The sequence below is a fragment of the Streptomyces sp. NPDC088747 genome, assembly GCF_044751025.1.
GTDB lineage: Bacteria > Actinomycetota > Actinomycetes > Streptomycetales > Streptomycetaceae > Streptomyces.
This window is the reverse complement of record NZ_JBIVKZ010000003.1, coordinates 535,074-592,744: the sequence shown is the minus strand read 5'-3', so window position 1 is coordinate 592,744 and position 57,671 is coordinate 535,074. Positions and strand designations below refer to the sequence as shown.

Below are 57,671 nucleotides of genomic sequence, written 5' to 3'. Positions count from 1 at the left end.
TCCAGGCGGCGCGGGTCCAGGCGCACCATCACCCCGCGCTCGGCGTCCAGTTCCACCGCGTCCAGCCAGGCGCGCGCGTCGATGCACGAGGTGATCAGGTCGGCGATGTCCAGTTCGTCCAGCACGAGCCGGGCGGTGCCCGCGTCGAAGCGGGTGACCTCCATGAGGTTCTCGACCAGGTCGTTGAGCCGGCGGGTCTCGCTGACCACGAGCCGTACGGCCGGTTCGATCATCGGGTCGACGCTGCCGGTCTCCGCGTCCAGTTCCTCTTCCAGGATCTCGGTGACGGCGGTGATCGCGGTGAGCGGCGTACGGAGTTCGTGGGACATGTCCGCCACGAAGCGGCGCGAGGCCTCGTCGCGGGCGCTCATGTCCGCGACCCGCTTCTCCAGCGCCTGCGCGGTGTGGTTGAACGTCCGGGAAAGATCGGCGAGTTCGTCCGTGCCGGAGACCCGCAGCCGGGTGTCGAGCTTGCCCTCGCCGAGCCTGCGGGCCGCGATGCCGAGGCGGTGGACCGGCTTGAGGACCGTGGTCGCGGCGGCCTGCGCCAGCAGCGCCGAGCCGATCAGCGCCAGACCGGTCGCGATACCCAGGGACCAGGCGAGGGAGTTGAGGTCCTTCGCCTCCGGTTCCAGGGACTTGAGCATGTAACCGGTCGTGGTGCCGCCGATCACCCTGGCGCCGCCCACCAGATACGGCTTGTCGTCGTCGGTGACACGCTGCCAGTACAGGTGGTAGGCCGACTTGTTGTTCGAGGAGATCCGCTGCTCCTTGTTCACCGCCTTCTGGAGGGACTTGGGCACGTCCTCCAGCGTGAAGGTGTCCAGCGCGGAGTTGCCGGTGATCCGCCTGCCGTCGGCGTCCTCGGCGACCAGGAGCACGCTGAAGCGCTGGCTGCTGGCCGACATCTGCCCGGCCGTGCGCTGGAGTTCGGCCTGCGCCGGGTTCACCGGGAGCATGCTCGCGCGGTTGTTCATCTCCTGCTGGAAGTCACGCAGCACCGCGTCCTGCGTACGGGTCAGCACCGCCTCGCGGTTGAGCCAGTACGCGATGCCCGACGCCGACACGGCCGCCGTGAGCGCGACGAGTCCGAACACCACCACCAGGCGCAGCCGCAGACTGGTGAAGCGCAGCCCGGACAGGATCGCCCTGCGCGCCGCGGCCCAGCCGCGGAGCTTGTCCTGCGGTTTGGTCACTGAGGATTGTCCAGCCGGTAGCCGACTCCCCGGACGGTACGGATGAGCGTGGGTGAGGAGGGCACGTCCTCGACCTTGGCGCGCAGCCGCTGCACGCACGCGTCGACCAGACGTGAGTCGCCCAGGTAGTCGTGCTCCCAGACCAGCCGCAGCAACTGCTGGCGCGACAGGGCCTGTCCGGGCCTGCGGCTCAGCTCAAGGAGCAACCGCAGCTCGGTGGGCGTCAGTTGCAGGTCCTCGCCGTTCTTGGTGACCGTCATGGCGGCGCGGTCGATGACCAGGGACCCGAAGGACGCCGAGTCGTTCGCCTCACGCTCGCCGCGGCGCAGCACGGCACGGATCCGGGCGTCGAGCACCCGGCCCTGCACGGGCTTGACGACATAGTCGTCGGCACCGGACTCAAGACCCACCACGACGTCGATGTCGTCGCTGCGCGCGGTCAGCAGGATGATCGGCAGCTGATCGGTGCGCCGGATGCGCCGGCACACCTCGAATCCGTCGATGCCCGGCAGCATCACGTCCAGCACGATCAGGTCCGGCCGCTGCTCACGCAGCAGCTTCAGACCGTCCTCGCCGGTGGCAGCGGTGGCGACACGGTGCCCCTGGCGCGTCAGCGACAGCTCCAGGGCCGTGCGAATGGCGTCGTCGTCTTCGATCAGCAACAGGGAAGGCACGAACGTCATTCTGGCCCATCGAACGGCGGTGTATCGACCTCCCCCGAACTTCGTTCGGGGGGATCCGGTGCAGCCGCCCGTCTCCCGCGCGCGAGGAGTCCTCGGATCGGTCGTCCGCGTAGCGCTACCGCTCTTCTCTGTGACCGGTCTTTCCCCCCGCCGTGCCGCGCCTGCGAACGGCCCCTGTGACAGGTCTGTGACAGTCGGCGGACACCGTCATGAAGTGGCCCGGGCAAGCTTTTCGACACGAGCAGGACAGCACGACGGACGAACCGAAGAACCGGGACTCCACGACGGGGGGCGCGAGATGAACACGCTGCACAGCACCAGCACTAGCGCAGTTGTCACGCGTCTTCACGACGTCACCGTCTCCCGGAACACGGAGAAGTCCGGTGCCGTGAGCGGGCGGGGGTGCGCTCGCGGCACCGGGCGTCAGCACACCGGGTCGTACATGACGGTGGTTGACGCGGGGGGACAGGCTCACGGGGGAGCCGCGTACGGGGAGGCCACAGGGGAGCGGCACTCGGTGTCGGAGGCGGAGTTCACCGCCTACGTCAAGGAGCGCCGCGCCTCCCTGTACGCAACCGCCTACCACCTGACCGGTGACCGCTTCGAGGCCGAGGACCTGCTGCAGAGCGCGCTGTTCTCGACGTACCGCGCCTGGGACCGGATCAGTGACAAGGCCGCGGTCGGGGGCTACCTCCGCCGCACCATGACCAATCTGCACATCAGCGCGTGGCGCCGCCGCAAGCTGAACGAGTACCCGACCGAGGAACTGCCGGAGACCGCCGGTGACACGGACGCGATGCGCGGCACCGAACTGCGCGCCGTGCTGTGGCAGGCGCTCGCCCGGCTGCCCGAACTCCAGCGCACCATGCTGGTCCTGCGCTACTACGAGGGCCGCACGGACCCGGAGATCGCGGAGATCCTCGACATCAGTGTCGGCACGGTGAAGTCCAGCATCTGGCGGTCGTTGCGCCGGATGCGTGAGGACGAGGTCCTCAGCTTCGGACGTGACGAGGAGGAGTCCTTCGGGGAGTTGGTCGCCTGAAGGTCTGGGGGGAAACCGCGGGGGGAGCGGTTCCGGGGGGAACCGAACGGGGTCGGGGGACCCCACCGAGGCCGGGGGGCCTCGGAGCGGTACGGGGTCGGGGGACCCCGGGCACGACAGGGTCGGGGGGCCCTGAGCACGACAGGGTCGGGGGGCCCTGAGCACGACAGGGCCGGGGGGCCCTGAGCACAACGGGGGAAACGGGAAAGGTCCAGGCGGACGGGGGGTCCGCCTGGACCTCTTTTCGTTGGCCGGGAACCGGCGCCCTCGTCGTGCGGGTCGGTCCGTCCGCGCCGTTACGCCGCGGCCTCGCGCGCGGCCGCGCACCGGCCGGCCGCCGCCGCGGTCAGCCGGCCCAGGGCCTCGTCCTTGTCGCAGGGGTGCGCGCCCAGGGCGGTCTGGCGGGCCACGATGGAGCGCTCGGCGCGCATCAGCCGCCAGCCGCGGCGCATCAGGAAGAGGACCGACTTGCGGCCCTCCCGCAGATCCCGCAGGAAGCGCCGGCGGAACGTCGTCACGGGGCCGCGGGACAGGCACAGCGCGTCGGCCAGCAGCCCCAGCTCCCGGCAGCGCCCGACGATCTCGGCGGCGAAGATGCCCTCCGCGATGAACAGCGGAGTCCGCTCGATGCGCAGCGCCTCCCTGCCCGTACGGGCGCTCAGCGAGATGTCGTACACGGGGACGGTCGTACGGCCCGTGCGGCACAGCTCCTCGATCGCGGTGACCGCGGCGCTCGCGTCCCAGGACAGCGGGTGGTCCCAGTCGATGTCCGCGCTGTCCTCCACCAGGGGCAGCGTCGGATCCGTGCCTTCCTTGTAGAAGTCGTCGAGGCGGAGCACGGGGAGGCCGGAGTCGGCCGCGAGAAGGGACTTCCCGGAGCCGGAGGGGCCACAGAGCAGCACCACACGGGCGGGTATCGGGGGATGGGAACCCAATTCTCTGTACCTTCTGTGACTCGACCTGGCCTCGCCGCCTGCCGGCGACGTCCCGGACATTATCCCTGTCCCGGGACTCCCGCTCCGGTCAGTGCGACGAGGTCTCCGTCACGACGCCGGCACGGGCTCCGTCACGACGCCGGCACGGGCTCCGTCACGAACCGGACCGACGCGTCCAGCTTCCGGGCCAGTGCCTGCGCCTCCTCGGCGGTGTCCGCGCCGACCGCGATCAGCGCCACGCGGTTGCCGACCGAGCGGTGCGGCTCGATGACGTCGCCCACCGACACGGTCAGTTCGGAGTGGATCACGGACGGGTGGGCGATCACCTCGTCCCAGCCCTCGATCGCGGTGAGGCGTCCCGGGGGCGGGGTGAGGAAGCGGATCGCCGAGCCGCGCATCGGCTTGAGGGCGTCCCGGTCGACGGGGCGGCCCAGGACGTCGTCGAAGACCAGGCCGAACCACTCCAGGCCGGGGATGACATGGGGGAGCATGCGGTGGATCCAGCCGCCGGCGTTGCGGATGTGGACCTCGCCGAGGACGACACCGCCGGTGGTCCACCACAGCTCGACGTGGAACTGGCCGTAGCGCAAGTCCAGGGTGGTGAGCGCGGCGGAGACCTGCTGTTCGATCTCCTCGCGCTGCGCGTCCGGCACGATCGCCGGGATGACGTACTCGATCTCGAAGAAGTTCGGCGGCGGCAGCAGTTCCTTCGAGGTGAGGGCGAGGATGTGCGGAACCCCGTCGAGGAAGACGCCCTCGGCGCTGTACTCGGGGCCCTCGATGAACTCCTCGACGATGAAGGCGGCCTTGTCCGGCAGGAAGTCGAGCGCGGCCGGCAGCTCGTCCGCGCCGTCGACGCGGGTCACGCCCTCGCTGCCCATGGCGTCGCGCGGCTTGACCACCCAGGGGCCGGTGGAGTGCGTGAGGAAGTCGGCCGCCTCCCGCTGGTCCGCGCAGACCCGGAAGAGGGGCTGGCGGAAACCGGCCGCGGCCAGAGCCGCGCGGGCCTCGTCCTTGGTGCGGATCCGGTGCACCGCCTGCGGCGGGTTGCCCGCGACGCCGAGCGCGTCCGCCACCTCGGCGACCGCCTCCTGCGCCATCTCCCGTACGCCGAAGACGATGTCGAACCGGTCCCCGGCCGCGACCCGCTCCCGGGCCCAGGCCGCGCTGGCGCCGCGCTCCGCGAAGTCCACCGCGGACACCGCGTCGGCCTGCGCCGAGATGGTGGGGGTGGCGGCGATGGTGGCTTCCTGGTTGGTGACGTGGACGCGCAGGCCGCGCGCGCGTGCCTGGGTGAGGGCGTCCGTCACGACGTCCACGGCGAGAGTGGCGTCCCCCGCTCCGCCGACGAAGAGGAGTTGGGGGCTGCTGGTCGGCTCGGCCATCTGTGCTCCTGTGGTGGTGGGTTGAGAAGGTCGGGGACGGGGTCAGGGCGTCAGCAGCAGCTTGCCGGTGGTGGCACGGCTCTCCAGCAGGCGGTGCGCCTCGGCGGCCTCGCCCAGCGGGAGGGACGCGTGGATGTGCGGCTTGAGGACACCGTCGGCGACGTAGCCGAAGACGGCGGCCCCGGCGGCGCGCAGTGTCTCGGCGTCGTACACGTGGTCCTTCATGGTGGGCCGGGTCAGGAACAACGAGCCGCCGCCGCGCAGCAGTTCGATGTCCAGCGGGGGCACCGCGCCGCTGGAGAGGCCGCAGATCGCGAGCGTGCCCCGGCGGGCGACGCTGCGCAGGCTGGTGAGGTAGGTGGCGGCGCCCACCGAGTCGTAGACGACCTGGGCGCCCTTCCCGTCGGTCAGTTCGCGGACCGCCTCGTCGAACTTCTCGTAGCCGACGGTGTGCCGGGCACCCGCCTCGCGGGCGATCCGCTCCTTCTCGGGGCTGGAGGTGACGGCCACGACCGTCGCCCCGCGGGCCGCGGCCAGTTGGACGAGCAGCCGGCCGAGGCCGCCCGCCGCGGCCAGCACCACCACGGTCTCGCCCTCGGCGACGGCGTGCGTCTGGTGGGTCAGGTAGTACGCGGCCATCCCCTGGAGGGTGACGGCGGCGGCGTCGGCCAGGTCGACATCGTCGGGTACGGGGATCAGCTTGGCCTCGGGGACCACGGTGTACTCGGCGTACGCGCCCAGTTGGGTGGCGTACGCGACACGGGCGCCCGGGGCGAACGCCGTCACGCCGGCGCCGACGGACTCGACCACTCCCGCGCCCTCCTGGCCCGGGGTGAAGGGGGCCTCGGCGGGATAGGTGCCGTTGCGGTAGTAGACGTCGATGAAGTTGACGCCCGCGGCCGTGTTGCGGACCAGGACCTGGCCGTTGCCGGGTACGGGTGACTCGACCTCCTCCGCGCGGAGTTCGGAGGCGTCGCCGGGCTTGGTCACGCGGATGGACTGCATGTTCTCTGCCAACTCCTGGATTGTGCGGGGGTGCTGTGACGTGCTGGGGTGCTCAGGACGGGACGGCCGGGCTCTCACCGAAGACGTTCAGGAAGTGGTTGATGTCCGAGGTCAGGCCCTTCACCATGTCGCCGAGCCGGCTGCCGTCCGCCGCTTCGAGGCCCTGTTCGTTGAGCCTGCGGGTGCGGGCCGAGAACGGCAGTGATCCACTGGCGAAATAGCGTATGGCACCGTCGGCCGCTCGGCGCGGAATGACCTCCGAGCGGGCGTAGCGGCTGGCGCTGAACGGGATGTCGAGCCGTCCCTCCTCGAAGGCGGTGGCGACGGACTTGTAGAGGTCGCCGGACGCGAGTACGGGTTCCACGATCTCGGCCACCTCGCGCAGGATCAACTCCCTTTCGCGCCCTATTCGTTCCTCGTCGAGCTGGATGAAGTCCAGCAGCGGGGAGTTGGCGCGGGAGGCGAGCAGCAGCCCGTCGATGTTGGCGCGGGTGTCGGGGATCCCGTACGCCTCCAGGTACGTCTTGGTGATCAGCTTGGTGGCGCCGCCGAGCCGGGCGACCAGGGCGCCGTACAGGATGAGGTCCTCGGCATGCGAGCGCTCGCGGGGGAAGACGCCCATGAACTCGTGCAGTACGGCGTGGACTTCGACGTCCTCGGGCAGATAGCGGGCCGCGAGCGCCGGGACCGCCCGCAGTGCGGCCACGTCCTGCTCGAAGTGGCCGCCCTGCGGATACGCCACCGAGATGCACTTCACGCCCTCGCGAGCCGCCGCCACCGCCTCCAGGACGCTGATGGCGAGGGAGATCGACGGCGGCACGAGCACGGCGGTCAGGGTGCCGAACAGCTCCCGGTCCACGACGAGTCCGCGCCGCGCGAGGTCCCCGCACAGCGCGTCGACCTCCTGCCAGGCGGCCAGCGACTCGCTCAGCGGAACGGCCTTGGAGTAGGGCAGGTTGTAGGAGATCCCGCCCCCTTCGAACGAGGTGATGCCCGACGCCACCGACGTACGGAACAGCAGCCGCGCGTCGGGCGAGCCGTGCCGGACCTCCAGCGGCGCCCGCACGGCCTCGTTCAACTGGCGCCCCCTGAGCCACCCGTGGGTGACCAGGGGGTAGCCGTTGAGGTCAGCCGGGTTGCGCAGCAGCGCCGCCCTGGCGTTGTCGAACCGCTTGAGCCGGGTGTGGGAGTCGATGGTGAGCGTGAGGATGTCCGGAGCGGCATGCCGCTCCAGGTCCTGCAACAGCGTCGTCATCTGCGCGTGCGAGCCGACCCCGCAGCGTGGCTGCAGCGCGATGCGCCCCTCGGCGCGTGCGGCGTGCAGCACCTCGGCGGCGGTCGGCTTGCCCAACTCCCGCATATAGGTGAGGGATTCGTCCAGTGTGGGCAGGTCGGGCGGTTCGGGCGGAGTGACGGGGTCGGTCATGAGGCGACGGCGGGGCTGGCCAGGGCGCGTTCGCGCAGCTCGTCCAGGGTGGCCGGCAGCAGCTCGGGGTCGGACAGGATGACATCGACCCCGAGCTGCCGCAGTCGCTCGATGTCGGCGCTCTCCTTGTGGCTGCCCACGGAGAGGTTGCCGCCGAGGATGACGGGGCAGTCCAGCAGGCCCTGGGCGCGGGCCGCGGGCAGTTCCTGGAGATCCTCGTACGCGTGCCCGTTGAGGCTGCCGATGATCACGGCCTCGGCCTCGGGGTGCTCGGTACGCGCTTCGGCGAACTCGGCGACCGGGGTGCAGGTGCCGAGGTTAACGACGTGGAATCCCTGGGCGCGCAGGGCGTGGGCGATGAGGTGATTGGCCACGACGTGGCTGTCGCTGGCGGCGACGCCGAGGATGACGGTGCGCGTCTCTTCTGCCTGTGGTGCGAATTCGTGCCGCATGGATAACCCCCGGTGGACTATGGGCGGATGGCGCAGTGACTAATCGTCGAAAGCCGCGAACAATTCCCGCTTGCTGACCTCGCGCAGACGCTTGATGTCGAATTCCTCGGAGTCGGCCACGGAAAGGGAGTCGAAGACGAGGTTGATCGCGGGGACCAGCCCCCACGCCTGCTTGTACGGACCCCATCCCGGGCTTCCCCGGTCGGCGTCCGCCTGCCGCTCGAAGATGTAGTTCGCCCATTTCGGCGTGGACGGATAACGGTGGTGGAAGTCGTGCACCACGGTGTCCCCGGTGAGCACCAGATAACGCGACGGTGCGTGCACGAACACCATACGGGCGGTCCAGCCGAACCACGCCGCCGTGCGTCTCAGGAACGGCAGATCAGGGGAAGGTGCCGGCTCGCCGATGAATATCGCGTTGGTGAGACTCCCGAAGTACTCCTTGCCACGCCGCACTTCGAGATGCGGCTCGGGAAAGGTGTGCTTCACGCACAGCCGCAGGGTGTTGCTCACCTGGAACAGCGGGAGCAACGGCACGAACCAGACGATCAGCAGCGCCTGCCAGGTGCCCGTCGCCACGGTGCCCGCCACCGCGCCGCCGTACAGCGTGAGACTGATCGCCTTCTCCGCCGGGGCGGAGTCGTGCCAGAACGAACGGGCGCGCGCCACCGTGAAGTTGAGGTGGAACCACGGCGAGAACAGCTTGCCCAGGACCCGGCGCCACATCTGCCGACGGGTCATCCCAGGACGCAGGCTCAGGCTGACCAGGAACGCCTGGACAGTGGGGTCGCGGAGCGTCATGTGGTGGGCGGCGTGGTGATCGCTGACGTGCTCGCGGCTGTAGCGGGCGAAGTTCTGGATGATCAGCAGGCTCGAGGTGGCCCGGCCGATCACCGTGTCCAGGCGCCGCTTGCGGTACATGTTCCGGTGCGAGCACTGGTGGTAGATCATCATGCGCAGGTTGCGCATGCCGTGCAGGGTCACGGCCCAGCCCGGCAGCAGGAGAAGCAGCCAGAAGCCGCCGAGGATCAGCGCCGTGGAGCTGATCGCGACGCCGAGTGCCATGGAGAGCGCGGCCGTCGCGAGATGAAATCCGGGTGTCCACCAGGACAGGGCTTTCTGCCCTGCGAGGGGTTTCCCGGTAAAGAGGGTCAGTGGGTACTGGGTGAACCGGGGCAGAGCGCGCATGGTTTCGCGAGGATCCAGGTAATCCGCAATGCCTTCGGTTCGGAAGCCACTGTCGATGGCTGCCATCGCACTCCTTGAGGTCAGGGAGTTTGTGAGTGCCTGAGATCGGTTCGGTGCGCCGATGATCCTGACAGGCACTCGCCGGTAAGGTCAACCTTTTTCAATCGTCGACTGAACGCGTTCATCATTGCGTCGGGGGAACTGTGAAATCCACGTGAAATCGCTTCCGGAGAACCGGTATTGAGCATTCCGAAAGGCGTGCTGAAGCGGCTCTTGACCCGGTGGCCCGTGGATCCGCGGTTTTGTTCCCGTCCATCTGTGCCTTCGTGGGTCCGTCGTTCGTGGATCCACTGTTTCCGGTCAATCACTTGATGCCGGCGGTCTTGAACCGGTCCGTTCGGACTCGGTCAGGACTCCGCCGCGGGTGCTTTCTCCGCGCTGATCGTCTGTTGCTGCTCAGGCAGCTCGCGCCGGGTGCGCACCGGGGAGAGGAACACCGGGATGAAGGCCGTCGCCACGAACGCCCCGCCCACCCACAGCGTGGCGTGCACGCCGATCAACTCGCCCAGCACGCCGGAGATCGCGGCGCCGATGGCGAGCGCCCCGGTGAGCAGGAAACGGAAGGTGGCGTTCATACGGCCGAGCAGCGAGTCGGCGGTCATCCGCTGGCGCAGGCTGACGCCGAGCACGTTGTCCATGCCCACCTTGAACATGGCGAGGAACCAGCCCGCTCCCGCGACGAACAGCCAGAACCCCCGGTCGACCAGCGGCACCAGGAGCCCCGAGGGCGCCAGACAGAGCCCGGCGATGCCCAGGGTGCGGCCGAAGCCGAGGCGGGCCGCGACCGGCCGGGCACATCGGGCACCGAGCAGCAGACCGGCCCCGCCGGCCGCCCAGAACAGGCCCAACGCGCCACCGGAAAGGCCCAGTTCACGCACGAAGTAGATCGGCAGCATGGTGTTGATCACGGACGAGCCCAGGTTGCCGAGGGCTGCGGTGAGCGCGAGGGCCCGCAGCTCCCTGTTGCCCAGGACGTGCCGTACCCCCTCCCCGATCTGGGCCCGCAACCGGGTGCTCCGGCCGGCCGGTGGCGCGGCCGGCGCCGGGGTCCGCCGCAGGAAGAGCAGGGTCAGGCCCGACGCCAGATGGGTGCCGGCGCTGAAGAGCACCGCCGCGGGTGCCGCGACCAGCGAGACGAGGCCGCCGCCCGCGCCGCGACCGCCCACGTTCCCGGCGGCGATCAGGGTGTTGATGTCGGCGTTGGCCCGGACGAGGCTGTCCCGCCCGACCAGTTGAGGCAGCACGCTCTGCGAACCCACGTCGAAGAAGACCGTGGCACAGCCGTTCAGCAGGACGACCACGTACAACTGAGCGAGAGTGAGGGAATCAAGCCAATATGCCACCGGCACGGTCAGCTGGAGCAGCGCCCGGACCAGGTCGGCGACGATCAGCACCCGGCGGTGGCTCAGCCGGTCCACCCAGGCGCCGGCCGGCAGGCCGATGACCAGGAACGCGATCGTGCTCAGGGTGGCGAGCGCGCCGACCTGACCGGGGCTGGCGTCCAGCGCCGTGACGGCGACGAGCGGGACGGCGACGTAGCTGATGTTCGCGCCGAGCTGGCTGAGGGCGGATGCGGTGAACAGGGTGCGGAAATCGGGTATCCGCCAAGGGGAGTTGGGCTGCATGGTCCGTTCATCCGGTCGTCGGTCCGCGGGCGCCGTTGTGCGGCGGCCCGTCAGGTGGGGAGCCGCGGCCGGAGAGGGTCGGTGGACCCTCCGGACGCGGGTACCTGCGTGGGGCGCAGGCTGTTACCGGTCTGCGGGCAGTGTCGTGAAACACGCGGTGGGGGAGGCCGGCCGGCGACAGAGTCGGCCGGCGAGAATGGCCGATTCCGGCGACATACTGGCCGGAATGTTATCCGTTATTGCGTCAACCACCGGTGTTTCCTCCCCCTCGTCCAGGCCTCGGGCGCTGCCCGAGATGTCCAATTCTCCAGAATGCCAGTGGCCTCGGACGGTGCGGCCCGGAGCCATTTCATACCGTGTTCACACAGGTTCGGCGGTCGGTGTCCCATACTGCCGGTGGCCGGATGGGCCGGTTATCGATCGTCGGCCGGATACGTCCGTCGGCAAGGATCAACGATATCCGGGCGGTTAGGCAAGTGGATGTGACCGAGGCGTGTCGCCCTGGCGCGATTGCGAACATCGGACGAACGGTTGTCCGTAACTCGTTGACACGGGCCGAGAGTTGCGTGATCGTCTAGGTGGAGCCGGGGGGTGCCAGACTCTCCCCTTGGCGCGTTTCGGCGTACGGGAGAAGTCGAGGGAAGCATTCCTCTTGAGGAAGTAGCCATTCCTCTTGTCGGGGGTCATTGCCTCTTACGTGTCAACCACTCCTGTTTCGCCGTGGCCGAAAACCAGTCGGCTTGTTTTGGCATGGCGTTTTACCGAGCTACCCCCACAAGGGCCCTGCTCGTTCAGGGTCACCAACCCGGAAAAGCCAAGGAATAGCAAAGTGACAGCACGTACTGCGCTCTTGATCGGTGCCGCCGGCGGAATCCTCTCGGAGGTGGCCCGAGGTCTTGCTGAGGAAGGGAATCCGCTCGTCCTCTTCGACCGGAACGAGGAGGCGGTCTCCCGTCTCGCCGACGAACTCGCCGAACGGACAAAGGTCGAGTTCGTCGTCGGCGACATCACCGACATCTCCGCCGCCGAGCGGCAGCTGACCGAAATCGTCGAGCGGCACGCGCCCTCCGTTCTGGTCAACGGGGTCGGCGGGGACACCCGGGTCATCGGGTACGCGGACCTCACCCGCGACCACTTCGAACAGACCCATCTGGAGAACGTGATCAGCACCTGGATCGCGGTCAAGGTCTGTGCGCCGCGGATGGTGGAGGACGGCTACGGCCGCATCGTCAACTTCGCCTCCGCAGGTGGGCGTACTTACAGCCACTTCAACAACGCCGCCTACGTCGGCGCGAAAGCGGCCGTCATCGGCATGACCAAGCAACTGGGACACGAGCTCGCCGGCACCGGCGTGGTGGCCAACGTGGTCGCCCACGGGCCCATCGCGACGGCCCGGGTCGCGGGTGCCTTCGAGCGCCGGGACGAGGCGGCCAAGAAGGCCGTGCTCGCCGCACTGCCGATGGGCCGCTACGGCACGGTCGCCGAGGCCGTCGGCAGCGTGCTGCACCTGTGTTCCGAGAGCGCCGGCTACTCCACTGGCTCCGTCATCGACATCAACGGCGGCCTCTACATGTGATCCACGATCGACCCCGCCGCGTGGAGCCGAAAAGCCGTGCGGCTTCTTCGTGATGGGCGCGATTCCCCGACGCCCGTCCCCGGTGCGCGGTCTCCGGAAAGCGGGTGCCGGGGCGGCGGGAAGACACAGTACAAGGAGCTTGGTGTGACGAAGTTTGTCGTCGAATTCGAGTACAACGTCGACCGGGCGGGCCGGCAGGGCCTGCATCCGGCACACGCCGAGAATCTCTACCGGCTCGCCGAAAGCGGCGTACTGCTGCTCGGCGGACCCCTCGTCGGCGAGAACGCGGGACTTCTTCTCTACGAGGCGGAGAACCGTGCGGAACTCAGGCGGATTCTCGACGAGGAACCCTATGTGACGGGTGGAGTCGTCGCGGACATCCGGATCCGGGAATGGAGCCCCGGAAAGGGGAGTTGGGTGGCCGCACTGGACGCCCGGTCGCCGGAACTCACCGGCACCGCACCTGGTAACGGCACGGAAGGGGCCAGCTGAATATGCCTTCGTTCGATCAGGCTTCGTTGCACGCGGGCATTGCCGATCCCGAGATGGATTCCATGCGGATCCTCAGCGAGACGGCACTGCGGTTCCCCGACGCGCTGTCCTTCTCGTCGGGAGCTCCCTATGACGGGAACCACGACCTTTCCGGACTCACCTTCTACATCGACCGCTACATCAAGCATCTGCGCGACCGGGGCATGCCGGAACAACGCATCACCCGGCTGCTTTTCCAGTACGGACCCGTCAACGGCCTCATCCAGGACGAGGTCGCCCTGATGCTGAAACGGGACGAGGAGATCGACGTCCCGGCCGAGGCCATCATGATCACGCACGGGTTCCAGGAGGCCGCGCTGATCGCCCTGCGCGGACTGTTCGCCTCGCCCGACGACGTACTCCTCGCGGTCTCGCCCGCCTATGTGGGCATCCGCGGCGCGGCCCGCATGCTCGACATCCCCGTACGGGGAATCCTGGAGGGCCCGGACGGGCTCGACCCGCAGGCCGTCGCTGAGGCGGCACGCGCGGTACGGGCCGAGGGGAAGCGGGCCGCCGCGCTCTACCTGGTGCCGGACTTCAACAACCCCTCCGGGACGGTGCTGCCCCGCGCGGCCCGCGAACGGCTCCTCGAAGTCGCCGCCGAGGAGGACTTCGTGATCCTGGAGGACAACCCGTACGGGCTCTTCGCCCGGGACGGCGAGTCGCAGCCCACCCTGAAGGCCCTGGACACCGAAGGCCGGGTCATCTACCTCGGTTCCTTCGCCAAGTCCGCCTTCCCCGGCGCCCGGCTCGGCTATCTGGTCGCCGAGCAGGACGTCACCGACGCGTCGGGCGCCGTCCGCACCCTCGCCCAGACCCTCTCCAAGGCCAAGGCGATGTTCACGGTCGGCTCCTCGACTCTCTCGCAGGCGGTGATCGGCGGCTATCTCGTCGAGCACGACCACGATCTCCGGTCCGCGACCCGGGAGTTGGCGGTGGTGTATCTGGAGCGTCTGGACGCGACGCTGGCCGCGCTCGGCGAGCACTTCCCCGCCGGGGCCGGCCACGGGGTGAGCTGGAACACCCCGCGCGGCGGGTTCTTCCTCACCCTGAAGGTTCCCTTCACCGCCGACCTCGCCGCGATGGAGCGGTCCGCGCGGGAGTACGGGGTGAGCTGGGCGCCGATGAGCATGTTCTACCTCGAAGGCGGCGGCGACCGGGAGATCCGCCTCGGCTTCAGCAACCTGGCGCCCGAAGCGATCCGCGAGGGCATCGCACGCCTCGCCCGCTTCATCGAGGCGACACCCCGAGACCTACCGGACGCATCCGAAGGACAGGCATGAGCACCCCGACACCCACCGCCGTCGTGGTCGACGGCTACTCGGCCGGAAACTTCTACCCCGCCGCCTTCACCGCGGCCGGCGCCCGCGTCATCCATGTGCAGAGCACACCGGAACTCATCCCCACGATGCTCGCGCCCGACCTCACCGCCTACGCGGAGAACATCATCGCCTCCGACGAGGCGGAACTCGTGGCGCTGCTGCGGCCCCACGACCCCGTCGCCGTCATCCCCGGCCAGGAGTCCGCCGTCCAGCTCGCGGACCGGCTCAGCGAGGCGCTCGGCGTCAAGTCCAACGGGACCGCGCTGTCGGCGGCCCGCCGCGACAAGTTCGAGATGATCGAGGCGCTGCGCCGGGCCGGGGTGCGCTGCGCGGACCAGTTCAAGAGCGACGACGCCGCGGCGGTCGTCAAGTGGGCAGAGGACCGCGGGAGTTGGCCGGTCGTCGTCAAACCGCTGAGCTCGGCCGCCTCGGACGGCGTCTTCGTCTGCGAGTCCGCCGACCAGGTGCGCGACGCCGCCGAGCACGTGCTCACCGCCCAGGACATCTTCGGGCGCGCCAACACGGAGGCCCTCGTACAGGAGTACCTCAAGGGCACCGAGTACGTCGTCGACACGGTCAGCGGCGACGGGCACCGGTTCGCGTGCGGCGTCTGGGAGTACGAGAAGACGCTCCTGCCGTCGGGCCAGAACATCTACAACCGGGACATCCTGATCTCTCCGGACCAGGAGCCGGTGCCGGCGCTCATCTCCTATGTGCACGAGGTGCTCGACGCCCTCGCTGTGTCCTGGGGCCCCGCGCACGCCGAGGTGATCGTCACCGAACGCGGCCCGGTCCTGGTGGAGATCGCCACCCGGCTCAACGGGCAGCTGAACCCGGGCTTCCAGGAGCTCTGCCTCGGCCACGACCAGGCGGGGCTGACCGCGCGGGCGTACACGGACCCGGAGGGCTTCGCCCGCGTGTACGGCGGACGCGTCTACCGGAAGCTGCGGTCCGCGTACAGCTACAACACCCCGACCACGCTCGACGGGACCGTCGCCGCCGTGGACCAGGAGACCGTCGCGGCGATCGACGCGCTGCCGAGTGTCTTCCTGACGAGCGTCAAGTACCGGCCGGGGGCCCGCATCCGGCCGACCACCGACCTGCTGACCGCGGCTCTACGGATCTATCTCACCGCCGACGACGACGAGACCCTCGTCGCCGACTACGAGGAGGCGCGCCGGCTCAAGGACGGGGTGTACCGGCTGGAGGAGCCCGCGCACTGACGTCAGACCCGAGCAACGCACCCCCTGTCGCCTGAACCATCTCGCTGGAGGACACCCGTGCACAGCCGTATCGGCATCTTTCTCTCCCCCGTTCACGAGACGGGCCAGGACCCGCATCTGGCGATCCACCGCAACCTCGACCTCGTGGAGCACGCGGACCGCCTCAACTTCGACGAGGCGTGGTTCGGCGAACACCACACACTGGGCTGGGGACTTGTCGGCGCGCCCGAGACGCTGATCGCGGCGGCCTCGCAGCGGACCCGGCAGATCCGGCTCGCCAACGGTGTGGTGCCGCTCTCCGGCCACCACCCCTTCCACGTGGCGAGCCGCGCGGTCCACCTGGACCACCTCAGCCGGGGCCGGTACATCCTGGGCGTCGGACCCGGAGTGCCGTTCGAGTCCGGGCTGTTCGGCCTGGACGCGAAGGAACAGCGCAAGCGGCTGGACGAGGCGCTGCCGACCGTCCTCGAACTGGTCAACGGGGAGGAGCGGGTAACCCAGAAGACCGACTGGTACGAACTCCGGGACGCCAAGCTCCAGTTGCCGCGCTTCGGCCCCGGTCCGCTGGAGGTCGCCGTGGCCACCTCGGGCACGTCGGTGACCAGCCCCCGGCTGATCGGACGGTACGGGCTGAGCATGACGTCGTTCGCCCTGCCCTTCGCGCTGCTCACTCCGGGCACCCAGGAGCACATCGGCCTGGCCCAGCAGTGGAAGCACGCGGAGGAGGCCGCCGCCGAGTACGGGCAGACCATCAGCCGCGACGCCTGGCGCATCGCCCTTCCGGTCCACGTCGCCGAGACCAGCGAGCAGGCCTTCGCCGAGGTCCGCGAGGGCTACGACCGCTGGCTGTTCGAGTACTTCAAGAAGGCGGCGGGCCGCGACGTGCTGGCGCCCGGCGCGTCCAGGGAACGCGCCCTGGAGGCCCGTGTGGAGGCCGGCGGCGCGCTCGTCGGCTCGGTCGACGAGGTGGTCTCCGGGATCCGCCGCCTCCAGGAGGCGACCGGCGGCTTCGGCACGCTCCTGGTGTACGTCGCTGACTGGACGTCGTACGAGAACACCAACCGCAGCCTGGAACTGCTCGCACGGCACGTCGCGCCGAGGATCACCGGTTCCGCCGCCCGCCCGCAGGAGGCCGTCGACTGGGCGATCGCCGCCAGGGGCCGGTAGCACACCCCGCGCGGGACAGGCGGCCCGGAGAACCCGGGCAGGTCGCGTCAACCCACGCCCGGCCGACCCCGGGAGCAGCCGCGTCGGCCGTCCGGTGATCCCGGACGGCCGCCGCCCTTCCCTTTCGGAGATCCGAGTGGAAGCACCGCACGTACTGGAACAGCACGCGCCGCACCGACAGCCGCCCTCGCAGCACCCGCCGACAGAGCAGCACTTGCCCTCCCCGCACTCGCCGTCGCAGCTCACGCCGGAACAACGGCAGACGCCGGGACGACGTGTGGCCGAGCAGGCCGGTGCGGGTCAACCGGCTCTGAATCAGCGCGAGTTCAGGGACATCCTCGGGCGCTTCGCCACCGGCGTCGTGCTCGTCACCGCGCAGACCCCCGGCGGCCCCGCCGGTATGGCCGTCAACTCCTTCACCTCCGTGTCACTCGACCCCCCACTGGTCGCCCTTTGTGCGGCGCACACCTCCACGACCTGGCCGGCCATCCGGGCCGGCGGCAGCTTCGCGGTCACCATCCTCGGTGACCAGCACGCCGACCTGTGCCGCCTGTTCAGCGAACACGGCGCCGACCGTTTCGCCGGCCGGGAGTGGGCGCGCAGCCCGTCGGGGCATCCGCTGCCGGCGGACGGTGTCGCCTGGCTGGAGTGCCGGCTCGCCGCGATCCATCCGGCGGGCGACCACGAACTGGTCATCGCCTCGGCAGGCGAGGGAGCCGTGACGGACACGGCGAACCCCCTCGTCTTCCACGCCGGGCGATTCCGCGGGCTGGTGGTCTGAATGCCTCCGCCCCGCGCCGCGCAGCCGTTGCCTTCACCGTCATCGGCCTTGGCACCACAGGCAGAGAACAAGCTAGGGAGAAGCTGAAGCCGTGGGCACTACGCACCCGCACGAGGACACGCAAGAGGACACGTACGCAGACACGTACAAGGACACGTACGCGGACACGTACGCAGACACGTACGCGGACCCGCAGGAGCACCGGCAGGACCGCGGTCACGAGGAGGGGAAGGACGACCGGCAGGAGCGGTGGCAGGAGCACTGGAACGCCCGCCGGATCCCCTTCGAGCAGGAGTGCCAACGCGCCCGCACGGCGCTGCTGGCCGACCTGAAGGATCCACAGTCCGCGCAGGAACGGGTACTTGAGGACATCGTCGCCCTGTGCGCCGACTCGCTGCACTGGAAGGAGCGCGGCTACGACGCCGTGGCCGCCGACCCGGCCGGTCTCTTCCGGTCCGTCCTCCCCGTCATGCGCTACACCGACTTCGCCGCCGAGATCGACCGGGAGACCCGCACCAAGGGCGGTGTCCTGTCCTGCAGTCCGGTCCTGCGCTGGCTCAAGACGAGCGGCACCACGGGCACGCCCAAGCGGGTCCCTTACACGCTGCACTGGCTGCTGACCTACCGGATCCCCGCGATGCAGGCCATGTGGGGGACGTACGTCGAGCACCACCCGGAGATCCTCGACCACCCGTACGCCACGCTCGACACCCAGACCGTCCACGAGCGGGTCGACGACTACCTCAACGGCGTCCAGTACCAGGCGATCAGCAACCGTCATCCGCGGATCAACAGCCGTGACTGGAACCCGCCGTGGTCCGCGGCGCCGTGGTTCGGCACCGAGGCGCCCTCCTCGCACGCGGGCCGGATGTATCACCGCATCCGTCATCTCGTGGGCGAGCGCCTGCACTTCATCTCGGCGATCAACCCGAGCACGCTCGTCTCGCTGCGGGACCTCATTGCCGAGCACGGCCTCGAACTCGTCCGGGACCTGGGCGCCGGCACCCTCGAAGGCAGACCGTACGGCGATCCGGACCCGGAGGCCGCCGCCCATCTGCAATCCGTCCTGGACAAGGGGGAGTTCGGCCTCAAGGACGTCTGGCCCTCGCTCACCCTCTACAGCTGCTGGCTGTCCTCCTCGGCGGGGCTCTACCAGTCCAAGCTGGACGCGCTGCTGCCGGGCGTCCGCGCGATGCCGTTCATGAGCTGCGGCACCGAGGGGGTGACCACCATCCCCGTCGACGGCTCGCTGGACAGCCAGCCGCTCGCGGTCAACCAGGCGTACTTCGAGTTCGTGCCCGCCGAGGTGGAGCTCGGCGCACTCGTCGACGCGGGCGAGCGGGTCGACACCCTGCTGCTCGACGAGATCGAGCCGGGCCGCGACTACCACCTGATCATGACGCAGGGCAACGGTCTCTACCGGCTGTGGAGCGGCGACATCTACCACGTCGACCGGATCGTGGACGGCACCCCCTGGGTGCACTTCGTCCACCGGGACGGCATCTTCCACTCCTTCACCGGCGAGAAGATCACCGAGGCCCAGGTCACCCAGGCGATCGGCCAGGCCATGGCGGACGACGGCCTCGCGGGCGGTCTCTACCTCTGCGGGCCGCAGTGGGGCGAGCCGCCGCACTACATCGTGGTGAGCGAAGTCCCGTCTCCGGACGGCGAGTTGGACCGATCCCTCGCCGACGCCATCGACCGCGAGCTGAAGACCATCAACATCGAGTACGCCTCCAAGCGGGACAGCGGACGCCTGGGCCCGATCGAGGTCCACACGGTCCCGCACGACTCCATCGCGGCGTACGCGGAGGGCCGGCGCCAGCAGGGCAACGCCACCCAGTACAAGTACAAGCCCTTCCAGCAGGACACCGACTTCGTCGACGACCTGGTCGGCGCCCGGTCCGGGAGCGCACCGACGACCGAAACCGCGGGAGCCCACCGATGATCGAGACCAAGAGGCCGCCGCAGAACATCCGCCGCGAGATCATCACCCTCACGGCACCGGGAACGGACACGTCCACCGCCACCGACCTCGCGCTGCACCTGTGGCGCCCGCGCGGCGCGAGCAAGGGCGCCGTCTTCTACTTCCACGGCCTCCAGAGCCACGCGGGCTGGCTGTGGGAGGTGGGCCCTCGGTTCGCCGACAACGACATCGCCTTCTTCGTCCTCGACCGGCGCGGGAGCGGCATCAGCGGCGGCGAGCGACGGGACATCCCCGACGTCGGGACGATCGTCGCGGACTACGTCAACGCCCTTGAGTACGTACGGGACTGGCTCGGCGACGACGCCCCGCTCTCCCTCTTCGGGCACTGCCTCGGCGGCTCCTTCCTGGCCGCCCTCATGCACCACCCCGACTTCACCGTCCGCTACGACGCCGCGATCTTCTGCTCGACCTGGCTGGGCCGCCTGCACGCGGTGCTGGGAGAGGAGGAGCGCACGGCGCTGGCGGGGGAGCGGAGCCAGGAACTCTGGGACGCCGGTCTGAAGGCCACCGACTTCACCGCCGACCCCGCCTACCAGCACTTCATCGACCACGACGACCTGGCCGTACGGCAGTTGACGCGCCGCTCCCGTGCCACCCTGCTCGCCCTGGAACGCCTCTACCTCGACCCGGAGCGCCGGATACCCCGGGTACCGGCCGCGTTCGTGTCCGGCCACACCGACCCCATCGTCGACCTGGAGGCCACCCGCCGGGTCTTCCACCAACTGGTCCCCGGCCGGGGCCTGGCCGTCCAGTTCCCCACCGACCGGCACTACCTCTTCTACACCGACGTCCGTGACGACCTGATCGACTGGGCCTCGGCCTACACGCTGCTCCAGGGCGTGGACCGCGATGTCTGACCCGGCCGGGACGTCCGCGGCGCGGCTCTACCGGGTGGCGCTGCCGATGAGCGTCGGCTTCGACCATCCGGCGGCCCGCCGCACCACCAGCGACAGCCTGGTGCTCGCCCTCACGCTCGACGGCGTGAGAGGTGTCGGGGAGTGCGCGCCCCGGGCGTACGTCACCGGCGAGACGAGCGGCAGCGTGTCCGAGGCGCTGCGACAGGTGCCGCTGGACAAGGTGTTCGCCAGGCTGCGCACCACGCCGGCCCGGCAACTCCTGGACCAGTTGCGGGAGGACGGCTTCGGGCCGACGTTCGGTGTGGACGGCGGCAACAACCTCGTCTGCCTCCTGGAGACGGCCGTACTCGATCTGATAGGGCATCAGCTCGGGCTGTCCGCCGGGGAGTTGGTATGGCCCGGGACGCCGGAGGCCGACAGGGTCGCGGTCTCCCAAGTGCTGGACCTGAGCATCGGGGCCGAGGAGTTCCTGGACACCCGCGGGCCCTTCCACTTCGTGAAGGTCAAGGCGTCCCAGGACATCGAGCGGGACGTCCGCACGGTGACCGCGATCCGGGAACGGCTCGGTGCCGCCGTGCCCGTGATGGTGGACGCCAACATGAGCTGGACGCCCGCGACCGCCGTCCCCTACGCGCGGAGACTGCGCGCGGCCGGGATGACCCTGGTCGAAGAACCGCTCCCGCGCCGCTCCTGGGACGACCTGCGCACCCTGCGCCGCGAGACCGGCGTCCGCGTCCTCCTGGACGAGTCGGTGTGCACCCTGGACGACGCCCGCACGGCGGTGGCCCGCGAGGCCTGCGACGCCGTGAACGTCCGGGTCGCCAAGAACGGCGGCCTGATCGCCTCGGCCCGGCTGATCGAGTACGCCCGCTCTGCGGGGATCGGCTTCCAGATCGGCGTCCAGGTCGCCGAGACCGGGCCGCTCATCAACGCCAGTCGCGCGCTCGCCCTGCGCGCGCCGGACGCCCTGGCCGTCGAGGGCGGCCAGTCCGACCGCTTCTTCTCCGAGGCCGACACGATCGTCACGCCCCGCCCGGCGGTCGACCGCACGGCCAACACCATCGCACCGGCCGAGGGGACCGGCTTCGCCCTGCGCCTGAGGGACACGGCGGAGCGCTGGGCCTTCCTCGACTGGACGCACGCCGGCTGGCACCCCACGACCTCCGAGGAGACTTCCCCATGACGGCTCTCTACGAAGCAAGCCACGAGGGCGAGCGGTACGTCGGATTCGCCACACCCGAGGACGCCACGGCCCCCGGCGCCGAACTCACGCTGTACCCACTGGGCGACACCGATCTCAGGGCCCGGGTGCTGGCCGCGGACGGCTACTCCGCCGCGCTGACGGCGGCCCTGACGGCGGGCCGCGAGCCGGTCACCGCAGCGGCCGACGGGGTGCGGTTCCTTCCTCCGCTGCTGCCGGACTCCCTCGGCGACGCCTTGGTCAGCGGCTTCATGCAGACCCACAATGTCAAGGTCGACGCGTCCACGCAGTCCCAGCCCAACTGGTTCTTCAAGGGACTCGGCGACTCCCTGAAGATCTCCGGGGAGCGGCTGCGCGCACCACGCGGCGCGGTGGCGCTGACCGAGGAGGCCGAGGTCGTCCTCGTGTACGTCACCGACGAGGACGGCACCCCGCAGTACGCCGGCTACACCTTCGGCAACGACCTCACCGACATCGGCCGCTTCAAGCGCCACGCCGGACACCTCTCCTACGCCAAGCTCTGCGACGCGGGCGTGGCGCCCTGGCTCTTCCTGGGGACACCGCCGAGCCAGGTGACCGGGCGGGTCGTCATCGAGCGCGGCTCGGCGGAGGTCTGGCGCGGCAGCTTCACCACCGGCACCAAGGCCCTGCACTACGGGCTGCGCGACATGATGTCCGAGCTCTTCTCCTACGACGGTCTCAGCCACCCCGGCCGGGTGCACTACGTCTATCTCGGCGCCGACCGCAGCAGCTTTCACAGCGGTTTCACCATGGCCGACCAGGACCGGATCGAGATCCACTTCGCCACGCACGGAGTGACGTTGACGCACACGGTGGACTGGCGCTGACCTTCCGTGCGGACCGGGGCTGACCTTCCGCGCGGACCGGCGCCGGCCTCCCGTGCGGACCGGGGCCGGCATGACCGCTGGTCCGCGCAGGGCGAATCACCCGTCCGGGTGCGCACAGGAGTGGCCGAGTCAACTACTCTGCGTGTTAATACAGTTGCTCTCCGCTCCGAAGAGGAAACCTGATGGTGCGACACACAGCCCAGCAGCCCACCCTGGCCCGTACGACCGCGCGCATCGCCGCCGCGCTCGGCGTGGTCGCCGCCGGGGCCTCCGCCGCCGCCCCGGCCGTCGCGAACACGGACCCCGTGGTGGACGTCGTACGCACCCGCCCCACCTCGCTCGGCAACATCGACCCGCAGGCGGGTCTCGGCGCCCTGACCGGCACGGTGGGTTACGTCACCGGACCCATCGCCGGCCTGAAGCCCAACCCGCTGGCGGGCACCGGGGTCGACCCCCTCGACAACGGGGTCGCCACCCAGCTCGCCGACTTCAAGCCGCTGTCCTCGCAGGCCCTCACGGGGCCGCTGGCCCAGGCGCCCTCGGTGGGCAGTATTCCGGTGGTGGGCCAGGTGGCGGGGCTGCTGCGCTGACCGCGGGCCGCCGGGCGGGTGGCACCGCATACGGAGAGAGCCGCGCTTCCCTCGGACGGAGGGGAAGTGCGGCTCTCGGCCTCAACTGGCTCTTCGTGGCGCTGTGGAAGGGCTCATGCGATCCGGCCGATATGGGTGACGAGGACGCGGATCACGTGCTCCTCGATGACGTAGAGGATTCGGTAGTCGCCGATGTGCAGACGCCGAAGGTCGGGCGACCCGTAGGGAATTGACCCCGCAGGGCGAGGGTCGCGGGCCAGCTTGTCGATGGTGTCCAGGACAAGGGTGAGGCCGCTCGGGTCTTCCTCCAGGAAGCGGGCCGCGGAGTTGAGGGCGCGCGGTTCGAAGATGATCTCGTAGGTCACTGCTGTTCGAGCCCCAGTCGCCTGCGCACCTCTGTCATGGGGATGCCCTGCTCGAGCGTCCCTTCTGCCTTGCGCCGCTGGTAGTCGGCGAACGCGAGGGCGTCTTCGAGATCCTCTATGACCTGAGGTGATACGAGGAGAGCGGCGACGTGCCCATGGTCTGTGAGGGCGATGGTCTCGCGTCCGTGGGCGGCACGGCGTACGAGGTCTCCGAGCTGGGAGCGGGCGGCACTGATGGCGATCTCAACCATGCGCACATGATTGCACGAGATTAATCTTGTGGTCAATTTACCGAGTGTGGAGTGACGAAAAGAGAGCCGCGCTTCCCACGGACGGAGGGGAAGCGCGGCTTTCTCGTGAAGGGGCCCCGGGGACACGGATCGGGGCCCCCGACTCAGTAGGACGATCCGGAGGCGCCCAGTGCGCCCGTCGGGTGCCAGACCGTCTTCGTCTCCAGGAAGGCGGTCAGGCGCTCGGTGCCGGGCGTCCGGAAGTAATCCACAGCCTGTGGACGAAGAACCCGCTTCAGGTTGTCCGCCGCCGCGATCTCCAGCTCCTTCGCCAGCGCGTCGTCCGCGCCGGCGAGGTCGATCGCGTTGACGTCCTGGTGGGCGGCGAGCGGGGCCGCGATCTCCGCCGTCCGGCCGGTGAGGATGTTGACCACACCGCCGGGTACGTCGGAGGTCGCCAGGACCTCGCCCAGCGAGAGCGCCGGGAGCGGGGACCTCTCGCTCGCGACCACGACCACCGTGTTGCCGGTGGCGATCACCGGGGCGATCACCGAGACCAGCCCCAGGAACGAGGACTCCTGGGGGGCCAGGACGGTGACCACGCCGGTCGGCTCCGGGGTGGAGAGGTTGAAGTAGGGGCCCGCGACCGGGTTGGCGCCGCCGATCACCTGGGCGATCTTGTCGGTCCAGCCCGCGTACCAGACCCAGCGGTCCACGGCCGCGTCGACGACCGCCGAGGCCTTGGCCTTGGAGAGGCCCTCGGAGTCCGCGACCTCGCGGACGAACTGGTCCCTGCGGCCCTCCAGCATCTCCGCGACGCGGTAGAGGACCTGGCCGCGGTTGTACGCCGTGGCGCCGGACCAGCCGCCGAACGCCTTGCGCGCCGCGACGACCGCGTCACGGGCGTCCTTGCGGCTCGCCTGCGGGGCGTTCGCCAGCCACCTGTCCTTGGAGTCCGTCACCTCGTACACCCGGCCGCTCTCGGAACGCGGGAACTTCCCGCCCACGTACAGCTTGTAGGTCTTGAAGACGCTCAGACGCTGCTGCTCGGACTTCTCCACTGCGCTCATCTATCGCTCGCCCTCCGGGCTCGACGGGGCGAGATACGCCTCCAGGCCGTGACGGCCGCCCTCGCGGCCGAAGCCCGACTCCTTGTAACCGCCGAACGGCGAGGTGGGGTCGAACTTGTTGAACGTGTTGGACCAGATGACGCCCGCGCGGAGCTTGCCTGCGACCGCGAGGATGCGGGAGCCCTTCTCCGTCCAGATGCCGGCGGACAGGCCGTACTGGGAGTTGTTCGCCTTGGCCACCGCCTCGTCCGGGGTGCGGAAGCTGAGGACGGACAGCACCGGGCCGAAGATCTCGTCACGGGCGATGGTGTGCGCCTGCGTGACGTTCGTGAAGAGCGTCGGCGCGAACCAGTAGCCGGACGAGGGGAGTTCGCAGGCCGGGGACCAGCGCTCGGCGCCCTCGGCCTCGCCCTGCTCGACGAGCGTGGTGATACGGGACAACTGCTCGGCGGAGTTGATCGCGCCGATGTCCGTGTTCTTGTCGAGGGGGTCACCGAGGCGGAGCGTCGAGAGGCGCCGCTTGAGGGAGTCCAGCAACTCGTCCTGGATCGACTCCTGGACGAGGAGACGGCTGCCCGCGCAGCAGACCTGGCCCTGGTTGAAGAAGATGCCGGTGACGATGCCCTCGACGGCCTGGTCGATGGGCGCGTCGTCGAAGACGATGTTCGCGCCCTTGCCGCCCAGTTCGAGCGTGACCTTCTTGTCCGTGCCGGCCACCTGGCGGGCGATCGCCTTGCCGACGGCGGTGGAGCCGGTGAAGGCCACCTTGTTCACGTCGGGGTGCGCGACGAGCGCCGCGCCCGTGTCGCCGTACCCGGGAAGGATGTTGACGACGCCCCTGGGCAGGCCCGCCTGGCGGCAGATGTCCGCGAAGAAGAGCGCGGAGAGAGGGGTCGTCTCGGCGGGCTTCAGCACCACCGTGTTTCCGGTCGCCAGCGCCGGGGCGATCTTCCACGCCAGCATCAGAAGCGGGAAGTTCCACGGGATGACCTGGCCCGCGACGCCCAGGGGGCGGGGGTTGGCGCCGAAACCGGCGTGGTCGAGCTTGTCGGCCCAGCCCGCGTAGTAGAAGAAGTGCGCGGCGACCAGGGGGAGGTCCGCGTCGCGCGTTTCCCTGATCGGCTTGCCGTTGTCGAGGGTTTCGAGGACGGCGAGCTCGCGGGAGCGTTCCTGGATGATCCGGGCGATGCGGAACAGGTACTTCGCGCGCTCGGAGCCGGGCAGCGCCGACCACTTGCCGAACGCCTTGCGGGCTGCCCGCACGGCACGGTCGACGTCCGCCTCGCCCGCCTGGGCGACCTCGGCGAGGACCTCCTCGGTGGACGGGCTGACCGTCTTGAAGACCTTGCCGTCGGCGGCCTCGGTGAACTCGCCGTCGATGAACAGGCCGTAGGAGGGTGCGATGTCGACGACGGAGCGGGACTCGGGCGCGGGCGCGTACTCGAACGCGGATGTCTGCTTCTTCGTGTTCATGAGGTCTCAGTCCACCGTCACGTAGTCAGGGCCGGAGTAGCGGCCGGTGGCGAGCTTCTGACGCTGCATCAGCAGATCGTTCAGAAGCGAGGACGCGCCGAAGCGGAACCAGTGGTTGTCCAGCCAGTCCTCGCCTGCCGTCTCGTTGACCAGCACCAGGAACTTGACGGCGTCCTTGGTCGTACGGATGCCGCCGGCGGGCTTCACGCCGATCTGTACGCCGGTCTGGGCGCGGAAGTCGCGTACGGCCTCCAGCATGAGCAGCGTGTTCGCCGGGGTCGCGTTCACCGCGACCTTGCCGGTGGAGGTCTTGATGAAGTCGGCGCCTGCCAGCATGCCGAGCCAGCTGGCGCGGCGGATGTTGTCGTACGTCGACAGCTCGCCGGTCTCGAAGATGACCTTCAGGCGGGCGGCTCCGCAATTCGCCTTCACGGCGGTGATCTCCTCGTACACCTTCAGGTACCTGCCCGCGAGGAACGCGCCGCGGTCGATGACCATGTCGATCTCGTCGGCGCCCGCGGCGACGGCGTCCCGCACGTCGGCCAGCTTGACGTCGAGGGCGGCCCGGCCGGCCGGGAAGGCGGTGGCGACGGAGGCGACCTTCACGCCGGAGCCGGCGACGGCCTCCTTGGCCGTGGCCACCATGTCGGGATACACGCAGACCGCGGCCGTGGCCGGCGCGCTGCGGTCCGTGGGGTCGGGGCGGACCGCCTTGGCGCCGAGCGCCCGGACCTTGCCGGGGGTGTCCGCGCCTTCCAGCGTCGTCAGGTCGACCATCGAGATCGCGAGGTCGATGGCGTACGCCTTGGCCGTGGTCTTGATGGAACGGGTGCCGAGCGAGGCGGCGCGCGCCTCCAGGCCGACCGCGTCCACGCCGGGGAGCCCGTGGAGGAACCGGCGCAGCGTGCTGTCGGACGCGGTTACGTCGCCGAGTGCGTGTGCGGCTGGGGGTGCAGTGGTGGGCATGGTCACCAGACGAGCATATCTACGCGCGTAGCGGCTGTACAGCCCCGGTGACGTCTCGGGGGAGGGGGCGGGGGTGGGGTTGGGGGTGGTGGGGTGAAGGGGGCGTCGGGTCGGCCGCGGGTGGGGTCGGCGGGGGCGTCGGGCAGAATCGGGGCATGAGCACCCCGGATCACCAGTCACCCAAGCCGGACGCCTCGCGGCCCGAGTCGAAGGACCGGGTCTACCGGTCGCCCGCCGGTGTGGCGGGCGGCGTCCTGCTGCTCGCTCTCGTGGGCTGGCTCGGCATCGACGCGATCGTCACCGGCGAGGGGCGTACGCCGTGGCTGGCGCTGGCCGCGATGCTGTTCGTCGTGCCGCTGTTCGTCGCCTTCACGCTGCGGCCCGCCGTTTACGCCGGTGCCGACCGGCTGCATGTCCGCAACCCGCTCCGCGTGATCACGCTGCCGTGGGGGCAGGTGTCCGCGCTGCGGTCCGGCTACTCGAACGAGGTCGTCGACACGGACGGGCGGAAGTTTCAGCTCTGGGCGGTGCCGGTGTCGTTGCGGGGGCGGAAGAAGGCGGCTCAGCGGCAGGCGCGGCAGGCTGCGGAGGCTTCCGGGAAGCGGCGGGGGGGTGGGGGCGGGGGTGGTCTCGGCTTCGGTGGGTTCGGTTCTCTCGGTGGGCCGGTGTCGGAGTCGGACGGGCCTGCTCGGGCGGAGGCGGATCGCGTCATGGACGAGCTTCGGGAGTTGTTCGAGGCTCGGCGGGAGGCGGGGAGTGCGCAGGGGGAGGTCACCGTGCGGTGGGCCTATGAGCTGGTGGCGCCTGCGGTGGCCGGGGCTGTGCTGGTGGGGGTTTTGCTGGCGTTGGGGTGACGCCCGTGGGTGGCTGAGGCCGGGTGTTCGGGTCGGGGCCGGGGGCCGGTACATCCGCCCGTCGCCGCCGGATCAGACGTCGGGCAAGATGCATTGACTCCGGTGACGCGAACGTACGCGACGGGCATGTGATGTACCGGCCCCCGGCCCCTCCCGCCGGTGGGCATCGGACGGTCACCGGTCGCTTGCGCCGGTGGGTATCGGGCCCGGGGCGTGGGCCCCGATTTCAGGGCCCACGCCGTTTCAGGTGTGAAGGGCGGTCACTTCACGTCGACGTAGTCGGGCGTGGAGAGGGTCGGGGCGGTGGTGGGGGTGCCGACGTAGGACCAGCGGTAGTCGCCGTCGTTGTAGGGGCGCACGGTGGTTGAGAGGGTGCCGTCGGGGGCGGTGGGGACCGTTTTGACGGTGGTGTAGGTGTTGCAGCCCTTCTTGCGAAACTGGAGGGCCACGGGGTGGCCGGGCTCGGCGGGGGCGTAGGTGCTGGTTGCCCAGGTCGCGGTCTGGAGGGCGCCCTTGAGGGTGAGGGTCTTGCCGCGCTTCACCGGCTCGGGGGTGGCGTCGGCGGCCGTGAGTTTGGAGTCGCGCTTGAGGGCGAACGTGGCCGCGCTGTCCAGGAACTCGGCGTCGCTGTCGACGGCGACTGCGTAGGCGCTGACGCTCCAGGAGCCGGCCAGTGAGTCGTCGGCCGGGGCGAGGGTGAAGGTAAGGGTGCAGGTGCTGGTGGTGGCGGTCGTCGGGCCGCAGGCGGCGGCCGAGGGCACGGTGGCGTCCTGAGCGCCGTACGTGCCGTGGTACAGCGTGGCGTTGATCTGGTCGAGACCGGACGGGTCGGTCGCGGTGACCTTCACGGTGACGGTTCTCGCGGCGGTGCCGACGACGACGGGGCTGCCGTCCTCGACGACCACGCTCGTGATGTCGGTGTCGCCGAACTGCTCGTCCGCGTGCGCGGCCGGAACGGCGAGAGCGGACAGGGCCAGGACGCCGCACGCGGCGGTGGCAGCAGTGTAAAAGCGCATTCGAATTCCCCAAGTTGAATGCCATGACCTGCCGATTCCCTGTCGGCAGGCCCGAATTGGTGTGTGCAGCGTACTCATCCTGTGGAGATTTAGGAACGTTTTTCGCGTGAAAGTGATCGGGTTCTCGATTTCCCGGAAAGGGGGGTGCGAGTGAATATCTGTTCCGTCGATTCACTGGAAAACCGCCGGGGAAATTCGACTCGAATTTCAGCGGACCTGGCGACCACCTACGCGTACCGGGACCTTGGGCGGACGGTCCCAAGAGGCCTTGCTGGCAGGGGAGTTGGGGGTGCGGGATGGTTGACCCGCCGCACGCCCACGGTCGTCCCACGTTGCCCAATGGCCCCCTGTGTGAACGAGGGGCAACTTTCGCGTGAAGCATGCCGAGGGCACCTAATTATGGCGATCGCGTTTCACTCCCGCATCACTACTCTGCGTGTGCCGCGTGAACGATGAACCATCGTCGGCCCGCGCGGACTTCCTGATGGCGGGAACACAGGGGTGGGGATGGATGGCAGCAAGACAGGGGGGCGCGGCCGTACCCGGCACGCGCTGTCAGATAGACATCGGGGCGGACGGCAGTTACCTGTGGCGGCTCACCGCCACGAACGGTCGGGTGATCGCCGTCGCGGCGACGACGTACCGGAGCTACGGCGAGTGCCGTACCGCGTTCGAGCGGCTCTGCGCCGACGTGGCGGAATTACCCGGCGGCGTGCACCACACGTCCGAAGGCAATGGCTGGGTCTGGGGGCTGAGGGATCGCAGCGGTGGCGCCGTCGCCGTGTCGTCGCGCGCCTATGAACGGCACTCGACGTGTCAGGCCGCCTACGACAGGTTCCGGGCGCTCCTGGGTGATCTCGGGTCGGACGGCCTGATTCCGTGGGACGACGTGGAGTGAGGCGAGTGGTTATCCGCCGGGGCGGGGTGGGCTGAGGGCGCCGGAACGGCGGCTCGGGGGTTCACGCGAGAAGTTCGGGTAATGGGGCCGAGGCCCGCCGCGATGCGGCGGGTCCCGGCCCCATTCGTATTCTGCTGTCGCCGCGTTCACGTCAATCCCGGATGTTGCCTCTCGGGGTCGTCTCGTTCATGTTCGCGTGCGCGGGTGTCCACTACGCCTCAGGAGCGTCGACCCATGTGACGACGCGAACGTATGAGAGACCTGTGGCGCCGGCGGACGACCCCCCGAGACGCCTGCACGCCGACCAGGGCGTGCCCGACCGCGTGTTCAGGGGAGTCCTGCGCGGCGGCGGCGGTCTGGTGCTCGCGATCATGCTGCTCGTCGGCGGGTTCCTGACCTACCGGGCCTGGCAGGCGCTGTCGGACGCGAGGTGGGACTTCGTCACCACCGAGGCCTGGGAGCCCGACGCCCACAACTTCGGCATCGCGGCGGTCCTCGTCGGCACGGTCCTCATCGCCCTGGTCGCCATCGTGTTCGCGGTGCCGCTGGCACTCGGCACGGCGCTCTACATCTCCGAGTACGCGCCGCCGCGGCTGCGCCAGACCCTCATCAGCGTCGTCGACCTGATGGCCGCCGTGCCGTCGGTGGTCTACGGCCTGTGGGGGCTCTTCTTCTTCCAGGGCCACGTCGTCACGCTCTCGCGCTGGATCTCCACGTACCTCGGATGGATACCGTTCTTCGCGGTCGACGGCGCCGAACCGGACGACCCGCTCGCCACCGCGACCGTCTACACCTCGTCCACGTTCATCGCCGGCATGGTCGTGTCGCTGATGGTCGCGCCGATCATCTGCTCGGTGATGCGGGAGGTCTTCTCGCAGGCACCGGTCGGCGAGCGGGAAGGGGCCTACGCGCTCGGCGCGAACCGCTGGGGCATGATCCGCAGCGTCGTCCTGCCCTTCGGCAAGGGCGGCATGATCGGCGGCACCATGCTGGGCCTGGGCCGGGCGCTCGGCGAGACCATCGCGGTCTACCTGATCATCTCGCCGATCTTCGTGATCCAGCCGCACATCCTGCAGAACGGCACGAGCTCGGTCTCCTCGCTGATCGCCCTGCGCTACGGCGAGGCGAGCGACCTCGGCATGTCGGCGCTGATGGCCGCCGGCCTCGCGCTCTTCCTGATGACCCTCGTCGTCAACTTCGCCGCATCGTCGATCGTCGCCCGCAGCCGTTCCGGCGCGACGAGCGACTCCTGAGGAGACCGAGCCCGATGACCGTCACCACCGCACAGAGCCCGCCCGGCGACCGGGAACCCCAGGAGCGGCCGAGCCCCGCCGCGCGGGCGGAACCGCCGATGCCGGCCACCCGCCTGCCCGGACGCCGGGCCGGCACGTCCGGAGAGTCCCGCCGCAACCTGGCCACGCTGCGCGCCACCGACGTGTACGCCATGCTGGGCGCCGGCGCCGCGTCCCTCAGCATCACCTGGCTGATGTTCGACCGGATGCTGCCCTTCAACGGCGCCCTGGGTTTCATCGTCATCGCCTACGTGCTCTTCCTCGGCCTGTACGCGCTGCTGGTCTCCTTCGACGAGGACGGCCCCGCGGTGCGCGACCGGGTGGCCGCGGCCGTCATCCAGAGCCTCGGCATCGTGATGCTGGCCGTGCTCGCCTTCGTGGTCGTCTACACGCTCTACGAGGGCCGCGAGGCGCTGCCGCACCTGAACTTCTACACCGAGTCGATGGCCGACGCCGGTCCGCTCGAACCGCTCGGCGTCGGCGGCATCCTGCACGCGATCGTCGGCACGCTCTGGCAGATCGGCATCGCCCTGGCGATCTGCATTCCGACCGGGCTGATCTGCGCGGTCTTCCTCAACGAAGTCCCGGGCGCCTTCAGCCGGTTCGTCCGCACCATCGTCGAGGCGATGACCGCGCTGCCGTCCATCGTCGCCGGCCTCTTCATCTACGCGACCTTCATCCTGGCGCTGGGCTTCGACAGCTCCGGCCTCGCCGCCGCGCTCGCGATTTCCGTGATGATGCTGCCGATCATCATCCGCGCGTCGGACGTGGTGATCCGGCTGGTGCCCGGAACCCTGCGCGAGGCGTCGTACGCGCTCGGCACCTCGCGGTGGCGGACGGTGTGGCACGTGGTGCTCCCCACCTCGCGGTCCGGACTGACCACCGCCGTCATTCTCGGCACGGCCCGCGGCGTCGGCGAGACCTCGCCGGTCCTGCTCACCGCCGGTTTCACCGCGGAGCTCAACACCAACCCCCTTGAGGGCCCGATGGTCTCGCTGCCGCTCGCGGCCTTCGAGCTCGTCAAGTCCCCCGAACCCACCTACATCGCCCGCGGCTTCGGCACCGCCGCGGTGCTTCTGATGCTGGTGCTCGTCCTGTTCGTCGTCGCCCGCGTCATCGGCGGCCGCGGACCGGGCCAGTTGACCCGCCGTCAGGAGCACCGCCGCGTCAAGGCGTCCCGCCGTGACGCGCGGCGCTTCACCGCGCGCACGGCCGACGGCCGACGGCCGGCCGATACCGCCGATTCCGCCAGTTCCGCATCGACGAGGAGCACCCCGTGATACCCGCACCTGTCCGTCGTCCGCGCGCTACGCGCGTGTACCAGGCGCTGGCGCTGTTCGTCGCCGTGGTCTGCGCGCTGTTGGCCGGCCACCCGCCGGACGCCTTCGCGGCCTCCTACACGAAGATCAGCGGATCCGGCTCGACCTGGAGCGCCAACGCCATCGAGCAGTGGCGCCGCAACGTCCGCCAGCAGGGCATGACCGTGAACTACTCGGCGGTCGGCTCCTCGGTGGGCCGCCAGCAGTTCAAGAACGGCACCTCCGACTTCGGCGTCTCGGAGATCCCGTACGGCCTCAGCGACCTCGGCACGCAGGACCCGCCGCCCACCCGCAAGTACGCCTACATGCCGATCGTGGCCGGCGGTACGTCGTTCATGTACAACCTGAAGATCGGCGGCAGGCAGGTCACCAACCTGCGGCTGTCCGGCGCCGTCCTCACCAAGATCTTCACGGGGAAGATCACGCAGTGGAACGCGGCGGAGATCAGGGCGGACAACCCCAAGCTGACCCTCCCGGCCCGCCGTATCGTGCCGGTCGTCCGCTCCGACGGCTCCGGTACGACGGCGCAGTTCACGCTCTGGATGTCCAAGCAGCACGGCTCCCTGTGGAACGACTACTGCCGCCGGGCGGGCAAGTCCACCCCCTGCGGTCTGACCTCGTACTTCCCGGTGATCCCCGGCTCCGGATTCGTCGCCCAGTCCAGCTCGCTGGGCGTCGCGGGTTACACCAGGCAGTCGCAGGCCGACGGCGCCATCACCTACGTCGAGTACTCGTACGCCAAGAACGCCGGCTTCCCGGTGGCCAAGGTCCTCAACAGGTCCGGCTACTACGTCGAACCGACCGCCTCCAGCGTGGCCGTCGCCCTGACCAAGGCCCGGATCAACAACGACCCGAGGTCCGCGAACTACCTGACCCAGAACCTGGACGGCGTCTACACCTACAGCGACCGCCGCACCTATCCCCTCTCCAGCTACAGCTACATGATCGTCCCGACCAAGGAGGAGATGGGCTTCACCAAGGCCAAGGGCAAGACGCTGAGCGCCTTCAACAACTACTTCCTCTGCGAGGGCCAGCAACAGGCCGACCGGCTCGGCTACTCGCCGCTGCCCGTCAACCTCGTGGAGGCGGCCATGGAACAGGTGCGCAAGATCCCCGGCGCCGTGGCGGAGAACATCAGCATCAAGAACTGCAACAACCCGACGTTCTCCTCCGACGGGAAGAACCTCCTGGCCACCAAGGCCCCGTTCCCCAAGGCGTGCGACAAGCAGGGCGCCGACCAGTGCGCGGACGGCACCGGCGGTAACAAGACGCCCACGACGATCACCGGCGGCGGCTCCACCGGCGGCAGCGGCAGCGGCGGTGGCTCCGCGTCCGGCGGCTCCGGTTCCTCCGGCGGCTCCGGCGCGACGGGCGGCTCCGGTTCGAGCGGCGGTACGGGAACGACGGGTTCCACCGGCGGCACCGGTGACACGGGCGGCACCGGTACGGCGGGCAGCACCGGCGAGGCCACGGGAGGGACCGTCGTCGACCCCGACACCGGCGAAGTGCTCAGCGGTGCCCAGGGCACCGGCGACAGCTCCGTGGTCGCCAATCCGGTCGCCCTCGGCTCGGGTGACGCCCTGGGTCTGCGTACGGCGCTGATGGCGCTGTCGGCCGCGCTGCTCGTCGGCGTCGTCATCGGACCACCGGTCGTCGCCCGTGTGATGTCCAACCGGTCGCGCCGCAGGGGAGGTGCGGCATGACCGCCGCGCCGACGCCGCCCCGATCGCGCGTCCTCGTCGCCGTGGGCGCCTTGCTCGCCGCGCTCGTGCTGGCCCTGCTGCCGCTGCCGCCCGCCTCGACCGCCGCGGCGGCCGAAGGCGCGGAGGACTCCGCGGTGACGCAGACGGGCAAGAAGGGCAAGTACGACGACTTCTCCGACCTCAAGGTGACCGTCCACCAGACAAAGGGGCTGCGCTCCCAGGGGGTGCGGGTCAGCTGGGAGGGCGGGGCGCCGACCCAGCCGTCGGTCAAGTTCAACGTCGACTACCTGCAGATCATGCAGTGCTGGGGCGACGGCGCCGCCGGACCCGACCGGGAGCAGTGCGCCTTCGGAGCGGGCACCTCCGAGGGGGCCGGAGCCGGCCGCAGTGTCGAGGCGGTCAAGGACCCGGAGGAGAAGGAGTACACGGGCCAGAACGCCTTCGTCCCGTTCCGCCCCGCCGACGGCCAACCGGCCACCACGTCCCTTTACGACTTCACCTACTTCGGTCCGCTGGACACCAACGAACAGAAGGCCGTCCGGACGTTCGACAACGGCACCGGCGAAGTGGAGTTCGAGCTCCAGGACGGAAACCAGGCGAACCACCTCGGCTGCGGCGAGAACACGGCGCCCGCCGGCAATACCCCCGATCCGCGCCACTGCTGGCTGGTCGTCGTGCCGCGCGGCACGCACGAGGCGGACGGCTCGGAGAAGACCAACCCCCAGAGCGACGCACTCCAGACCTCGCCGCTCTCCACGACGAACTGGGCCCAGCGGATCGTCTTCCGCCTGGACTTCCTGCCGGTCGACCAGTTCTGTCCGGAGGGCCAGCCGGAGCGGGCCGTCCCGGGCTCCGAACTGGCGGACGACGCCGTGGCCTCGTGGGGGCCGAAGCTGTGCTCGTCCACGGGCAGCACCTTCGTCTACAACCGGGCGTCCGAGGAGAGTGCCAGGAACGAGGTGATGGGCGCCTCGGAGGAGACACCCGCCATGGGCGTCACCGTCGACCCGGTCGTCCAGCCGGGAGACGGACCGGGCGTCGTGCACGCCCCGGTGGCGGTGACCGGACTGGCGGTCGCGTTCTTCATAGAAGGCCCGTCCGGCGTGGTGCAGGAACTGAGACTGACCCCGCGGCTCGTCGCCAAGATGCTCACCCATTCCTACGTGCGTGACGTGCCGCTGGCCGTGCCCACACCGGAACAGGTGAAAGGCAATCCGGACTTCTACACGAGCGATCCGGAATTCAGGGAACTGAACCCGCGGTTTCCCGAATTGGTGGACGAGCCCAGAAGCCTCATGGTCCCTCTGCTGAATTCCGACACCACACGGGTGGTCTGGAACTGGCTCCAGTCCGACAAGGAAGCCCGGGAATTCCTCGCGGGTGAGGCGGACCCCTGGGGGATGCGGGTCAATTCCTACTTCCAGGACCTGAGCCTGGCGGAGAACGGCTCGCTGACCGATTTCCCCAAGGCGGACCCCACGACCGCGGTCCCCGGTGGCTTCGCTCCCGAGGGCGCCACCTACTCGATCACCGATCTGGACCCGTACACGGCCGACCTGCACGACGGGGCCGTGAAGACCCGCCGGGGCAACAACGGCCGCACCATCCAGTGGGACGTCGGCGCCACACCGCCCAGGCTCACCAACGACGCCCCCCTGCCCGGCCGGCACGCCGTCATGGCGATCGTCGACGCCGCGTCGGCGGTCCGCTACGGGCTCCAGACGGCCGCCCTGCGCAACGCCGACGGCACCTTCGTCAAACCGGCGGCGGACACCTTCCAGGCAGCCGTCAGCGCCATGCGAACCTGGCCGGACCACCCCGACGTACTGAAGGCCGACCCGGCGCGGGCCAAGGGCCAGGCGTACCCGTTGACCGCGGTGGCCTACGCCGCGGCCTCGGTGAACCAGGGCGCGAAGGACCGTGAGGCCTACGCGGACTTCATCAGGTTCGCCGCGGGTCCGGGCCAGACACCCGGCCTGTCGGCAGGCCAACTTCCGCCCGGCTACGCGCCGTTGCCGGCCAAGCTGCGCGCGCAGGCCGAGACCGCCGCCGACGACCTGGAGAAGGGCGTGGCGCAGGGCGAGCCCACGCCCGGCCCGGGCGCGCAGGACCCGGGAGGGCTCGTGCCCGGAGCCGGCACCGGTGGGACGACCTCCGGTGCGGGTGCCGGCGGGGCCGCCGCCGCAGGCGGAGCGGGCGGCGGCGGCACCGATCCCTCGGCGCCGGAATCCGCCGCTTCGGACGGCTCCGCGCCACCCTCGTCGGCGCCGCAGCAGAATGTCGCGGACGCCGAACAGGGATATACGCCAGGTGACGTCCTCGGAATTATCCGCTGGGTTCTTCTCGTCGTCCTTTTCCTGGGCGGAGCGGCAGGACTCGCAGGTCCGATAATGCTTCGCCTCGCGGGGCGGCAGACGCGGACTCCCTAGGAGACACCTAGGAAGCCTTCTCGTAACCTTTCCCTCGTTGGGAATTTGTTGGTCACCGCGCGAAAACCCTGGAATTGTATGCGGTGGCCGACCGACGGGTCGGCAGCAAGAAAATCCGGATTCCGCTTGAACGTCCAGTCTTCGAAAACCGGAAAGCAAGGGGTTCAGAAGTGAACGTCAAGTCTTACGCCAAGGTCGGTGCCGCTTTCGGCGCCGCGGCTCTCGGTCTCGGCATCCTGGCCGCCCCCGCCTCGGCGGACCCGGCGACGGCGACCGACTACCGCATCCTGTCGGCCATCGGTTCGGACACCACGCAGTACGTCATGAACGGCCTCGCCAACGGCACCGGTGTCGTGAACTCCGGCGGCGCCAAGATCATCTCCTCGTGGGACGCGGTCCAGCCGGCCACCGGCGCCGACCCCTTCGTCACCAAGCCGGGCTGCTCCTACACCCGCGCCGAGGCGAACGGCTCCACGAACGGCATCAACCGGCTGTCCGACGACATCAGCAACGGGGGGAGCACCTGCGTCGACATCGCCCGCTCCTCGCGTGGGCCGAAGACCACCGTCCCCGGTACCGACCTCACCTTCGTCCCCTACGCCAGGGACGCCGTCACCTACGCCACCGACCTCGGTAGCACCGTGCCGACGAACCTGACGATCGCTCAGCTCGCCTCCATCTACAAGACGTGTGCCTACACGGACGCCGGGGGTGTCTCGCGCACCGTGCAGCCGCTGCTTCCGCAGGCCGGCTCCGGTACCCGTACGTACTTCCTGACCTCCATCGGGGTCACCGAGGCGCAGATCACCACGGCGAAGGCCACCTGTGGTCTCCAGGACAACGTCCAGGAGCACGACGGCACGGCGATCGCCAACGCCAACCAGCTGGTGCCCTACTCGGTCGCTCAGTGGATCGCCCAGGGCAAGGGTCTGGCGGACGTCCCGAACCGCAAGGGCGAGTCGCGGCTGCGCAGCATCGCGGGTTCGGTCCCCACCACGGGCTCCGGCACCTCGCTCGCGCTGAACCCGGGCTTCATCTTCTCCCGTGACGTCTACAACGTCGTCCAGACGACCCGTCTGAGCGAGGCCGCGATCTCCGAGGCCCTGACGGACATCTGCGCCGCGTCCGCCACGATCCAGAACTACGGCTTCGGCACCATCTCCAACTGCGGTGACACGACCACCCCCGCCCTCAAGGGCGGCCTGTACTCGTGATCGCCGACTGATCCTCGCGTGACGGCCGGGCACCTACCAGGTGCCCGGCTCCACGCGCTCTTCCCCGACCCATCCGTCAACCGTCCCCCGGGGGGAACGAAATGACAGCGCTACAACCATTCCGAAGAGCGGCGGCGATCGTGGCGGCCTTCGCCGTGCTCGCCCTGGGCGTGGTGGCCCTGGTCGCGTCGCAGTCCCAGCCTGCCCGGGCGGCGTCCGTCGGTGAGTTCAGCATGACGCCCGGCAGCGGCAAGCTGAGCGACACACAGCCCATCGCCGGCTCCGTCGGACTTCCGGGCGCGTGCCCCGACGTCACGATCGAGGACCTCAACTGGAACAACTTCCTCAACCTCTACGTCGTCAAGGCGGACGGCGCCGAGGCGCCGGCGCTGCGCGGCGTCGGCAACGGAGCGCCCTACGACCAGGCGACCGAGACGGTCTCGCTGGCCGCGGCGGACAACCCGGGTCTGGAGGTGTCCGACCTCGCGACCGTCATCACGGGTGACGGCACCTACGAGCTGCGCCTCTACTGCGTCGACAACCAGAGCCTGGACAAGCCCACCGAGGATTGGGTGCCCGGCAACCCGTACTGGACCCAGAAGATCACCGTCACCGGTGACAACTGGGTGGTCGGTGAGGGAGCGACGGCCACCAGCGTCTCGCTGACCAGCACCGCCACCACGCCCGAGCCCGGCCAGGAGATCACGCTCACCGCGACGGTCGCCCCGGCGCAGGCGGCCGGCAAGGTCACCTTCGAGGACGGCGCGACGACGCTGGGCGAGGTGACGGCCGCCGACGGCAAGGCCGAGTTCAGGACGTCGACGCTGTCCGAGGGCGCGCACCAGATCACCGCCCGGTTCGCGGCGACGAACCCCGCCGAGTGGGGCGCCTCGGAGTCCACCCCGGTCGCCGTGACCGTGCAGCTGCCGAGGACCGAACTGCTCGACGCCACGGGGGAGCGGCTCGCCGACAACCCGGAGCTGGACCGCGGCCAGACCGTGAAGGTCGTCGTGCGCGGCTGCGAGCCCGGCGCGAAGTTCACCATGGCCATGGACCGGAACGACACCGCGTTCCCCGACGCCACGGCCGACACGAACGGCGTGGTGACCTGGCCGACGCTCACCGTTCCCGCCGACGCCGTGGAGGGCCAGAGCGCCTGGGACTTCAGCCCCAACTGCGCGCCGGTGACCGCGGTCGCCTTCACCGTGGCCGCTCCGGCGTCCGAGTCCCCGAGCGAGGACCCGTCGGCGACGGAGGACCCCTCCGACGACCCGACGGACGAGCCCACCGACGACCCGACCGGCGACACCTCGGGCGGCGACACGTCGGGCACCACGTCCGGCACGACCGGCGGTGACACGTCCGGCGCCACCACCACCGGCGGCGACTCCGGCACCGGCGGCACCTCGCCGCAGGGCGGCCTCGCCTCGACCGGCAGCCAGATCGCGCTGTTCTCCGGCATCGGCGCCGTCGTCCTGGCCGCGGCCGGCTTCGTCCTCGTACGGTTCGGCCGCCGCAACGGGCTGCTGAGCTTCGGCGAACCGCGCCCGTAACGGCTCGCGGAGTACGGGCGGCGGGTCTCCATCCCGCCGCCCGCTCCTCCATTTCTCCACCCCACACCTCTCCACAGGAGCGCTCCCCGTGACCGTGCTGTCCCCGCCCCCGCCGGCCGTGGCGCCACCGGCGCCGGCGCCCTCGCCCGAGCCCGCCGGGCCGCCCCGCGCCGAACGCGCCGGCTTCGCGTTCGCCGGGGCCGCGCTGTGCGTGCTCGCCGCCCTGCTCCTCGGCTTCGCCGCCAACCTCACGATCGTGGGCCACCTCCAGCACAGCCGCGACCAGCAGACGGCGTACGACGAACTGCGCCGCCAACTCGCCCTCGGCATAGCCCCGGTGGGCCAGCGGACGTACGACGGCAAACTGCTGGAGCCGGGCGCTCCCGTCGGGTTGCTGCGGATCCCGGCCCTGGGTCTGAAGGAGGTCGTCGGGGAGAGCACCACCTCCGGAGTGCTGATGTCCGGCCCCGGCCACCGGCGCGACACCCCGCTGCCCGGCCAGGCCGGCACCAGCGTGATCATGGGCCGCCAGTGGGGGTACGGCAGCCCGTTCAACGACCTGCACCGGCTGCCCCCGGGCACCGAGATCCGGGTGACGACCGGTCAGGGCACCGCCACCTACCAGGTCTCGGCGATCCGCCGCGAGGGCGACCCGCTGCCGCCCGCGCTCAAGGAGGGCGAGGGCCGGCTCACGCTCATCACCGCCGACGGCGGGGCGTACACCCCCTCCGGCACGCTCCGCGTCGACGCGACGCTGACCAGCGACGTACAGCCCAGCCCGCCGCGCCCGCTGGCCACCGGCTGGATCGAGGAGTCCGAGCAGGCCCTGGGCGGCGAGAGCGCCGCCTGGCTCTCGGTCTTCCTCTGGTCGCAGGCCCTGCTGGGCGCGGCGCTGCTCACCATGGCCGCGCACCGCGCCTGGGGCCGCTGGCAGACCTGGATCGTCGGCGTACCCGTACTGGCCGCCCTCGGTCTCGCCGTCTCCGGCGCCGCCACCCGTCTGCTGCCCAACCTGCTCTGATCGACGAGGAGTTCACCCATCATGTCCGACACCACCGAGACGACCAGCACACTCGTCGACGAGATCATGGACCCGACGCGGAAGATGACGGCCGTCAGCACCGGCAGGCCCGGCGCGGCCGGCGCGGAGAGTGACCCCGCGACCCTGGAGGCCGACGCCATCTCGGCCTGGTTCGGCGACCACAAGGTGCTGGAGCGCGTCTCGCTCACCATGCCCGCCCGCGAGGTGACCGCGCTCATCGGCCCGTCCGGCTGCGGCAAGTCCACCTTCCTGCGGATCCTCAACCGCATGCACGAACTGGTCGGCTCCGCCTCCCTGTCGGGCCGGGTGCTCCTCGACGGCGAGGACATCTACGACCGCGGCCGCCGCATCACCCACGCCCGCCGCCAGATCGGCATGGTCTTCCAGAAGCCCAACCCCTTCCCGGCGATGTCGATCTACGACAACGTCACCGCCGGCCTGAAGCTGGGCGGCATCAAGGCGGGCCGCGACGACCGGGACCAGCTCGTCGAGGAGTGCCTCACGAAGGCGGGCCTGTGGAAGGAGGTCCGCGACCGGCTCCGCCAGCCCGGCGGCGCGCTCTCCGGCGGCCAGCAGCAACGCCTGTGCATCGCACGGTCGTTGGCGGTACGTCCCCGGGTGCTCCTGATGGACGAGCCGTGCTCGGCCCTAGACCCCACCTCGACGCGGCGCATCGAGGAGACGATCCACGAACTCTCCCAGGAGGTCACCATCGTGATCGTCACCCACAACATGCAGCAGGCCGCCCGCGTCTCCGACCAGTGCGCCTTCTTCCTCGCCGAACAGGGCACCCCCGGCCTCATCGTCGAACACGGCACCACGGACGCGATGTTCAACAGCCCCCAGGACCCGCGCACCACGGACTACGTGAACGGCCGCTTCGGATAAGGGAATCGGCCCGGAGCGGGGCGGACACGGGGTCCAGTTGCCTGGGGGGCGCGCTGGACCCCGTGTCCGCCCGTTGCCCGGCATCCCGCGTTTCTGGTGAAAGGGGCACGGGACACCCGGTGCGCGGATGCGTCCAAAGGGGGGTGAGGACCGCATCCGCACTCCCCCCAAGCGTGGGGCGCGGGGGAACGGAACGGGCAGCCGAGGAGCATGCGGCAGCCCAACTCCCCGTGAACCGGGCCGCGCGGCCGTACGGGTCAGATGCCGGCGGCGGCCGAGAGGTCCCGCTTGACGGCGGCCAGCAGCTCGGCAGCCTTCGTCCGTGCCGCCGGGAGTTCCCCGTGCCCGGCGACCGGCACGACGACCTCCAGGTAGCACTTCAGCTTGGGCTCCGTACCGCTCGGGCGGACGATCACCCGCGCGCCGTCCAGCGTGTAGCGCAGTCCGTCCGTCGGCGGCAGCCGGTCGGTGCCCTTCGTCAGGTCCTCGGCGTCCGTGATCGCCAGGCCGGCGAGCCGCGTGGGCGGCCGCTCACGCAGCCGCCGCATGGCGTCCGCGATCAGGGAGAGGTCCTCGACCCGGACCGAGAGCTGATCGGTGGCGTGCAGACCGTACTCGACCGCCATGTCGTCCAGCAGGTCCAGGAGGGTGCGGCCCTCCTCCTTCAGCTCGGAGGCCAGCTCGGTGATGAGGAGGGCGGCCGTGATGCCGTCCTTGTCGCGTACGCCTTCGGGGTCGACGCAGTAGCCGAGTGCCTCCTCGTACCCGTACCGCAGACCTTCCACCCGGGCGATCCACTTGAAGCCGGTGAGGGTCTCCTCGTACGGCAGCCCCGCCTTCTCGGCGATCCGTCCCAGGAGCGAGGAGGAGACGATCGACTCGGCGAACGTGCCCCGCGCGCCGCGCCGCACCAGGTGCTGGGCGAGCAGCGCGCCGACCTCGTCGCCGCGCAGCATCCGCCAGCCCGCCTCGCCCAGGACGGCCACGGCGCAGCGGTCCGCGTCCGGGTCGTTCGCGATGATCAGGTCCGGGTCGCTCTCGCGGGCCTTCGCGAAGGCGAGGTCCATCGCGCCGGGCTCCTCCGGGTTCGGGAACGCGACCGTCGGGAAGTCGGGGTCCGGCTCCGCCTGCTCGGCGACGAGCACCGGCTCCGGGAAGCCCGCCCGTGTGAACGCCGCGAGGAGGGTGTCCTTGCCGACGCCGTGCATCGCGGTGTAGACGGTCCGGGCCGTGCGCGGGGAGCCCTCGGCGAGCACCGCGTCCGTACGGGCCAGATAGGCGTCCAGGACGCTGTCGTCGAGGGTCTCCCAGCCGGCGTCCGGGCGGGGTACGTCGGCCAGCGCGCGGATCGCGTCGATCTCCGCGGCGATCTCGGCGTCGGCCGGCGGCACGATCTGCGAACCGTCGCCCAGGTACACCTTGTAGCCGTTGTCGCGGGGCGGGTTGTGGCTGGCGGTGACCTCCACGCCCGCCACCGCGCCGAGGTGCCGTATGGCGTACGCGAGGACGGGGGTCGGCAGCGGGTACGGCAGTACGGCGGCGCGCAGGCCAGCGCCCGTCATCACGGCGGCGGTGTCGCGGGCGAAGTCGGCGGACCTGTGGCGGGCGTCGTAGCCGATCACGACGAGGCCGTCGGTCTCGCCCTTGCCCTTGAGGTACGCGGCGAGGCCGGCGGCGGCGCGGATGACGACCGCGCGGTTCATTCGCATCGGGCCCGCGCCGAGTTCGCCGCGGAGGCCTGCCGTGCCGAACTGGAGGGTGCCGGTGAAGCGGGCGGTGAGCTCCGCCGTGTCGCCGGTCGCGAGCAGTCCCGCGAGTTCCTCGCGGGTCTCCGCGTCCGGGTCCTCCGCCAGCCACGCCTCGGCCCGCGCGATCAGTTCGTCCTGCACCTCGGATGCGCCTCTCTGTTCGTACGTACGTTCCCTGAACCCAGCGTTTATTCGCCCCCTCCGCCCCTACCCGTCCCGTCTCTCGGGGGCTCCGCCCCCGAACCCCCGCTCCTCAAACGCCGGAGGGGCTGAAACTTTTACCCCGGGCGGCGCTAGAGAGTTTCAGCCCGTCCGGCGTTTGAGGACGAGCGCGTCAGCGCGAAGCGGGGGTCTGGGGGCGGCAGCCCCCAGGAACGGGACGGGAAGGGGCGGAGGGGGCGAAAAAACTACAGTCGGTCCAGTACCTGGGTGAGCAGCGCGCCCATCCGGGTGGCCGAGTCGCGGCCCGCCTGGAGGACCTCCTCGTGGTTGAGCGGCTCGCCGGTCATGCCCGCGGCGAGGTTGGTGACCAGGGAGATACCCAGCACCTCCGCCCCGGCCTCACGCGCGGCGATCGCCTCCAGCGTCGTGGACATGCCCACCAGATCCGCCCCGATCACCCGAGCCATCCGGATCTCGGCAGGCGTCTCGTAGTGCGGCCCGGGGAACTGCGCGTACACGCCCTCCTCCAGGCTGGCGTCGATCTCCTTGCACAGCGCCCGCAGCCGGGGCGAGTACAGATCGGTGAGGTCGACGAAGTTCGCGCCGATGATCGGCGAGGTGGCCGTCAGGTTGATGTGGTCGCTGATCAGGACCGGCTGCCCGGGACGCATGCCCTCGCGCAGCCCGCCACAGCCGTTGGTGAGCACGATGGTCTTGCAGCCGGCCGCGACGGCGGTACGGACCCCGTGCGCGACGGCGGCCACACCGAGGCCCTCGTAGTAGTGGGTGCGGCCCAGGAAGACCAGGGCCCGCTTGTCACCGATCGCGTACGAGCGGATCGTGCCGCCGTGGCCCTCGACCGCCGGCGGGGGGAACCCGGGCAGCTCGGTGACAGGGAACTCGGCCTCGGGCACGCCGAGCGCGTCCACGGCCGGGGCCCAGCCGGAGCCCATCACGAGGGCGACGTCGTGGGTCTCGGCGCCCGTGAGCTCACGCAGGCGCGTGGCGGCGGCGTCGGCGGCCGCATGGGGGTCGCCCTGGATGTCGTCCGGAAGAAGAGATGCGTTCACGCGCATGAGGGTAGCCGGTCCGGGCCTACGCGCGTAGATGACAGAGCTCACGGTCTCGCGATCGTTGTCTTGTCGCTTCCAACAACCGGCGCGGGCGCGTTTCCCACGAAGGGGCGGGCAAAGGGACGTAAAAGGGGTCACGGATGAGCCGTGGGACCCCGGCCGGGCCCTCAGCAGGGCCGCTTACGCAGCTCCATCACGTAGTCGTGGGGCGCCCCGGCCGACTCGGCGGCGTCGGCGAGCTCTCCCAGGTACCGCGCGGAGGGGAGTCCTCCTTCGTACCCGTTCAGTACGTACACCCACGCGGCCTCCTCGCCGTCCAGCGTGTGCACGCGCACCCGCATCCGGCGGTAGATGTCGAGGCCCACGCCCTCCCACCGGTCCATGGAGTCCTCGTCCAGGGGCGCGATGTCGTACAGCGTCACGAAGACCTGGGACCGCGGCGCCTCGACGATGGTCGCCAGCGCGCCCTCCCAGCCCATGTGCTCGCCCCCGAACGTCAGCCGCCAGTCGTTCAGCCAGCCGGTGGCGCGCAGCGGCGAGTGCGGTGCGCGGCGCGTCATGAGCCGCGGGTCGAGATTGCCGGCGTACGCGGCGTAGAGCGACATGGGATCGAGGGTACGGCAGCAATCACTTGCGCCTCTCGCGTAGCCATCGGGCCACTCGCGTAACAGTAGGAGCTCGAATGACGCAGAGCCGGGGCCCCGGGGCGGAAGCATGTTGAGGCGTGCGGGACAATGGAGTACGTGACTCGGATCGTGATCATCGGTGGCGGACCCGGCGGATACGAGGCGGCCCTCGTGGCCGCCCAGCTCGGCGCGGAGGTGACCGTCGTGGACTGCGACGGTCTGGGCGGGGCGTCGGTGCTCACCGACTGCGTCCCGTCGAAGACCCTCATCGCGACGGCCGAGGTGATGACCACCTTCGACTCGTCGTACGAGGAACTCGGCATCATCGTCGCCGACGACACCCCGCACATCGACACGCCCGCGCGGGTGGTCGGCGTCGACCTCGGCAAGGTCAACCGCCGGGTCAAGCGGCTGGCGCTCGCGCAGTCGCACGACATCACCGCCTCCGTGACCCGGGCCGGCGCCCGTGTCCTGCGCGGCCGCGGCCGTCTTGAGGGCATGCAGTCCCTGGACGGCTCGCGCAAGGTGGTCGTGCGCTCCGCCGACGGCACCGAGGAGACCCTCACCGCCGACGCCGTGCTCATCGCCACCGGCGGGAAGCCGCGCGAGCTGGCCGACGCGCTGCCCGACGGCGAGCGCATCCTGAACTGGACCCAGGTGTACGACCTCGACGAGCTGCCCGAGGAGCTCATCGTGGTCGGCTCCGGTGTCACCGGCGCCGAGTTCGCCGGCGCCTACCAGGCACTGGGCTCCCGCGTCACGCTGGTGTCCAGCCGCGACCGCGTGCTGCCCGGCGAGGACCCGGACGCCGCCGCCGTACTGGAGGACGTCTTCCGCCGCCGCGGGATGAACGTCATGGCCCGCTCCCGCGCCGAGTCCGCCAAGCGGGTCGGCGACCGGGTCGAGGTCACCCTCGCCGACGGGCGGGTCATCTCCGGCTCGCACTGTCTGATGGCCGTCGGCGCCATCCCCAACAGCGGCGGGATGGGCCTGGAGGAGGCCGGCGTCCGGGTCCGGGACTCCGGGCACATCTGGACCGACAAGGTCTCGCGCACCTCGGCTCCCGGCGTGTACGCCGCCGGCGACGTGACCGGCGTCTTCGCCCTCGCGTCCGTCGCCGCCATGCAGGGCCGCATCGCCATGTACCACTTCCTCGGCGACGCGGTGGCCCCGCTGAACCTGAAGGCCGTCTCCTCGAACGTCTTCACCGACCCGGAGATCGCCACCGTCGGCTACTCGCAGTCCGACGTCGACGGCGGCAAGATCGACGCCCGCGTCGTCAAGCTGCCGCTGCTGCGCAACCCGCGCGCCAAGATGCAGGGCATCCGCGACGGCTTCGTGAAGCTCTTCTGCCGTCCGGGCACCGGGATCGTGGTGGGCGGTGTGGTCGTGGCGCCGGGCGCCTCGGAACTGATCCATCCCATCTCGATCGCGGTCGACAACAACCTGACGGTCGAACAGATCGCGAACGCGTTCACCGTGTATCCGTCCCTGTCGGGCTCGATCGCGGAAGTGGCACGGCAGTTGCACACCAGGAAGGTCGAGGGCGACAGCTGACCCCCCGGGGCGACTCTTCGCTGGTCACGGGGAGTTGCCGCTCATTCTCGCGGCATAGGCGGCGCGACTAGGCGCGTATACCACCTCGCACCCTGCCATGCGAACAACTTCTGTTATTCGGCGCAAACTGCTGAAAGCAGACGGTCGTTGGGGTTACTGTCAGTTTCGTGTTCGCTGCAGAACGTCGCCAATTGATCCTCGAAATGGTGCGAGCGAACGGGGCCGTGTCGCTCCGTGAGCTCGCCCGCGTCGTCCAGACCTCCGAAGTGACCGTACGGCGGGACGTGCGCGCACTGGAGGCAGAAGGACTCCTCGACCGCCGGCATGGCGGTGCGGTATTGCCGGGCGGGTTCACGCGAGAATCCGGCTTTCCGCAGAAATCGCATCTCGCGACCGCCGAGAAGACGGCCATCGCCGATCTCGCCGCGGGTCTTGTCGAAGAGGGCGAGGCCATCGTGGTGGGCGCGGGGACCACCACGCAGGAGCTGGCCCGCCGGCTCGCACGGGTGCCCGGCCTGACCGTCGTCACCAACTCACTCCTGGTGGCGCAGGCGCTGGCCCACGCCAACAGGGTGGAAGTCGTGATGACCGGCGGCACCCTGCGCGGTTCCAACTACGCCCTGGTCGGTTCGGGAGCCGAGCAGTCCCTCCAGGGGCTGCGAGTGTCCCGGGCCTTCCTCTCCGGAAGCGGGCTGACCGCCGAGCGCGGCCTGTCCACGTCCAACATGCTGTCGGCCTCGGTCGACAGGGCGCTCGTCCAGGCCGCCGCGGAGGTCGTCGTCCTCGCCGACCACACCAAGCTCGGCACGGACACGATGTTCCAGACGGTCCCCACCGATCTGATCACCCGGCTGGTCACGGACGAGCCCCCGGCTCACGACGACCGTGCGCTCACCGAGCTCCAGGCCCTGGCCGACCAAGGCGTACAGATCGCGGTCGCGGGGTCATCGGCGGGAGGTGGCGCGGGCGGCGATCCTGTCCCGGCGGGGCGCCCGCCACGCCGGGACATGCCGCTCCCGGGCCCGCGCCGCGGTCAGATCCCCGGCTCCGCACCCCAGTTGCGCTCGGCCGCGGTCCTGGGCGAACAGCCCGCCGGGGAGCGGGCCAGGGTGGCGGACCTCCGCCGCCGCTGACCGGCACCCGGCCGCACGACCGGAGGGGAACGCCGAAGCGCCCGGCGGACCGACTGCTCCAGTCCGACAGGCGCTTCGGGATGTCGTACGACCGTCTGTTACGAATGAGACCGTACGACCGTCTCGTACGAGTGGGACGTACGGGCCGTCAGTCCTTGATCTCGCAGATCGCCGCGCCCGCGGTGAGCGAGGCGCCGAGCTCCGCGCTGAGGCCCTTGATGGTGCCGGAGCGGTGGGCGTTGAGGGGCTGCTCCATCTTCATGGCCTCAAGGACGACCACGAGGTCGCCCTCCTTGACCTCCTGGCCCTCCTCCACGGCCACCTTGACGATGGTGCCCTGCATCGGGGACGCGAGGGTGTCGCCGGAGGCCGCGGGCCCGGACTTCTTCGCCGCCCGGCGCTTGGGCTTGGCGCCCGCCGCCAGACCGGTGCGGGCCAGCGACATGCCCAGCGAGTAGGGCAGCGAGACCTCAAGACGCTTGCCGCCGACCTCGACGACGACGGTCTCGCGACCGGACTCCTCGTCGGTGTCGGCGTCCGCGGGAGCGGTGAAGGCCGGGATCTCATTGACGAACTCCGTCTCGATCCACCGGGTGTGGACCGTGAACGGGGCGTCGGAGCCGGTCAGTTCGGGGGCGAACGCCGGGTCCTTGACGACCGCGCGGTGGAAGGGGATGGCGGTGGCCATGCCCTCCACGTTGAACTCGGCGAGCGCACGGGCGGCGCGCTGGAGTGCCTGCTCGCGGGTGGCGCCGGTGACGATCAGCTTGGCCAGCAGGGAGTCCCAGGCGGGGCCGATGACGCTGCCCGCCTCGACGCCCGCGTCCACCCGGACACCCGGGCCCGACGGCTGGTCGAAGACGGTGACGGTGCCGGGAGCCGGCAGGAAACCGCGCCCCGGGTCCTCGCCGTTGATGCGGAACTCGAAGGAGTGGCCGCGCAGTTCGGGGTCGCCGTAGCCCAGCTCCTCGCCGTCGGCGATGCGGAACATCTCGCGCACCAGGTCGATGCCGGCGACCTCCTCGGTCACCGGGTGCTCGACCTGCAGACGGGTGTTGACCTCCAGGAAGGAGATCGTGCCGTCCGTGCCGACCAGGAACTCGACCGTGCCCGCGCCGACATAGCCGGCTTCCTTCAGGATCGCTTTGGAGGAGGCGTACAACTGCTCGACCTGGGCGTCCGAGAGGAAGGGCGCCGGGGCCTCCTCGACCAGCTTCTGGTGGCGGCGCTGGAGCGAGCAGTCACGCGTGGAGACGACCACCACGTTGCCGTGCGAGTCGGCCAGGCACTGCGTCTCCACGTGCCGGGGCTTGTCGAGGTAGCGCTCAACGAAGCACTCACCGCGTCCGAAGGCCGCGACGGCCTCGCGTACGGCGGAGTCGTACAGCTCCGGGACCTCCTCCAGCGTGCGGGCGACCTTCAGGCCGCGCCCGCCACCCCCGAAGGCGGCCTTGATGGCGATCGGCAGGCCGTGCTGCTCGGCGAACGCGACGACCTCGTCGGCGCCGGACACCGGGTCGGGCGTGCCGGCGACCAGCGGCGCCCCGGCGCGCTGCGCGATGTGACGGGCGGCCACCTTGTCGCCGAGGTCGCGGATGGCCTGCGGCGGCGGGCCGATCCACACCAGGCCGGCGTCCAGCACCGCCTGCGCGAACTCCGCGTTCTCGGAAAGGAAGCCGTATCCGGGATGGATCGCCTCCGCTCCCGAATCCTTGGCGGCCTGGAGCACCTTGGCGATGTCCAGATAACTGGTGGCCGGGGTGTCACCGCCCAATGCGAACGCTTCGTCCGCCGCACGGACATGCGAAGCGTCCCGGTCCGGTTCCGCGTAGACGGCAACGCTCGCGATGCCGGCATCCCGGCACGCCCGGGCCACGCGGACAGCGATTTCGCCACGGTTGGCGATGAGCACCTTGCGCACGATGGCTCCCTCCTTGAAACAAGCCGAGTTTAGGGACTGCCGACACGACCTTTCGACCCGTCCCCAATGGTGAGCTTGCCCACACGGAGCGTGATTCGAGGCGCGCTCGACCCGCGAAATCCCTTGTCGCGCCACGGCACACGGGATCCCTTCCCCGAACCCTAGCCCTCCTGTGTGGTCAAGGTCTCTGTGAGTCCGTGCTGCGTGCCACAGGGTTTCTTTGTCGAGTCCCTACGAATGGCCCAATGATTCTTTGCCCCAGGCAGAACCCTTGTCCCGAGGTTTACCCGTGAGTAGCGTTCAGGCTGTAGTCGAACGTACTAGGGGTAACAGCACACGGAAGCGGGTGGGGACCGGTGGTGCGCAGACCGGTGGCGTGGGTGGCGGCGATCGTGCTCTTCGTGGAGGCGGTCGGCATCGCGATGCTCAACTGGTTGCTCGGCACGGTCGTCGACAACCAGGACATGTCCCTGGCGGGTCTCGACCCGGACTTGATGTCGATCTCCTCGAAGGTGGGAGGACTGGTCTTCGGCCTCTACTTCGCGCTGTGCGGTCTCACCGCGCTGCTCGCCGCCGTCCGGGACCGTGCGCCGGGTCTCTTCGGGCGCATCCTGCTCATCAGCGCCGCGGTGGTGCACGGTCTGCTGGGCGCGCTCACGGTGGGCCTGGTGGGCTGGAACGCCTTCGCCTTCATGATGGTGGGGCTCGCGCTGATCGTGTTCACGCTGTTCGCGTTCGACCGCCCGAGGAGGCCGGTCGTGGCCGCGCCCGAGGACAGCGACAGCGGCGGCGGCTCGGACGCCCCGCCCGCCGGTGGCCCCACGGCTCCTCCGGTGCCCAGCACCTCCTGATCACTTCTCCCGCGGCGTCCACAACTGCGTGATCCCGACGCCCAGTTCGGCCAGCAGGCGGCGCAACAGCGGCAGCGAGAGCCCGATCACGTTGCCGTGGTCGCCGTCGATGCCGTCGATGAACGGTGACGAGCGGCCGTCGAGCGTGAACGCCCCGGCCACGTGGAGGGGTTCACCCGAGGCGACGTACGCGGCGATCTCGGCGTCGCTCGGGTCGCCGAAGCGGACCACGGTGGAAGCGGTCGCCGAGACGTGGCGCTCGGCCGCCGTGTCCCAGACGCAGTGGCCGGTCTGCAGGGTCCCGGCGCGGCCGCGCATCGACTTCCAGCGGGCGGTGGCCTCCTCGGCGTCCGCGGGTTTGCCGTACGCCTCGCCGTCCAGGTCGAGGACCGAGTCGCAGCCGATCACCAGGGCGCCCCGCACCTCGGGCCTGGCCGCCACGACGGAGGCCTTCGCCTCGGCCAGCGCGAGGGCGAGCTCCGCGGGGGTCGGCGCGGTGACGGCGTCCTCGTCGAACCCGCTCACGATCACCTCGGGATCGAGCCCCGCCTGCCGCAGCAGGTTGAGCCGGGCGGGGGACTGCGAGGCGAGCACGAGGCGGCGAGAGGGCTGATCAGTCATGCGATCAGGGTATCGGCGCGCCTCACATGACGCCGAGCACCACCATGGCGAGCACCATCGCCAACGCCACGAGGATCCCCAGGCGCCGCAACATGTCCTGAGTGTCGCGGAGTTCCTTGGGCGGCTCGTTCTCGGGGTCGGACCACAGCATGTCCTCGATCGTGCGACGGCTCGCGGCCGGGCGCCTGAGTACGCGTACTCAACTTCCGCACGACTCGGGTAAACGGGTCTGGGGTTTCTTTAGTGCGCGGTCGCCTGCTACGGTCGTGAGCATCACTAAAGGAACTCAGGTCCCCTTAATGGAGGCAGTCGCCGTGTTCACCACCGCCTGGACCGCATCGCCCCAGCTCCCCGCCGAGGGCTTCACGCCCAACTGGTCGCGCGAGGGCTTCTGGCGCCAGTCGCTGCGCCAGACCGTCCGCCTCACCGCCGGCGGCGACCGGATCCGCGTCCGGCTGTCCAACGCGTACGGCACCTCGCCGCTGCGGATCGCGGGCGCCACCGTGGCCCGCGCCGGCGCGGGGGCCGCCGTCGAGCCCGGCTCGGTACGGCGCCTCACCTTCGGCGGCTCCGCCTCCGCCGAGATCGCCCCGCGCGGCCTCGCCGTCAGCGACCCGGCCCAACTCGCCCTGGACGCCCTGGAGTCGGTGACCGTCACCCTGCACCTGGACGCCGTCACCGGACCCGCCACCTTCCACGCGCAGGCCTTCGCGACCAGTTACCGGGCGACCGGCGACCACCTGGAGGACGTACGGGGAGAGGCCTTCGACGCGTCCTCGGAGTCCTGGTACTTCCTGTCGGCGGTCGAGGCCGACAACGGCCGCGGAGACGCCGTGGCGCTCTTCGGGGACTCCATCACCGACGGCTTCGGCTCGACCCCGGGCGCGAACCGCCGCTGGTCGGACGCGCTCGCCGAACGCACCGGACGGCCCGTCCTCAACACCGGCATCGGCGGGAACCTGCTGCTCAACGACTCGGCCTGGTACGGCGAGAAGGGCGTCCACCGGCTGCGGCGCGACGTCCTCGACCACCCCGGCGTGGACACGCTCGTCGTGCTCCAGGGGCTGAACGACATCGGCTTCAGCGAGACGGACGAACAGCCCACGTACCGGCCCGCACCCGTCGTCGAGGCCCTTGAACTCATCGACGGATACCGGGAGTTGATCCGCCAGGCGCGGGCGAAAGGACTGCGGGTGATCGGCTCCACGCTGCTGCCCTTCGGCGGCTCCGACCACTGGGGCGAGCACGCGGCACGGGTGAGCCGCGAGGTGAACGAGTGGATCAGGAGCGCGGGCGAGTGGGACGCGGCCCTGGACCTCGACCGCCTGCTGGCCGATCCGGCCGCCCCGGACCGGCTGCACCCGGCGTACGACTTCGGCGATCACCTGCACCCCAACGACAAGGGGTACGCGGTGATGGCCGAAGCCCTCGCCGAACTGCTCTAGCGGAACCGTTTCCGCACCGGGGGCGGGCGCGAACCGCGAGGCGGACGGGAGCCGCCGGACGCGAACCGCCGGACGCGAACTGCCGGACGGGAGCCGCGAGGCGGACGCACACCGCGAGGCGGACGCTAGCCGCCGGACGGGTTGCCGGACGGGAACTGCCGGACGGGCCTAGCCGGGCCAGTACGAGCGGCCCCACGCCGTCGGTCCCGGCTGGGGCAGCCGACGGGCGGCGACGCGGGCCGGGTCGGCCCACGCGTCCCTGCTCCCGGGCGCGCCGGACAGCGAGGCGGCCGCCGCCGCGGCGCGCGCCCTGACCACCGCGAGTGCGGCGGCCAGCTCCTCCGGGGTCGGATTGCCCCGTACCACCTTGATCGTCATAACCGCTCCCAGACGTCTCGCGGACCGAGGTGACCTCGGATGACTGGATGGCCGCCGGATGACCAGCCGGATGCCGGATGCCGGATGCCTAGAGGGGGATGTTGCCGTGCTTCTTCGGAGGCAGCGACGCGCGCTTCGTACGGAGCTGACGCAGCCCTCGTACGACATGGCCGCGGGTGTCGGACGGCATGATCACCGCGTCGACGTAGCCGCGCTCGGCGGCCGTGTAGGGGTTGAGGAGCGTGTCCTCGTACTCCTGGATCAGCCGGGCCCGGGTCGCCTCCTGGTCGTCGGCCGCCGCGATGGCGCGCCGGTGCAGGATGTTGACCGCGCCCTGTGCGCCCATCACCGCGATCTGGGCCGTGGGCCAGGCGAGGTTGAGGTCGGCGCCCAGGTGCTTGGAGCCCATGACGTCGTACGCGCCGCCGAACGCCTTGCGGGTGATGACCGTGATGAGCGGGACGGTGGCCTCCGCGTACGCGTAGATCAGCTTGGCGCCGCGCCGGATGATGCCGGTGTGCTCCTGGTCGACGCCGGGCAGGAAGCCGGGCACGTCCACGAAGGTGATGACGGGGACATTGAAGGCGTCGCACGTGCGGACGAAGCGCGCGGCCTTCTCGCTCGCGTCGATGTCCAGGCAACCCGCGAACTGCATCGGCTGGTTGGCGACGATGCCGACCGGACGGCCCTCCACCCGCCCGAAACCGGTGAGGATGTTCGGCGCGAACAGCGGCTGCGTCTCGAAGAACTCGGCGTCGTCCAGGATGTGTTCGATCACCGCGTGCATGTCGTACGGCTGGTTCGCGCTGTCCGGCACGATCACGTCCAGCTCGCGGTCCTCGTCGGTGACGGTGAGGTCCGCCTCCTCCGGGAAGGCCGGGGGCTCGCTGAGGTTGTTCGACGGCAGGTACGACAGCAGCTGCTTGACGTACTCGATGGCGTCCTTCTCGTCGCCCGCCATGTGATGGGCCACGCCCGACACCGCGTTGTGGGTCCGGGCGCCGCCGAGTTCCTCGAAACCGACGTCCTCGCCCGTCACCGTCTTGATGACGTCGGGGCCGGTGATGAACATGTGCGAGGTCTGGTCGACCATCACCGTGAAGTCGGTGATCGCGGGAGAGTAGACCGCGCCGCCCGCGCACGGGCCGACGACCAGCGAGATCTGCGGGATGACGCCGGACGCATGGGTGTTGCGGCGGAAGATCTCGCCGTACATGCCCAGGGCCGAGACACCCTCCTGGATGCGGGCGCCGCCGGAGTCGTTGATGCCGATGACCGGACAGCCGGTCTTCAGCGCGAAGTCCATCACCTTCATGATCTTCTGGCCGAAGACCTCGCCCAGGGCACCGCCGAAGACGGTGAAGTCCTGCGAGAACACGGCGACGGGGCGGCCGTCCACCGTGCCGTACCCGGTGACGACACCGTCGCCGTAGGGGCGGTTGTCCGCCAGACCGAAGTCCGTCGACCGATGCTGCGCGAACTCGTCGAACTCGACGAAGGAGGTCGCGTCGAGGAGCAGCTCGATCCGCTCACGGGCCGTCAACTTGCCCTTGGCGTGCTGCTTTTCGACGGCGCGTGCCGAGCCGGCGTGCGTCGCCTCCTCGATGCGGCGCTGAAGATCCGCGATCTTGCCGGCGGTGGTGTGGATGTCGTGGTGCTGCGGGTCTTCCGGCTCGGACATCGGGATGCGGCTCCCTGCCTGCTCAGTGGGGCTGGCTTGCTACTGACTCGTAGGGTAGTGGTGGCGATACGGATCGGCAGTGCGGCGTTTACCACACCTAGGGTGGGTTGCATGACGCCGCGAGATGCATCAGACGCCAACGACAACCGGTGGTCCGACCTGGACCGGCCGCCGCTCAACGCCACTGCCCTGCGCAAGGCGCTCGTGCGGGACGGGGGTCTCTGGTCCGGGATCGAGGTGGTCGCCCGCACCGGATCGACCAACTCCGACCTCGTCGCACTCGCCGCCGAGGGCGACTCCGCCGAGGGCGCGGTGCTCGTCGCCGAGGAGCAGGACGCCGGGCGCGGACGCCTGGACCGGCAGTGGACGGCGCCCGCCCGCTCCGGGCTCTTCTTCTCCGTCCTGCTGAAGCCTTCCGGGGTCCCCGTCGAACGCTGGGGCTGGCTGCCGCTGCTCACCGGCGTCGCGGTGGCCACCGCGCTGTCGCGGGCCGCCGGGGTCGACACGGCACTCAAGTGGCCCAACGACCTCCTGGTGACCGTCGACGGCGCCGAGCGCAAGGCCGGCGGCATCCTCGCCGAGCGTGCCGGTCCCGGCACGGTCGTGGTCGGCATCGGCATCAACGTCACCCTGCGCGAGGACGAGCTTCCCGTCCCCGGAGCGGGTTCCCTCGCCCTCGCCGGCGCGGTGAGCACCGACCGGGACACCGTCCTGCGGGCCGTCCTGCGGTCCCTGGAGCAGTGGTACGGCCGCTGGCGCGACGCGGCCGGTGATCCCGTCGCGTCCGGCCTCCAGGAGACGTACGCCGCCGGGTGCGCGACGCTTGGGCGCGTGGTGCGGGCCGAGCTGCCCGGGGGGCGCTCCATCAGTGGTGAGGCGGTGGCCGTCGATGGGGACGGGCGGCTGGTGCTTGCCACGGAGGCGGGGGTTCAGGAGCCGGTGGGGGCGGGGGACATCGTGCATCTGCGGGCCGTGTGAGCGGGTGTTTTTCGCCCCCTCCGCCCCTTCCCGTCCCGTCTCTCGGGGGCTCCGCCCCCGAACCCCCGCTCCTCAAACGCCGGAGGGGCTATTCCTAGCCCGTCCGGCGATTGAGGACGAGCGCGTCAGCGCGAAGCGGGGGTCTGGGGGGGCAGCCCCCAGGAACGGGACGGGAAGGGGCGGAGGGGGCGAGGAAACTTCTGGGTACCCGCGGAGCCCGAGTCAGGAGTGAGCCAGCCCACACCTGCCGTAGAGTTGAGCGCGGTCGATACCTGACCGCGGCAGATCGGAAGGGCAGCAGGCGTGACCGTCGACGACACCGGTTCCGGCACGGGTGCAGACCCCGCCCCCGACGCCGAGCCGGACCGTACCGCCGGCCCGGTCAACCACATCTCCTCCCCTCGGGTGGACGCACCCGAGGACCAGAACTCCGGCGAGGACCCGCTGGCACTCCGCCTGGAGCAGCTCATCCTGGGCGCCGAGCGCAGGTACACCCCCTTTCAGGCGGCCCGCAGCGCCGGCGTCTCCATGGAGCTCGCCTCCCGCTTCTGGCGAGCCATGGGCTTCGCCGACATCGGCCAGGCGAAGGCCCTCACCGAGGCCGACGTACTGGCCCTGCGCCGCCTCGCGGGCCTCGTCGAGGCGGGCCTGCTGAGCGAGGCGATGGCCGTCCAGGTGGCCCGCTCCACCGGCCAGACCACCGCCCGCCTGGCCGAATGGCAGATCGACTCGTTCCTGGAGGGCCTGACCGAGCCCCCGGAGCCGGGAATGACCCGCACCGAGGTGACGTACCCCCTGATGGAGCTGCTCCTGCCCGAGCTGGAGGAGTTCCTCGTCTACGTCTGGCGCCGCCAGCTCGCCGCCGCGACCGGCCGGGTCGTCCAGGCGGGGGACGACGAGGAGATGGTCGACCGCCGCCTCGCCGTCGGCTTCGCGGACCTCGTCGGCTTCACCCGGCTCACCCGCCGCATGGAGGAGGAGGAACTCGGCGAACTGGTCGAGGCCTTCGAGACCACGGCCGCCGACCTGGTGGCCGCGCACGGCGGCCGGCTCATCAAGACGCTGGGCGACGAGGTCCTGTACGCGGCCGACGACGCCGCGATCGCCGCCGAGATCGCGCTGCGTCTCATCGAGACGATGGCGAACGACGAGACCATGCCGGAACTGCGCGTCGGCATCGCCTTCGGCACGGTGACCACCCGCATGGGCGACGTGTTCGGTACGACGGTGAACCTCGCGAGCCGCCTCACCTCGATAGCGCCACGCGACTCCGTCCTGGTGGACGGCGCCTTCGCGGTGGAACTGATCCGCAGCGGCGAGGCGCCCGCCTCCGAGGCGGAGGCCGCCGAGGCCGCCGCCGCGGCGGAGAAGGAGGGCGAGGAACCGCCCTCCTACCGCTTCGCCCTCCAGCCGATGTGGCAGCGCCCGGTCCGCGGCCTCGGTGTCGTCGAACCCTGGCTCCTCTCCCGCCGCGAGTCCCAGTCCGAGTCCTGACCACGCCACACGCTGCACGCCACACGCCACACGCCACACGCCGCGCGCTGACGGTCACGGTCACGGTCACGGTCCAGGGAGTCGGGCCTGACCGTGTCCGCCCAGGGGCTTCGCCAGGCCGTCCACGCAGAGGCCGATGACCGGCACGCACAGGCCGGGCGGCCTGGGTCTCGGGTCCGCGGTCGGTGTCGTCGCGCTCGGGGCGGGCGCGGCGGTCGTCGCTGCCGGTGGCCGCGACACCGTGGGGACGGGGACTGGGACGGGGACGGCCGGAGCGGCGGGAATACCGGTCGCGTCCGGCGTGCCGCGCACGGGGACGCGGACCGGCGTCGAGGGGGCCGCCACGAACCGGGTCGGGGTCGGCGCGGAGGTGGGCGCGAGACTCACGCCCACCGGCGGCAGCGCGCTCTCGCGGCCCATCACGGCGGGCGTCGTGGCGGACACCGGACGCCCCGAGGGCACGGGCTCGACAGTGGCGGCGGCATTGCCGGCCGTGTCCGTGCCGGTCCCCGTCGTCGGTTCGGCGTCCGGGCTCCCCATGGCCCCGACCACCGACTCCGGTGACATGCGCACCACGCCCAACGCACCGGCGGCCAGGGCCAGTCCACTCA

52 protein-coding genes (2 of these 52 cut by a window edge) are annotated in these 57,671 nt (G+C 70.4%); 28 read left to right on the top strand and 24 right to left on the bottom strand.

Annotated features, from left to right (window positions below):
• Together ACIP79_RS11010 and afsQ1 are read right to left on the bottom strand one after the other, a co-directional pair.
• Positions 1-1,196 carry the 5' portion of an ATP-binding protein gene (locus tag ACIP79_RS11010; RefSeq protein WP_401221952.1) on the bottom strand. The gene continues 394 nt to the left of window position 1, outside the view, so only the first 1,196 of its 1,590 coding nucleotides appear in the window; it begins with the start codon at positions 1,194-1,196; the stop codon falls past the left edge of the window.
• On the bottom strand, positions 1,193-1,870 hold the full coding sequence (gene afsQ1, locus ACIP79_RS11005; RefSeq protein WP_037625670.1) for a two-component system response regulator AfsQ1: 678 nt from the start codon (positions 1,868-1,870) through the stop codon (positions 1,193-1,195). The genes ACIP79_RS11010 and afsQ1 overlap by 4 nt, the downstream gene beginning before the upstream one ends.
• A gap of 307 nt (positions 1,871-2,177) precedes the next feature.
• On the opposite strand from afsQ1, the gene ACIP79_RS11000 reads away from it, so the two are divergent.
• On the top strand, positions 2,178-2,921 hold the full coding sequence (locus tag ACIP79_RS11000; RefSeq protein ID WP_383683228.1) for a SigE family RNA polymerase sigma factor: 744 nt from the start codon (positions 2,178-2,180) through the stop codon (positions 2,919-2,921).
• Between the two features lie 296 nt (positions 2,922-3,217).
• Here ACIP79_RS11000 and ACIP79_RS10995 read toward each other — a convergent pair whose 3' ends face one another.
• From ACIP79_RS10995 to ACIP79_RS10965, 7 genes are all read right to left on the bottom strand, one after another.
• On the bottom strand, positions 3,218-3,856 hold the full coding sequence (locus ACIP79_RS10995; RefSeq protein ID WP_401221950.1) for a uridine kinase: 639 nt from the start codon (positions 3,854-3,856) through the stop codon (positions 3,218-3,220).
• 131 nt (positions 3,857-3,987) lie between these two features.
• On the bottom strand, positions 3,988-5,241 hold the full coding sequence (locus ACIP79_RS10990; protein ID WP_401221949.1) for an ATP-grasp domain-containing protein: 1,254 nt from the start codon (positions 5,239-5,241) through the stop codon (positions 3,988-3,990).
• A 42-nt stretch (positions 5,242-5,283) separates the two neighbouring features.
• Positions 5,284-6,258, bottom strand: a complete 975-nt coding sequence (locus tag ACIP79_RS10985; RefSeq protein WP_401221948.1) for a quinone oxidoreductase family protein — start codon at positions 6,256-6,258, stop codon at positions 5,284-5,286.
• 40 nt (positions 6,259-6,298) lie between these two features.
• On the bottom strand, positions 6,299-7,672 hold the full coding sequence (locus ACIP79_RS10980) for a methylaspartate mutase (protein WP_401221946.1): 1,374 nt from the start codon (positions 7,670-7,672) through the stop codon (positions 6,299-6,301).
• The gene (locus ACIP79_RS10975) at positions 7,669-8,124 is read right to left on the bottom strand and encodes a cobalamin-dependent protein (protein WP_401221944.1); all 456 of its coding nucleotides are present in this window, start codon (positions 8,122-8,124) and stop codon (positions 7,669-7,671) included. Before ACIP79_RS10975 ends, ACIP79_RS10980 begins: the two co-directional genes overlap by 4 nt.
• Before the next feature lie 39 nt (positions 8,125-8,163).
• Positions 8,164-9,312: a fatty acid desaturase gene (locus tag ACIP79_RS10970; RefSeq protein WP_401221943.1), complete on the bottom strand. Its 1,149-nt coding sequence runs from the start codon at positions 9,310-9,312 to the stop codon at positions 8,164-8,166.
• A 407-nt stretch (positions 9,313-9,719) separates the two neighbouring features.
• Positions 9,720-10,997 (bottom strand): MFS transporter, encoded by a 1,278-nt coding sequence (locus tag ACIP79_RS10965; protein ID WP_401221941.1) that lies wholly within the window; start codon positions 10,995-10,997, stop codon positions 9,720-9,722.
• A gap of 829 nt (positions 10,998-11,826) precedes the next feature.
• Between ACIP79_RS10965 and ACIP79_RS10960 the strand changes: the two genes are divergently transcribed.
• The 11 genes from ACIP79_RS10960 to ACIP79_RS10910 all read left to right on the top strand — a co-directional run bounded on the left by ACIP79_RS10960 (position 11,827) and on the right by ACIP79_RS10910 (position 23,080).
• The gene (locus ACIP79_RS10960) at positions 11,827-12,573 is read left to right on the top strand and encodes an SDR family NAD(P)-dependent oxidoreductase (RefSeq protein ID WP_383683241.1); all 747 of its coding nucleotides are present in this window, start codon (positions 11,827-11,829) and stop codon (positions 12,571-12,573) included.
• A gap of 144 nt (positions 12,574-12,717) precedes the next feature.
• A complete protein-coding gene (locus tag ACIP79_RS10955; RefSeq protein ID WP_401221938.1) occupies positions 12,718-13,065 on the top strand; it encodes a YciI family protein in 348 nt (115 codons plus the stop codon).
• A 2-nt stretch (positions 13,066-13,067) separates the two neighbouring features.
• The gene (locus tag ACIP79_RS10950) at positions 13,068-14,387 is read left to right on the top strand and encodes a PLP-dependent aminotransferase family protein (protein ID WP_401221936.1); all 1,320 of its coding nucleotides are present in this window, start codon (positions 13,068-13,070) and stop codon (positions 14,385-14,387) included.
• Positions 14,384-15,649, top strand: coding sequence for an ATP-grasp domain-containing protein (locus ACIP79_RS10945; protein ID WP_401221934.1), 1,266 nt, complete (start codon positions 14,384-14,386; stop codon positions 15,647-15,649). The genes ACIP79_RS10950 and ACIP79_RS10945 overlap by 4 nt, the downstream gene beginning before the upstream one ends.
• 57 nt (positions 15,650-15,706) lie before the next feature.
• Positions 15,707-16,816, top strand: coding sequence for an LLM class flavin-dependent oxidoreductase (locus ACIP79_RS10940; protein WP_401221933.1), 1,110 nt, complete (start codon positions 15,707-15,709; stop codon positions 16,814-16,816).
• Between the two features lie 277 nt (positions 16,817-17,093).
• On the top strand, positions 17,094-17,597 hold the full coding sequence (locus ACIP79_RS10935) for a flavin reductase family protein (protein ID WP_401221931.1): 504 nt from the start codon (positions 17,094-17,096) through the stop codon (positions 17,595-17,597).
• Between the two features lie 91 nt (positions 17,598-17,688).
• On the top strand, positions 17,689-19,545 hold the full coding sequence (locus ACIP79_RS10930) for a GH3 auxin-responsive promoter family protein (RefSeq protein WP_401221929.1): 1,857 nt from the start codon (positions 17,689-17,691) through the stop codon (positions 19,543-19,545).
• Positions 19,542-20,441: an alpha/beta hydrolase gene (locus ACIP79_RS10925; RefSeq protein WP_401221928.1), complete on the top strand. Its 900-nt coding sequence runs from the start codon at positions 19,542-19,544 to the stop codon at positions 20,439-20,441. The genes ACIP79_RS10930 and ACIP79_RS10925 overlap by 4 nt, the downstream gene beginning before the upstream one ends.
• Complete coding sequence (locus tag ACIP79_RS10920) at positions 20,434-21,624, top strand: mandelate racemase/muconate lactonizing enzyme family protein (RefSeq protein ID WP_401221926.1); 1,191 nt, start codon at positions 20,434-20,436, stop codon at positions 21,622-21,624. Before ACIP79_RS10925 ends, ACIP79_RS10920 begins: the two co-directional genes overlap by 8 nt.
• A complete protein-coding gene (locus tag ACIP79_RS10915; RefSeq protein ID WP_401221924.1) occupies positions 21,621-22,490 on the top strand; it encodes an FAH family protein in 870 nt (289 codons plus the stop codon). The genes ACIP79_RS10920 and ACIP79_RS10915 overlap by 4 nt, the downstream gene beginning before the upstream one ends.
• Positions 22,491-22,672: 182 nt before the next feature.
• Entirely contained in the window at positions 22,673-23,080 is a 408-nt protein-coding gene (locus ACIP79_RS10910) for a hypothetical protein (RefSeq protein ID WP_401221922.1), read from the top strand.
• Positions 23,081-23,193: 113 nt separating this feature from the next.
• Here ACIP79_RS10910 and ACIP79_RS10905 read toward each other — a convergent pair whose 3' ends face one another.
• The 5 genes from ACIP79_RS10905 to deoC all read right to left on the bottom strand — a co-directional run bounded on the left by ACIP79_RS10905 (position 23,194) and on the right by deoC (position 27,184).
• A complete protein-coding gene (locus ACIP79_RS10905) occupies positions 23,194-23,445 on the bottom strand; it encodes a type II toxin-antitoxin system RelE/ParE family toxin (RefSeq protein WP_401221920.1) in 252 nt (83 codons plus the stop codon).
• A complete protein-coding gene (locus tag ACIP79_RS10900; protein ID WP_382002748.1) occupies positions 23,442-23,696 on the bottom strand; it encodes a type II toxin-antitoxin system Phd/YefM family antitoxin in 255 nt (84 codons plus the stop codon). Before ACIP79_RS10900 ends, ACIP79_RS10905 begins: the two co-directional genes overlap by 4 nt.
• Positions 23,697-23,839: 143 nt before the next feature.
• Positions 23,840-24,745 (bottom strand): aldehyde dehydrogenase family protein, encoded by a 906-nt coding sequence (locus ACIP79_RS10895; RefSeq protein ID WP_401221918.1) that lies wholly within the window; start codon positions 24,743-24,745, stop codon positions 23,840-23,842.
• Positions 24,746-26,218 (bottom strand): aldehyde dehydrogenase family protein, encoded by a 1,473-nt coding sequence (locus ACIP79_RS10890; RefSeq protein ID WP_401221916.1) that lies wholly within the window; start codon positions 26,216-26,218, stop codon positions 24,746-24,748.
• 6 nt (positions 26,219-26,224) lie between these two features.
• Positions 26,225-27,184, bottom strand: a complete 960-nt coding sequence (gene deoC, locus ACIP79_RS10885) for a deoxyribose-phosphate aldolase (protein ID WP_401221915.1) — start codon at positions 27,182-27,184, stop codon at positions 26,225-26,227.
• A gap of 155 nt (positions 27,185-27,339) precedes the next feature.
• Here deoC and ACIP79_RS10880 point away from each other — a divergent pair, with 155 nt between their 5' ends.
• A complete protein-coding gene (locus ACIP79_RS10880) occupies positions 27,340-28,038 on the top strand; it encodes a PH domain-containing protein (protein ID WP_401221913.1) in 699 nt (232 codons plus the stop codon).
• Between the two features lie 260 nt (positions 28,039-28,298).
• Here the strand turns inward: ACIP79_RS10880 and ACIP79_RS10875 are convergent, their stop codons facing one another.
• Complete coding sequence (locus ACIP79_RS10875) at positions 28,299-29,054, bottom strand: calcium-binding protein (RefSeq protein ID WP_401221911.1); 756 nt, start codon at positions 29,052-29,054, stop codon at positions 28,299-28,301.
• A gap of 511 nt (positions 29,055-29,565) precedes the next feature.
• Between ACIP79_RS10875 and ACIP79_RS10870 the strand changes: the two genes are divergently transcribed.
• The 9 genes from ACIP79_RS10870 to ACIP79_RS10830 all read left to right on the top strand — a co-directional run bounded on the left by ACIP79_RS10870 (position 29,566) and on the right by ACIP79_RS10830 (position 41,392).
• On the top strand, positions 29,566-29,952 hold the full coding sequence (locus ACIP79_RS10870) for a hypothetical protein (RefSeq protein ID WP_401221910.1): 387 nt from the start codon (positions 29,566-29,568) through the stop codon (positions 29,950-29,952).
• A 263-nt stretch (positions 29,953-30,215) separates the two neighbouring features.
• A complete protein-coding gene (pstC, locus tag ACIP79_RS10865; RefSeq protein WP_383685745.1) occupies positions 30,216-31,205 on the top strand; it encodes a phosphate ABC transporter permease subunit PstC in 990 nt (329 codons plus the stop codon).
• A gap of 14 nt (positions 31,206-31,219) precedes the next feature.
• Positions 31,220-32,524 (top strand): phosphate ABC transporter permease PstA, encoded by a 1,305-nt coding sequence (pstA, locus tag ACIP79_RS10860; protein WP_401221909.1) that lies wholly within the window; start codon positions 31,220-31,222, stop codon positions 32,522-32,524.
• Positions 32,521-34,266, top strand: coding sequence for a phosphate ABC transporter substrate-binding protein PstS (pstS, locus tag ACIP79_RS10855; protein ID WP_401221907.1), 1,746 nt, complete (start codon positions 32,521-32,523; stop codon positions 34,264-34,266). Before pstA ends, pstS begins: the two co-directional genes overlap by 4 nt.
• A complete protein-coding gene (locus ACIP79_RS10850) occupies positions 34,263-36,695 on the top strand; it encodes a hypothetical protein (RefSeq protein WP_401221905.1) in 2,433 nt (810 codons plus the stop codon). The genes pstS and ACIP79_RS10850 overlap by 4 nt, the downstream gene beginning before the upstream one ends.
• Positions 36,696-36,865: 170 nt before the next feature.
• Complete coding sequence (locus ACIP79_RS10845; RefSeq protein WP_401221903.1) at positions 36,866-37,909, top strand: substrate-binding domain-containing protein; 1,044 nt, start codon at positions 36,866-36,868, stop codon at positions 37,907-37,909.
• A 140-nt stretch (positions 37,910-38,049) separates the two neighbouring features.
• Complete coding sequence (locus ACIP79_RS10840; protein WP_401221901.1) at positions 38,050-39,462, top strand: Ig-like domain-containing protein; 1,413 nt, start codon at positions 38,050-38,052, stop codon at positions 39,460-39,462.
• An 88-nt stretch (positions 39,463-39,550) separates the two neighbouring features.
• Positions 39,551-40,483 carry a sortase gene (locus tag ACIP79_RS10835; RefSeq protein WP_401221899.1) on the top strand — a complete coding sequence of 311 codons (933 nt, stop codon included), beginning with the start codon at positions 39,551-39,553 and terminating at the stop codon, positions 40,481-40,483.
• Between the two features lie 84 nt (positions 40,484-40,567).
• A complete protein-coding gene (locus tag ACIP79_RS10830; protein ID WP_401222120.1) occupies positions 40,568-41,392 on the top strand; it encodes a phosphate ABC transporter ATP-binding protein in 825 nt (274 codons plus the stop codon).
• Between the two features lie 257 nt (positions 41,393-41,649).
• Here the strand turns inward: ACIP79_RS10830 and ACIP79_RS10825 are convergent, their stop codons facing one another.
• From ACIP79_RS10825 to ACIP79_RS10815, 3 genes are all read right to left on the bottom strand, one after another.
• Positions 41,650-43,281 carry a phospho-sugar mutase gene (locus ACIP79_RS10825; protein ID WP_401221897.1) on the bottom strand — a complete coding sequence of 544 codons (1,632 nt, stop codon included), beginning with the start codon at positions 43,279-43,281 and terminating at the stop codon, positions 41,650-41,652.
• 266 nt (positions 43,282-43,547) lie between these two features.
• Positions 43,548-44,372: a purine-nucleoside phosphorylase gene (locus ACIP79_RS10820; RefSeq protein ID WP_383686896.1), complete on the bottom strand. Its 825-nt coding sequence runs from the start codon at positions 44,370-44,372 to the stop codon at positions 43,548-43,550.
• Between the two features lie 170 nt (positions 44,373-44,542).
• Positions 44,543-44,980: a gamma-glutamylcyclotransferase gene (locus ACIP79_RS10815; protein WP_383686895.1), complete on the bottom strand. Its 438-nt coding sequence runs from the start codon at positions 44,978-44,980 to the stop codon at positions 44,543-44,545.
• A gap of 129 nt (positions 44,981-45,109) precedes the next feature.
• Between ACIP79_RS10815 and ACIP79_RS10810 the strand changes: the two genes are divergently transcribed.
• Both ACIP79_RS10810 and ACIP79_RS10805 read left to right on the top strand, forming a co-directional pair.
• Entirely contained in the window at positions 45,110-46,558 is a 1,449-nt protein-coding gene (locus ACIP79_RS10810; protein WP_401221895.1) for an NAD(P)H-quinone dehydrogenase, read from the top strand.
• Between the two features lie 167 nt (positions 46,559-46,725).
• Positions 46,726-47,691 carry a DeoR/GlpR family DNA-binding transcription regulator gene (locus ACIP79_RS10805; RefSeq protein ID WP_401221894.1) on the top strand — a complete coding sequence of 322 codons (966 nt, stop codon included), beginning with the start codon at positions 46,726-46,728 and terminating at the stop codon, positions 47,689-47,691.
• A gap of 148 nt (positions 47,692-47,839) precedes the next feature.
• On the opposite strand, the gene ACIP79_RS10800 is transcribed toward ACIP79_RS10805, so the two are convergent.
• On the bottom strand, positions 47,840-49,612 hold the full coding sequence (locus ACIP79_RS10800; RefSeq protein ID WP_401221892.1) for an acetyl/propionyl/methylcrotonyl-CoA carboxylase subunit alpha: 1,773 nt from the start codon (positions 49,610-49,612) through the stop codon (positions 47,840-47,842).
• 356 nt (positions 49,613-49,968) lie between these two features.
• On the opposite strand from ACIP79_RS10800, the gene ACIP79_RS10795 reads away from it, so the two are divergent.
• Positions 49,969-50,463, top strand: coding sequence for a hypothetical protein (locus ACIP79_RS10795; RefSeq protein ID WP_401221891.1), 495 nt, complete (start codon positions 49,969-49,971; stop codon positions 50,461-50,463).
• On the opposite strand, the gene ACIP79_RS10790 is transcribed toward ACIP79_RS10795, so the two are convergent.
• On the bottom strand, positions 50,464-51,084 hold the full coding sequence (locus tag ACIP79_RS10790; RefSeq protein ID WP_401221889.1) for a nucleoside triphosphate pyrophosphatase: 621 nt from the start codon (positions 51,082-51,084) through the stop codon (positions 50,464-50,466). It lies immediately after the preceding gene.
• A gap of 22 nt (positions 51,085-51,106) precedes the next feature.
• Entirely contained in the window at positions 51,107-51,235 is a 129-nt protein-coding gene (gene mmpB, locus ACIP79_RS10785) for a morphogenic membrane protein MmpB (protein WP_383686887.1), read from the bottom strand.
• A gap of 148 nt (positions 51,236-51,383) precedes the next feature.
• Between mmpB and ACIP79_RS10780 the strand changes: the two genes are divergently transcribed.
• Positions 51,384-52,529 carry an SGNH/GDSL hydrolase family protein gene (locus ACIP79_RS10780; protein WP_401221887.1) on the top strand — a complete coding sequence of 382 codons (1,146 nt, stop codon included), beginning with the start codon at positions 51,384-51,386 and terminating at the stop codon, positions 52,527-52,529.
• 168 nt (positions 52,530-52,697) lie between these two features.
• Here ACIP79_RS10780 and ACIP79_RS10775 read toward each other — a convergent pair whose 3' ends face one another.
• Both ACIP79_RS10775 and ACIP79_RS10770 read right to left on the bottom strand, forming a co-directional pair.
• On the bottom strand, positions 52,698-52,907 hold the full coding sequence (locus ACIP79_RS10775) for an acyl-CoA carboxylase epsilon subunit (RefSeq protein WP_401221885.1): 210 nt from the start codon (positions 52,905-52,907) through the stop codon (positions 52,698-52,700).
• Between the two features lie 88 nt (positions 52,908-52,995).
• On the bottom strand, positions 52,996-54,588 hold the full coding sequence (locus ACIP79_RS10770; RefSeq protein WP_401221883.1) for an acyl-CoA carboxylase subunit beta: 1,593 nt from the start codon (positions 54,586-54,588) through the stop codon (positions 52,996-52,998).
• Between the two features lie 111 nt (positions 54,589-54,699).
• Between ACIP79_RS10770 and ACIP79_RS10765 the strand changes: the two genes are divergently transcribed.
• Both ACIP79_RS10765 and ACIP79_RS10760 read left to right on the top strand, forming a co-directional pair.
• Positions 54,700-55,566 carry a biotin--[acetyl-CoA-carboxylase] ligase gene (locus ACIP79_RS10765; protein ID WP_401221882.1) on the top strand — a complete coding sequence of 289 codons (867 nt, stop codon included), beginning with the start codon at positions 54,700-54,702 and terminating at the stop codon, positions 55,564-55,566.
• Positions 55,567-55,869: 303 nt separating this feature from the next.
• Positions 55,870-57,060 (top strand): adenylate/guanylate cyclase domain-containing protein, encoded by a 1,191-nt coding sequence (locus tag ACIP79_RS10760; RefSeq protein WP_401221880.1) that lies wholly within the window; start codon positions 55,870-55,872, stop codon positions 57,058-57,060.
• A 66-nt stretch (positions 57,061-57,126) separates the two neighbouring features.
• On the opposite strand, the gene ACIP79_RS10755 is transcribed toward ACIP79_RS10760, so the two are convergent.
• Positions 57,127-57,671, bottom strand: partial view of a hypothetical protein gene (locus ACIP79_RS10755; protein WP_401221879.1) — the 3' portion only. 1 nt of this gene lie beyond the right edge of the window; the window shows 545 of its 546 coding nt (coding positions 2-546); the start codon is cut by the window's right edge — 2 of its three bases fall inside, at positions 57,670-57,671; the stop codon is at positions 57,127-57,129.

Bases quoted from the DNA above. Each gene is read 5' to 3' on its own strand.
- ACIP79_RS10980 (WP_401221946.1), bottom strand. From the start codon at position 7,672: ATGACCGACCCCGTCACTCCGCCCGAACCGCCCGACCTGCCCACACTG.
- ACIP79_RS10915 (WP_401221924.1), top strand. From the start codon at position 21,621: ATGACGGCTCTCTACGAAGCAAGCCACGAGGGCGAGCGGTACGTCGGA.
- ACIP79_RS11000 (WP_383683228.1), top strand. From the start codon at position 2,178: ATGAACACGCTGCACAGCACCAGCACTAGCGCAGTTGTCACGCGTCTT.
- ACIP79_RS10890 (WP_401221916.1), bottom strand. From the start codon at position 26,218: ATGAACACGAAGAAGCAGACATCCGCGTTCGAGTACGCGCCCGCGCCC.
- ACIP79_RS10945 (WP_401221934.1), top strand. From the start codon at position 14,384: ATGAGCACCCCGACACCCACCGCCGTCGTGGTCGACGGCTACTCGGCC.
- ACIP79_RS10790 (WP_401221889.1), bottom strand. From the start codon at position 51,084: ATGACTGATCAGCCCTCTCGCCGCCTCGTGCTCGCCTCGCAGTCCCCC.
- ACIP79_RS10920 (WP_401221926.1), top strand. From the start codon at position 20,434: ATGTCTGACCCGGCCGGGACGTCCGCGGCGCGGCTCTACCGGGTGGCG.
- ACIP79_RS10775 (WP_401221885.1), bottom strand. From the start codon at position 52,907: ATGACGATCAAGGTGGTACGGGGCAATCCGACCCCGGAGGAGCTGGCC.
- ACIP79_RS10765 (WP_401221882.1), top strand. From the start codon at position 54,700: ATGACGCCGCGAGATGCATCAGACGCCAACGACAACCGGTGGTCCGAC.
- deoC (WP_401221915.1), bottom strand. From the start codon at position 27,184: ATGCCCACCACTGCACCCCCAGCCGCACACGCACTCGGCGACGTAACC.
- ACIP79_RS10830 (WP_401222120.1), top strand. From the start codon at position 40,568: ATGACGGCCGTCAGCACCGGCAGGCCCGGCGCGGCCGGCGCGGAGAGT.
- ACIP79_RS10900 (WP_382002748.1), bottom strand. From the start codon at position 23,696: ATGGTTGAGATCGCCATCAGTGCCGCCCGCTCCCAGCTCGGAGACCTC.
- ACIP79_RS10975 (WP_401221944.1), bottom strand. From the start codon at position 8,124: ATGCGGCACGAATTCGCACCACAGGCAGAAGAGACGCGCACCGTCATC.
- mmpB (WP_383686887.1), bottom strand. From the start codon at position 51,235: ATGCTGTGGTCCGACCCCGAGAACGAGCCGCCCAAGGAACTCCGCGAC.
- ACIP79_RS10870 (WP_401221910.1), top strand. From the start codon at position 29,566: ATGGCAGCAAGACAGGGGGGCGCGGCCGTACCCGGCACGCGCTGTCAG.
- ACIP79_RS10965 (WP_401221941.1), bottom strand. From the start codon at position 10,997: ATGCAGCCCAACTCCCCTTGGCGGATACCCGATTTCCGCACCCTGTTC.
- pstA (WP_401221909.1), top strand. From the start codon at position 31,220: ATGACCGTCACCACCGCACAGAGCCCGCCCGGCGACCGGGAACCCCAG.
- ACIP79_RS10895 (WP_401221918.1), bottom strand. From the start codon at position 24,745: ATGAGCGCAGTGGAGAAGTCCGAGCAGCAGCGTCTGAGCGTCTTCAAG.
- ACIP79_RS10880 (WP_401221913.1), top strand. From the start codon at position 27,340: ATGAGCACCCCGGATCACCAGTCACCCAAGCCGGACGCCTCGCGGCCC.
- ACIP79_RS10810 (WP_401221895.1), top strand. From the start codon at position 45,110: ATGGAGTACGTGACTCGGATCGTGATCATCGGTGGCGGACCCGGCGGA.
- ACIP79_RS10990 (WP_401221949.1), bottom strand. From the start codon at position 5,241: ATGGCCGAGCCGACCAGCAGCCCCCAACTCCTCTTCGTCGGCGGAGCG.
- ACIP79_RS10910 (WP_401221922.1), top strand. From the start codon at position 22,673: ATGGTGCGACACACAGCCCAGCAGCCCACCCTGGCCCGTACGACCGCG.
- ACIP79_RS10770 (WP_401221883.1), bottom strand. From the start codon at position 54,588: ATGTCCGAGCCGGAAGACCCGCAGCACCACGACATCCACACCACCGCC.
- ACIP79_RS10970 (WP_401221943.1), bottom strand. From the start codon at position 9,312: ATGCGCGCTCTGCCCCGGTTCACCCAGTACCCACTGACCCTCTTTACC.
- ACIP79_RS10875 (WP_401221911.1), bottom strand. From the start codon at position 29,054: ATGCGCTTTTACACTGCTGCCACCGCCGCGTGCGGCGTCCTGGCCCTG.
- ACIP79_RS10780 (WP_401221887.1), top strand. From the start codon at position 51,384: ATGGAGGCAGTCGCCGTGTTCACCACCGCCTGGACCGCATCGCCCCAG.
- ACIP79_RS10925 (WP_401221928.1), top strand. From the start codon at position 19,542: ATGATCGAGACCAAGAGGCCGCCGCAGAACATCCGCCGCGAGATCATC.
- ACIP79_RS10815 (WP_383686895.1), bottom strand. From the start codon at position 44,980: ATGTCGCTCTACGCCGCGTACGCCGGCAATCTCGACCCGCGGCTCATG.
- ACIP79_RS10850 (WP_401221905.1), top strand. From the start codon at position 34,263: ATGACCGCCGCGCCGACGCCGCCCCGATCGCGCGTCCTCGTCGCCGTG.
- ACIP79_RS10950 (WP_401221936.1), top strand. From the start codon at position 13,068: ATGCCTTCGTTCGATCAGGCTTCGTTGCACGCGGGCATTGCCGATCCC.